Origin of the sequence: Providencia sp. 2023EL-00965, assembly GCF_033550225.1 — a bacterium.
GTDB lineage: Bacteria > Pseudomonadota > Gammaproteobacteria > Enterobacterales > Enterobacteriaceae > Providencia > Providencia manganoxydans.
In genome coordinates this window covers 115,343-173,013 of sequence record NZ_JAWUEH010000008.1, presented here as the reverse complement: position 1 = coordinate 173,013, position 57,671 = coordinate 115,343, and the positions used below count along the sequence as shown (strand labels likewise).

Genomic DNA, 57,671 nt, shown 5'->3' with positions numbered 1-57,671 from the left:
GGGTATGGCATAACTTGGCATTCATTTTTTTGCAATTTTGCGTAGCGAACAGATGCATCAGGGGTGATCGAAAATACCAAACGATCAATTTTAGGTTTATTGCCCCAATAATCTTTGTTCGCTTTATACAGAATGCGAGAATCTTTTTGATATTGTTGTAGCTCAAATGGGCCAGTACCAATCGGGTTCAAGTCAACTTTTTCTGGTGTGCCCGCAGCTAACATTTGGTCAGCATATTCGGCTGAAAGAATAGATGCAAAATCCATTGCCATATCGGCTAAAAATGGCGACTCTGGGCGAGTTAATGTAATACGAACGGTATTATCATCCACTTTTTCAACTTTATCGATAATCTTATCCATATCCATTCCCATAAAGTACTCATAGCTACCACCAGAGACTTTGTGATATGGATGATTTGGATCTTTTTGACGCATGAATGTATAAATCACATCATCGGCATTCAAATCACGGCTTGGTTTAAATTCTTTGTTAGAATGCCACTTAACACCTTTACGTAAATGGAAGGTATAAGTTTTACCATCTTCACTGACTTCCCAGCTTTCCGCTAAGCCAGGTTCAATTTCTGTAGTACCTAGTTTAAATTCAACTAGACGGTTATAAAGAGGGATAGAACTTGCATCATAAGTCGTCCCTGAAGTAAATAGCTGTGGGTTAAAGCCTTCTGGAGAGCCTTCTGAGCAGTAGACTAATGTTTTTGCTTGCACTGAAGCAGAAACTGCCATTGCTGCAAGTGTTAATCCAACTGTCAATAAGCCTGTCTTTTTAATAGAGAGCGTCATCTGTATGCTCCTGTGGCGTTCATGTGTTATTTGCTTAAAACCCTAGACCATCATTAATAATGACAGATGAGGGATCTGTATTTTTAGTTATTCACTGTGCAATTAATCAACTGTCGCTCACTTCGTCAATAGCATCTCTCACTAACAGCACAACCAATTTATAACATTTTAGAAACATTTATCGTGTAATATTGGTTTATTATATAAGCGAGAATTCATTAAGGCAGAGATAATAACCATAAAAAGTGTACCGAATAGGTTTTTATCACTGGGTGATTTATTTTTATATTTGTGATTAAGTGCTGAATTACTGAACGAAAATAGTGTCACATCTGAGAGAGTGCGGCATAAAGTTCTGAAGCACTTTGTGATAAATATTATTTTAGCCTGTTATTATTTTGCTTATTTTTTATTCAGATAAAAAAGGCCACCTTATAAATAATTAACATTTTATTGATTAGTTAATTACTTCAATAAAGTCCTGATTAACTTGATTTCCTCCTTTACACAACCTAACAGCCTCTTAATTGGATGATTAATAATCAATACTTAGTTTTGCACCTAGCAAAATAGGATCTGCTTTTATCGTTGATGAATACCAAAGTGGTAATTCAAAAAAAACTTTATAGCCCATGCGCTTGTATTGCCCCTGTATTCCAACCTCACCGCCAAGCAGTTTATTTTTCTGCCAAAAGCGCGCCCGTTCACTGGATGTAGAGGCAAAATCTAGTCCACTATAAATTTTATGTTCTTGCCATGGTAATAACCATCCCCACTCATTTTTAATCTTTAGCGTATTTTCGCCTGCATTCTCAATCGGTAAGCTACCTGTAAATCCTCTAATTCCAAACCTGCCTGTAATGGTATGAACTTCAAGTAAAGGATCGAGCTTCGCATGACTTAATTGAAGCTCTACTTCATGCCTGTGATACATTGGTTGATTCAAAAATGTAAATTGTCGCTGATAATCGGCTGAAAGCTGATAAATACGTGCACGCTCTAACCCTGTGGTTTGCTTCCTCGTTGAACCAAACCAATCAAGGCTCTGCTTATAGCTGATTGAAACAGCAACGCTACCTTGTAAGAAATCGCGCTTATGTGACAAACCGAATAAACCATAACTGCTAAAACGCTGTTGAGTCTTCAATCGATAATTATTTAAAAAAACATCTAATGTCTGAACTTGTGCTCCAACACTCGCTGACGTCGTACTATTCAATGAACGATGCAAAACATATTCTGCTTGCATTAATAGCAGGCGATTTCGTAGGTCATTTTTCAGTGCTATTTGATCAAATAATTGGATGTTTTTATAAGCAGTGCTTTCTTGATAACCTGCATAAAAACTCAGTAACCAATAATGATAGGGAATTGAATATAACAACGAAGCAGATTTAAATTTTTTCGACGTCCCTTGCCCAATATCACTATCTAGACTAAAAAAGAAAAAATCATTCAATAGCAGTGGGTTGGCTAACATAACGACTTGGCTAATAACCTGATTAGGCTGCTCTTGTGACTGTTTTGATTCAAATAACAACCGTCCTTTAAATGCCCTCACCGCTGTACGTTGAATAATTAATTGATTCATGTTGTCCCTTTCATTATCTGAAATGATCTGGATTTGATAAGGTACTAACTGAGTATTGCGTAAATTCGCTAACCCTTGATTTAATTGATGCAAGTGCACTACATCCCCACGCTGCAAAGGGAAAGCGTTAGCTAATGACCACCCAATATCAACACCATCTTGGAACTCAATGCCCTGCAATTTTCCGGCTATTAGGTCGACATATAACACACCGAAGAGTAAATTTTGTTGTGGATAGTGAATATAAGATGTGATGTACCCTACCTCAGCTAATTGCTGATTGAGATAGTCTGCATACACCAACAACGTTTCGTCGCTCGCACACAAGCCTTCAAGTGCTGATTTCCACTCGCTGACATGTTTTGAGGTGACTAAAGGGAATAACCTTAATGGGGTAAAATAGACCTGATTAATGACAACACAAGATGATTTAGGCTCTTTTATAATAGGCATTGCGCCTGCATAGGAAGGTAGCCATTTTAATAATAATAGGAACAATAATAGATAAACCACTTTCATTAACAGCATCCTTGTCATGAAAAGTCCATACATACTCATCATACTTCAAGTTGCAGTGGCTTGGCTCACTCACACCAATCGCATAGTTTTCTATGCCGTCAGCAATTCATTCACTCAGCGCCTAGCTGCACCTTGAATAATTTAGCGTTTATGGGTAATCAACGACTAGCTACTGCATAGCTATACAAAATAGCGATGGCTAATGATGTGCTAAATATAAAAGCAGATTAAGTTGAAGAAAGGAAACAAAGTTGTTCTGAAAGTAGAATTGGAAATGCAAAAGTTACAGACATAAAAAAACCCAGCTTTATAAGCTGGGTTCTAAAATTTGGTCGGCGAGAGAGGATTCGAACCTCCGACCCACTGGTCCCAAACCAGTTGCGCTACCAAGCTGCGCTACTCGCCGAAAACGAGGTGAATCATACTGTTGAGCGCGCGATCCGTCAACCCATTTTTCACTAAATTTGTTTGTATGTCGATAAAACCATCAACTTGATGTGGTTTTTTAACCAATTACACTTTTACTACAAAAAATAAACGCCCGCAGATGACTACTGCGAGCGTCGGTTGCCTTATATTACTGAGATGTCTTGTATTATTGCAGTAACGAAATATCTGCAACTTTCAAGAACAGCTCACGTAATTGGCTTAATAACGTTAAACGATTAACACGAACCGCTTCGTCTTCATCCATTACCATGACACCAACAAAGAAAGCATCAACAACTTCACGCAATGATGCCAGCTCAACTAAAGCTTCTTGGTATTTACGTTCAGCAAACATTGGTTCAAGTTTTTCTTGTAGCACAACCAAATGCGTTGCCAATTTCACTTCTTCTGGCGCTTTGAGTACCGATGCCAACACCTTATCAGACAGTTTCTCATTTGATTTACTCAAAATGTTAGAAACTCGTTTATTCGCTGCGGCTAGTGCTGCTGCATCTTCCAATGTGCGGAAATGGCTCACCGCTTTAACACGGGCATCGAAATCAGCAGGTGCAGTTGGACGACGAGCCAGTACCGCTTGAATAGTATCGATACTGTAACCTAGCTCTTGATACCAAGAACGGAAACGACCCAGCATAAACTCAACTACATCATCAACCACATTTTTGTTGGTCAGTTTATCTCCATAGAGACGTACCGCTTCTTCGGTCATTTCAACCAAATCAAGCTGATAACCTTTCTCAACAATAATACGCAGTACACCTAACGCTGCGCGACGCAACGCAAACGGGTCTTTATCCCCTTTAGGATGCTGACCAATGCCAAAAATACCCGCTAAGGTATCCATTTTTTCGGCTATTGCTAACGCCGCTGAAACATCCGTCGAAGGTAGATCATCACCCGCGAAGCGAGGTTGATATTGCTCTTTCAATGCTAATGCAACATCTTCTGATTCACCGTCATGACGTGCATAGTGCATACCCATCACGCCTTGCGTATCGGTAAACTCAAATACCATATTGGTCATGAGGTCACATTTAGCCAGCAAACCTGCACGTGTTGCATGATTAACATCTGCGCCAATTTTACTGGCTACCCAGCCCGCTAATGCTTCCAAACGATCAGTTTTATCACGTAATGTCCCTAATTGCTGCTGGAACAAGACGGTTTCTAAACGGGGTAAATTATCTTCCAAACGCTGTTTACGGTCGGTTTTAAAGAAGAATTCAGCATCCGCCAAACGTGGGCGAACCACTTTTTCGTTACCTGAAATAATCTGTTGGGGATCAGAAGACTCAATATTGGCGACGAAAATGAAATTAGGCATCAAATTGCCTGAATTATCATAAACAGGGAAATATTTCTGATCCCCTTTCATGGTATAAACCAATGCTTCTGAAGGAACAGCCAAGAACTTATCTTCAAATTTAGCCGTTAAAACAACCGGCCATTCAACCAATGAAGCGACTTCTTCCAGCAAACTATTGGTTAAATCTGCCTTACCACCAAGCGCAAGTGCTGCTTTTTCTGCATCCGCTTTAATCGTCGCTTTACGTTCTTCGTAGTCAGCAATCACTTTACCACGTTCACGCAGGATCGCAGGATATTGGTCTGCATTATCAATAGTGAACTCCGCCTCACCCATAAAACGGTGTCCACGAATGGTACGTCCACTCTTAATGCCAAGAACCTCACCTTCTACCACATCACTGCCTAACAACAATGTTACGGTATGTACAGGACGAACAAAATGAGTCTCTTTATCGCCCCAACGCATTAATTTTGGAATGGGCAGTTTAGCCAGTGAGCGGCTGACCATATCAACCAATAATTCACCGACTGCGACACCTTTAACTTGGGCACGATACAGCAGCCATTCGCCTTTATCTGTCGTCAAACGTTCTGCTTGATCAACCGTAATGCCACAACCACGAGCCCAGCCTTCTGCCGCTTTAGTCGGTTGACCATCGGCACCAAATGCGGCTGAAATTGCAGGGCCGCGTTTTTCGACTTCACGATCAGGTGATGCATCCGCCAGTGAAGCTACTTTTAATGCTAAACGGCGAGGTGCCGCAAACCAACTCACTTCACCATACGCAATATCTGCGCTATCAAGTTCAGCGGTAAAGTTTGCCGCAAATGATTCAGCTAACGAACGAAGAGCCTTCGGCGGTAACTCTTCTGTGCCGATTTCCACTAGGAAAGTCTGTTGAGTCATGACAGCCTCTTAATTCTTATGACACATTGGGAATCCGAGCGCTTCGCGAGAAGCATAATAAGCTTCAGCGACCCCTTTCGTCAGGGTACGGATACGTAAAATATAACGTTGGCGTTCAGTGACAGAAATGGCCTTGCGAGCATCCAACAAGTTAAAAGTATGAGCGGCTTTTAAAATACGCTCATACGCAGGAAGCGGCAGTGGTTTTTCGAGAGATAATAAGTACTGTGCTTCTTTTTCATACTCTTCAAAACATTTGAAGAGGAAATCTACGTTGGCATATTCAAAGTTATAAGTTGACTGCTCAACTTCATTTTGATGATAAATATCACCATAGGTTGTTTTACCTAGAGGGCCATCACACCAAACGAGATCATAAACACTATCAACGCCTTGAATATACATAGCAAGACGCTCAAGACCATAGGTGATTTCGCCTGTTACAGGTTTGCACTCTAATCCACCAACTTGTTGGAAATAGGTAAACTGAGTGACTTCCATACCGTTTAGCCAAACTTCCCAGCCAAGTCCCCAAGCACCTAATGTTGGGTTTTCCCAGTTATCTTCAACAAAACGGATGTCATGAACCGTTGGGTCAATACCCAGCTCCTTCAATGAGCCCAAGTAAAGCTCTTGAATATTGTCAGGTGATGGTTTAATGATCACTTGGAACTGATAATAATGTTGAAGGCGATTTGGGTTTTCCCCGTAACGGCCATCCGTTGGGCGACGTGAAGGTTGAACATAAGCCGCAGCAATAGGTTCAGGCCCTAACGCACGCAAGCACGTCATAGGGTGAGAGGTTCCTGCGCCAACTTCCATGTCCAGTGGTTGAACAATGGTACAGCCTTGGCGCGCCCAGTAATCCTGTAATGTCAGGATGAGACCTTGGAAGGTTTTGGTATCAAACTTTTGCATGTTAGATCCGCACGCGATGCATATGATTTAAAAGAAAGTACGTCAGTATACCCTTTGACCGTCAGATATACAGCACTGAATCGGTGTCTATTTACCCTATAAATTAAAAAAATTTGTTTTCATCACTTTTAAACTGGATACTTATACAGTATAAATAGGTAAATAGTTCTCTCAATACCCACAAGATGGATACCACATGAATTCACCACCAATTCGCTGTCAATGGGTTAATCAAGACCCTGAATATATTGCCTATCATGATAATGAATGGGGTAAACCGACTAAAGATAACCAACAGTTATTTGAAATGATTTGCCTTGAAGGTCAGCAAGCAGGGTTGTCTTGGTACACCATTTTAAAAAAACGCCAAAACTATCGTGAACTCTTCCATCAATTTGATCCAAAAAAAGTGGCATTAATGACAGAAGGTGATGTTGAACGCTTAATGCAAGATCCACGCATTATCCGCAATCGAGCCAAAATTAACGCGATCATTGCCAACGCCAAAGCCTACCTGCAAATGGCAGAAAATGGAGAGGAATTTTCCAGCTTTATTTGGCAGTTTGTTAATAACCAACCCATTGTGAATCAATGGCGATCTTCTTCCCAAGTTCCCGCTGAAACTGAATTATCAAAAACACTGTCAAAAGCCCTTAAAAAGCGAGGGTTCAAATTTGTAGGCTCCATTACTTGCTACGCCTTTATGCAAGCTACTGGCATGATAAATGACCATTTAATGGGTTGCTGCCAATATAAATAAATTAGAACGAATTAGCATCACTTCGCGAACCAAAAGTAATATTCACTAGCTTATGATTAATTGACAAAGAGATTAAACTGAATGTTAATAGTTATTTAGAATTTAGTGTCAAGCATCAATCAGTTCTAGCGGTTGAACTCTGCGGTTTGGCGGAGTATGTTTTAAATTCTATTAACAACTTACTTAACAATATGTGAATAAATGAGATGATATTTTCTAAATTCGGTAATAAGTTCGCTCAAAATTCAGGTATCTCAACATTGATGAAAGACTTGAATGATGGCCTCAGAACCCCGGGAGCAATTATGCTTGGCGGTGGTAACCCTGCTCATATCCCTGAAATGGATGAGTATTTCCAAAAGCTATTAGCTGAAATGAGTGCAAACGGTAAGTTAACAGATACGTTGTGCAACTACGATGGGCCACAAGGCAAAGATGCCATGTTGAAAGCGCTAGCGGCAACCCTAAAAGCGAAACTAGGCTGGAATATCAGTGCAAAAAATATTGCGCTATCTAACGGCAGCCAAAGTGCGTTTTTCTACCTATTTAACTTGCTTGCTGGTCGTTTTGAAGATGGTATCACCCGTAAAGTCCTATTCCCTCTCGCCCCTGAATACGTTGGGTATGCGGACTCAGGCTTGGATGATGATTTATTTGTGGCAAACAAACCTCAAATTGAATATCTACCAAATGGTCAATTTAAATATCGGGTTGACTTCAATACGTTAGAGGTCACTAAAGATATTGGGGTTATTTGTGTTTCACGTCCAACTAATCCCACTGGGAATGTGATCACTGATGAGGAAGTTGTACACCTTGATCAATTAGCCAAACAGCACAACATCCCATTATTGATTGATAATGCTTACGGTGTACCTTTTCCAGGCATTATCTTCAGTGAAGCTACCCCATTTTGGAATGATAATGTCATTCTTTGCATGAGCTTATCGAAGCTTGGCTTACCCGGCACTCGTTGTGGGATCATCATTGCTAACGAAGAAATCATTGAAGCAGTGAGTAATATGAATGGCATTATTAGCCTAGCTCCCGGCGGGATTGGCCCTGCATTAGCATTAGAAATGCTGCAACGCGATGAACTGATCTCTTTATCCCAAAATGTTATTGGCCCTTTTTATAAACAACGCGTGGAAGAGGTTATTAACATCATTCGCCGTTATATCCCAGAAGATAAATGCCTGATCCATAAACCTGAAGGCGCTATTTTCTTGTGGTTATGGTTTAAAGATTTGCCAATTACCAGTTTAGAACTTTACCAACGTTTGAAAAAACGCGGTGTATTAATGGTTCCGGGTCATTATTTCTTCCCCGGTATTGAAGAAAATTGGCCGCATGCTCACCAATGTATGCGTATGAATTATGTACCTGAGCCTGAAAAAATAGAGAAAGGTATCGCAATCCTCGCAGAAGAATTAGAGCTAGCTTACCAAACTGTTGAGTGCTGATAGCTGATATATCAATATCAAGTGACGGTGGGTTAAATCACACCGTCTTTTTACTGTTTATGATCCTAAAATCTACCACGCCCCAGAACACTAGCGTTTTATTTTAGATAAAAAAAAGCCCTTTTTAATTAAAAGGGCAAAAAATTAGCGAGAACTCCGTAATTAAGAATTACATTACGAATATCATTCATCTTCATTAAATCACTTTTCGTATCTATCCATTGATGGAATAAGCATCTTTTTTACTGCTATTTGAACGAATATACTCTAAATAATTCGACGATGCAGGTAGGCGACAAGCGAAGATAGACAGGGAGCATAGATAAACTCTATGACTCGACTCGCTGAGTGTAGTCAACACCCCTGCAACTTGAAGTATAACGAGTATATATATTTTTTCGTTGCCGCCCCATTACAGTGCCCAAAACAAAATAGCCAATAATTGTGGTGAGATAATACGCAGAAACATGGCTAAAGGATAAACTGTCGCATATGAAAGTGCCGGAGCGCCACTGGTTGGGTGAATATTATTAGCAAATGCCAATGCAGGTGGATCCGTCATTGATCCCGCCAACACTCCACATAAACTGAGATAATTCATTTTGCCAAAAATGCGTGCCACAAGACCAGTAATGAATAGTGGCACGAATGTAATCAGCAACCCGTAACCAATCCAAGTCAAACCATCACCTTTAATTAAGGTATCAATAAAACCTCCGCCGGAATTCAATCCAACAACGGCAAGAAACATCACTATTCCAAGTTCTCTTAAGGCGAGATTAGCACTTGGTGGCATAAACCAATATAGCCGCCCTATCGTACCGATACGACCTAAAATCAGTGCAATCACTAAAGGTCCACCAGCCAAACCTAGTTTTAAGGCCGCAGGAAAACCGGGTATAAAAATGGGTATAGAACCTAAAACAACCCCCAGACCAATACCAATAAAAACAGGTAACATTTGTACTTGTTGCAGTTTTTGTTTCGCATTCCCCAACAATGCGCTAACCGCTTCTATTGATTCAGGCCTCCCAACAATATTGAGAATATCGCCGAATTGCAGAGTCGAATTATTATTAGCAACAAGTTCAATACCCGCACGGTTAAGGCGAGTCACCACAACATCGTATTTTTGCTTCAGGTTAAGATCACGTAGACGTTTACTTAGCACCGCGTCGTTGGTCACAACAACCCGTACCGAATGTAATGTAGAACCCGATGTTGATAATGATGCATCCACTTCTTCACCTAATATCAGGCGAACTTTATTGAGATCATCCTTTTGCCCTACAACATGAAGTAAATCTCCCAATTGAATTTCAGTTGTCGGTTGAGGAACCATTAGCATTTCGCCCCTTTTCAACCTTGAGCAAACTATCTCATCACTACCAAGCAAAGGTATGTCCTGCATCATAAGACCATCAAGGTTGGTATTACGTACCGCAATATTCATGGTTTGCAATGTTTCTCGTTGATGAATACTTTGGCTATTAAATGCAGAGGCTTCTTTATCAACAGCGATTCTAAAAATAATGCGGATTAACCACATCACCAACAAAATACCGCAGATCCCCATGGGATAAGCCATCGCATAACCCATCCCCATTTGCCCAACTAATGTAGGGTCGGAACCTAAATCCGTTAAGATTTGCTGCCCTGCCCCTAATGAAGGCGTGTTAGTCACGGCCCCAGAGAAGATCCCTAAGATGATTGGCAACGGAATATTGGCGGATTTATAGATGATTGCAGTGACAATGGCCCCAAGCACAACGACTAATAAGGCAAAACCATTCAGTTTCAAACCGGATACGCGCAATGATGAAAAGAACCCAGGCCCAACTTGAATACCAATGGTATAAACAAACAAGATCAGACCAAACTCCTGAATGAAGTGCAGCATGTGTCCGTTTAACTGTAACCCATAACTTTGGGCAAAATGGCCAACAATTATCCCACCAAATAGCACGCCACCAATACCAAGGCCAACGTTGCGGATTTTCCAATTACCAATCCATAAACCCAGTGCAGCAGCCAACGCCAACAAACTCACAGTAAGAGCTAATTCACTCATAAACCGCTATCCTTTTGACGAAAAGTCACTAACAAAGTATTACGTTCAAGATAAAAACATGTAACTGAATCGATTGTGCCAAATAAAAACAAAGTAATATGTGCAATAGCACACAGTTCAAAGCAAATTAAAACGCCATATATGCGTATAAATTGATTATGTACATACAAATTAAACATTCACTGATACTAATTAACGTCTTTTACAAATAAAAATATTTAGTTTAAATATTTATCGATATTTCTAATACAAAACCAATGATTCATATTATGCTGTGGATTGTGAATTTTGCATTTTGAGCTATTATTGCCACATGAAACAATATGCTCTAAATAATTCAAAATGCGCGTAGGGGACAAGTGAGTGAAACGCTAGGAGTATAGAGTCTATGGGACTAGTGCTAATGAATGCAGTTCACAACACTGCCACTTGAAGTATAACGAGTATAATAGACGATGACATAGGTAAATGAATTATGGCTGTTTTATTGATTACAAGAATACTAGTGTGTTTCACCCCGCTGCTGCTCACAGGCTGCTCTAGTATTATGAGCCACGCAGGCCCCAGTGATGGCTACTACCCAGGCTCAAAAAATAGTCTTGAAATGATTAAAGATGAAAACACGGGTTGGGTCATGCGCCCTTTATTGGCCATTGATTTACCGTTTACTGCTGTAATGGATACACTACTCATACCGCTTGATTATGTTAAAGCAGACCGTAATCCAGAAGAAGACTCGCCAAAGAAACGAATAGAAGCACTGGATAAACAAGCCAATGCAAAATCAAACCATAGCCAAATTAATTCTGAAAGTAACGTAAACTGATTTATTCAAATAAAGAGTAGCCAATTTTTAATTTATTCTTTTTGACACGAGTACTAAAAAATTATCAAATTAAAGCTATTAAATAATAATTAAAAAGTAGATAATTCGTTTTGCACTCATCATATTTTATATTGGCTACATTTATCCTACTAAAATACAACTAATCAGTGTTCACCCCTGAACCAACGATATAAATTTGCCTAAACCCCTCATTATCATCCCGCATATAAGCAATTAAACGGTCATCCGGTGAGAAAACAACAGCATCAGCAACAGGAGCAATTTCACTACGTTCAGTTAACCTACGCAGTTCACCTGAAGAAATATCACAACACATCACACTGTTATCACAGATAAAACTAATATGAGTTCCTTGACTATTCCAACTAAAAGCTGACTGGATAGGCGTAGTACTATAGGTGATTTGAGTAAGCTCACCTGTCGAGGTGGCTACCAGCCATAATTGCACAATACCGTCATCATCTTTCATCAAGCAGGCAATAAAACGCCCATCAGGGGAAGAACGTAACCAGTGTCTAGGCTGCTTTGCTAAGCCTGGATATCGGCGATCATGAGTAAAAGTCAATCGTTTCTGCTGCACACCTTTTGGTGGATACGGCATTTGTGATGTTGTTCCTTGTAGAGGAAACTCGCCTTGCTGCGTTAAGTCTTTTTGATCATCAGGAAGATCAACAATAAATACCTCAGGAACAATTTCTCCGTCTAATGAATGAGTATCGCCAATAAATGCAATCGCTCTCCTTTTCCAGCTTCCATCACTCTTTAAATATCCTTTTTGACCAATCCATCCTTCTTCATAAGCACGACTGATGTCATCACTACCTTGCCGAGGTTTAAGTACCGTGTGGGTGATCACACAACAAAAATATTCACCACTATATTCACGTGGGTGCTTTTTAGGCTCCACATTAACTGGCTGTACAGGAGCCGCTATCGCAACATTACGCTGATCTAAATGAGCATCTTTTTCATGCATAACGTGATCATTGTAAGTAAAACTTAACCACTGACCATCAGGACTGAAAACATGAACATGCGTGCCACCACGCAATGCTCCGGCGATATAAGGGGGCGTAATGCACATCGCATCAATTGGATGCGCTTTACCTAAATTATCATCACTAACATAGACCCCTTTTCGATGATGAAAATCATATTGCCATTGTTCATCAGGGAATTCAGGACCATGAATAAAAGCATAGCGAGGGGGATTTTCAGCACTAACAGTGACGACACCAACATGTGCACCATGTTTTGCTCGATAAATTTCCTGCTGCTTCTGACTATTCACATGAACTTTTTCTATTGTTAGCCCAGTAAATGAACTACCACTAGGGCGCACGTCATACGCTAGCCATTGGCTATCCGGAGTCCAAACATTAATATTAGTAAGCTGATGACTGCGTTTATCATGAGTAATTTGCGTTTCTTTGTAGGGAAGTTTACCGTTCAATATGTTATCCTTTGACATCCGTTAATATAGCTATCGGATTACTTTAACTAATCCATTTTGCAAGGCACTAGAAAATCTCAGTCGAGAATTTCTATAAGTAATATTACCCTTTAGCAATCACTTTAGTGTCGAATAGAATCATTATGTTATTAAGTGTTCTCTATATAATAGGTATTACCGCAGAAGCCATGACTGGGGCTCTCGCTGCTGGCCGACGTAAAATGGACGTCTTTGGTGTCATCATTATTGCATCAGCAACAGCCATTGGTGGTGGTTCTGTTCGCGATGTCTTGCTCGGTCATTATCCATTAGGCTGGATAAAAAACCCCGAATATATTCTCACTGTTGCTGGTGCTGCCATCGTGACTATCTGGATTGCACCTATGATGAAGCATTTACGCCGTCTATTCCTCATTTTAGATGCTATTGGCTTAATTGTATTTTCAATTCTTGGCGCTCAAATCGCCCTTGATATGAATTATAGCCCAGTCATCGCAGCGATCGCAGCCGTCATTACTGGCGTATTCGGTGGCGTACTACGCGATATGCTCTGTAATACCATCCCTCTTGTATTCCAAAAAGAAGTTTATGCAGGTGTCTCTTTTGCCGCTGCATGGTTATACATTGGGCTTTTATATACGCCATTGCCACAAGATATCGTCGTTATCATCACCCTTGTTGCTGGTTTAAGCGCTCGACTTCTAGCAATACGCTATCGTTTAGGGCTCCCCATTTTTAACTACGAAAGCCAAGACTAAATCTCTTATAAGCCACCTTAGTGCCCTCAAGTAGGTGGCTTTACTTTTAGATCATCAATAACAAGTAATGCTTCCTGTATCTCAGGTATTAACAGCCACCTTTCTAGCTTCTTCTTCGACTCCAGACTTAACCCTAAACTATTTATAAAGACAGCATCGTTGAGCTGACTTAACTCTGAAAAAAAAGACAAATATTTATCGTTTAGAGGGATCCCTAAGCCTTTTAACCAGTTTTTTAATGGCTGTTTATAAGCATTTCGAAACTGTACTATCAATTTTGCCACTTTCTTGGAATTAGGTAGATTATCTTGCCAATTTGTTGATAACCATGTTGTCAAACTTGTCAGTTGATGATTCTCAACCCATTCACGCCATGTTCCCTCACTAATTCCTTTTATTTTTAGTTGCTTACCTAGCCAATTCAAACGAGCAACAAATTGCTGATAACAGTGAGGCTTCGCAGTAAAACAGCTGAAAAAATGAAATTGGCTAAACAAAGAGGTATCCAGTACTTTGCGCTGCTGAGGGCGCCAAATAACCGATTCTAGTTTAGGGATCCCATGCCCTGCCAGCCCTACTTGTATCGTATCTCCAGCGACTACATCTTTTTTATGCCAAGCACTTAACGGCCCTAAACTCACTCGATGTACTACTTTACTATCTAATTCAATTGGCTCAATTTCCGCAACAACACTTACCCGCCCAGTTCTACCCACATGGAAGCTAAGCTCAATAACGGTGGATAGCCTGCTCTTGTGCGGATGCTTCCAAGCAACTGCCCAACTATTACTATTGGCTTGCCATGCATCCATTTGTGGTGTGGGAAATGATTTCAACACAATACCATCTGTCGCAAAGGGCATCGATTGCTGATAATAATGCTGCTGCCAAGCCCTCACTTGATCCATATTTTCTATTTTGTGGCTATGTTGTTGGCTTAATGTGAATCCTAAATTAGCTAGCTGCTCCCATTGTTGTTTGCCATTTTTGGGTCCATTAGGCCATGCCCAAATAAATACACCGATATTGTTTTCAGGCATTTCAGGCACCGTTTTACGCATTAACCAACCTGCAATTTGATTGCGTGCATTAACCCCACCTTTTGATTGTTGGATATGGTTTTCTAGTCGCCAAAACAGCTCCCCTTGAAATATTAACAGAGGTCGTGATGTCAATATTTCTTTAGGTAATGAGGGAATAAAGTCAGCTTTATCCCTCCACTCCAACCCTTCAATACCATTACCACGGCTGATCATCGACACGAGTTTCCCTTGCTTATAGACCAATGAAACTGCGACACCATCTAATTTAGGTTGTAGCCAGACATTTGTTCTTGTATCCAGCCAATGCTCAATCTCCGTTTCATTGAGTTTTTTCAAGCCTGTATGTGCAACAGGGTGCTTAGTAACTCGCTGTTCCGTTGATAAATTTAATAATGGCAATTCAGTCGGTAGGTTTTGGCATGCTTGCCAATGTTGCCAAGTATTGAAAAGTTGATCATAAGTTTCATCGTTAATAGGACTACTGCCCGATAAGCGATATAAACGGTTCCAATGTTGTAGTTGCAAGCCTAACCTTTGGCTTTCTGTCTCTATTGCTGTTTGATTCATTATTGAGCAATGACTTGCGGATGAATAACGACTGTAAAAAATACCGACCCCAAATACCCAAAATATAAGTAGACACTGTTTTCCTAGAACAAAAATCCTTTTCACATAATAGCCCCCATCGAGTTTTAACCATCGCAATATGCATCAATCGTGAAGCGATATGTCAAAACTTGTCGGTATTTTCACCTGTTATGCAAAACACTTCGCAAAAGGAATGTATTTTGTGAAAAACAATAAATATTTTCTGGTACAGCTTCGCAAATCATCTATTTATTAAATTAATTGCGCTATATACTCTAGATAATTCAAGGACAACAAAGTAATAATAAGTACGCCATAACATGACAAAGTTTTCTCTGAGTAGAATGACTCACATTTAGTGTAAGTTAAAAGATGGCAAATAAATGGTACTTGAATGATAACTATTGAGAACGCTGTATGTTGGTCTAAGTCCGTGTATACTATGTGGGGTTAATCACCTTCATTTATATTTAACTCTCGAGCATTCAAGAAATCATCATGATACAAGGCACTTTATATATTGTTTCTGCACCAAGCGGCGCAGGTAAATCCAGCCTCATTCAGGCGTTGCTGAAAACACAACCGTTGTATGACACTCAAGTCTCTGTTTCTCATACAACAAGACCCGCACGCCCTGGTGAAGTACATGGTGAACATTATTTCTTTGTTTCTGAAGCTGACTTTTTAGCCATGGTCGAGAAAAATGAGTTCTTAGAACATGCCTGCGTTTTCGGTAATTACTATGGAACTTCACGACCTATTATTGAAGAAGTGCTCAAAAGCGGAGTCGATGTTTTTCTTGATATCGATTGGCAAGGCGCACAACAGATCCGTACAGCAATGCCTGAAGCACGTAGTATTTTTATACTACCACCATCAAAAGATGAGCTTTATCGGCGTCTACGCGGTCGTGGCCAAGATAGTGATGAAGTTATTGAAAAGCGTATGTCGCAAGCCGTTGGTGAAATCGAACATTACAATGAGTATGACTATCTGATTGTCAATGATGATTTCACCACCGCATTAAGCGATTTGCAGGCAATCATTCGTACCGAGCGTCTAAGATTAGCCCGTCAAATTCAACGACATGATGCTTTAATCAGCAAATTGCTGGCAGACTGAGAATAGTTTCAGTATCATATCAGGTCATTTTTTTATTTCTTTTGGAGTAGCACACTTATGGCACGCGTAACTGTTCAAGACGCAGTAGAAAAAATTGGTAACCGCTTTGACCTCGTACTGGTCGCGGCTCGCAGAGCTCGTCAGTTACAAGCAGGTGGTAAAGATCCTTTAGTTCCTGAAGAAAACGATAAATTCACTGTTATCGCTCTACGCGAAATAGAAGAAGGTTTAATCAACGGTCACATACTGGATGTACGTGAACGTCAAGAACAGCAAGAGCAAGAAGCGGCTGAAATGCAAGCAGTTTCTGCTATCGCTGAAGGTCGTCGCTAATTACTAAGGTGGGTCTGCCTTGTATCTGTTTGAGAGCCTAAATCAAGTAATTCAGAAGTATCTTCCTAAGGAACAGATTGAATTACTGAAAAAAGCCTATGTTGTTGCACGGGATGCCCACGAAGGACAAACCCGTTCGAGTGGTGAGCCATATATTACTCATCCAGTTGCTGTAGCTTGCATCCTTGCTCAAATGCGCTTGGATCATGAAACACTTATGGCGGCGCTACTTCATGATGTGATTGAAGATACTCCAGCGACATTTCAGGACATAGAAGAGCTATTTGGCACCACTGTTGCGGGCCTCGTTGAAGGTGTCTCTAAACTAGATAAACTCAACTTTCGCGACAAAAAAGAAGCTCAAGCAGAAAACTTCCGCAAAATGATCATGGCGATGGTTAAAGACATTCGCGTCATTTTGATAAAATTGGCAGACCGCACTCATAATATGCGAACGCTTGGCTCCTTAAGGCCAGATAAGCGTCGACGTATTGCAAGAGAAACCTTAGAAATTTACAGTCCTCTAGCGCATCGTTTAGGTATCCACCACATCAAAACAGAGCTTGAAGAGCTCGGTTTTGAGGCGCTATATCCAAACCGTTATCGTGTTATCAAAGAAGTGGTTAAAGCCGCTCGTGGTAACCGTAAAGAAATGATCCAAAAAATCCTTTCTGAAATCGACGGACGCCTCACCGAGGCGGGTGTCCCCTGTCGAGTCAGTGGACGCGAAAAACACCTTTACTCTATTTATCGCAAAATGCATCTTAAAGAGCAGCGTTTCCATTCAATTATGGATATCTATGCCTTCAGGGTGATCGTGAAGGATGTGGATACCTGCTACCGTGTGTTAGGGCAGATGCACAATCTATACAAGCCACGTCCTGGCCGTATCAAAGATTATATTGCCATCCCTAAAGCTAACGGCTATCAATCATTGCATACCTCATTGATTGGTCCACATGGTGTCCCTGTCGAGGTACAAATTCGTACTGAAGATATGGATCAAATGGCTGAAATGGGGGTCGCTGCGCACTGGGCATATAAAGAGCAAGGCGAACAAGGCACAACAGCGCAAGTTCGTGCACAACGTTGGATGCAAAGCCTACTTGAATTGCAACAGAGTGCTGGCAGCTCTTTTGAATTTATCGAAAGCGTAAAATCTGATTTATTCCCTGACGAAATCTATGTATTCACACCAGAAGGCCGAATTGTTGAGCTACCAACAGGTGCGACACCCGTAGATTTCGCTTATGCCGTCCATACTGATATTGGCCATGCTTGTGTTGGGGCACGGGTTGATCGCCAACCTTATCCGCTGTCTCAATCGCTCACTAGTGGCCAAACCGTTGAAATAATTACGGCTCCAGGTGCAAGGCCAAATGCTGCTTGGCTAAACTTTGTGGTCAGCTCAAAAGCACGTGCAAAAATTCGTCAACTGTTAAAAAATCTTAAACGAGAAGACTCTATTAATTTAGGTCGCCGTTTATTAAATCATGCACTGGGTACAGGCAATAAACTCAGTGATGTGCCGCAAGCGAATATTGACCTTGAATTGGCACGCATGAAACTGAATTCAATTGATGACTTACTCGCAGAAATAGGTTTAGGTAATGCGATGAGTGTCGTGGTTGCGCGTAACTTGCAAAGCAACCCACAAGTCACGCCAGAAGACGAGCCAGCAGTTACCGCTCGTAATAAGCTGTCAATCAAAGGCGCTGATGGCGTTCTGATCACTTTTGCCAAGTGTTGCCGCCCTATCCCTGGTGACCCTATTATTGCTCATATCAGCCCAGGTAAAGGGTTAGTGATCCACCATGAATCTTGCCGTAATATTCGAGGCTACCAAAAAGAGCCAGATAAATTTATGGCTGTAGAATGGGATACAGACACCAATACTGATTTTATCGCTGAAATCAAAGTCGATATGATTAACCACCAAGGTGCTCTGGCAAATTTAACCGCAGCCATCAATGATGCAAACTCTAGCATTCAAAGTATGAATACCGAAGAGAAAGATGGTCGTGTTTATTGTGCCTTTATCCGTTTAACAACTAAAAACCGCGTTCAATTAGCGAATGTGATGCGGAAAATCCGTATCATGCCTGACGTATTGCGTGTTAGTCGAAACCGTAATTAAAGATACCTGTAATTAACTATGAATGAACGCCGCTATCGCCGCATTTGCCAAATGATGGCGATGCGGCAACCAGATCTCACTCTTTGTCTCGAAGAAATCCATAAACCCCATAATGTTTCAGCTATCGTGCGCAGCGCGGATGCTGTTGGGATCCATCAAATTCATGCTATTTGGCCCGACCAACAAGTTAAACTTTCTGTCTCTTCTGCTGCTGGCAGCAACAGTTGGGTAAAAGTGATCCCTCATGTCTCGACAGAAGACGCCATTTCACAGATAAAATCACAAGGAATGCAAGTTCTGGTTACGAATCTATCAGAGCATGCTGTCGATTTTCGTGAAATTGATTATACACAACCAACCTGTATTATGATGGGGCAAGAAAAAAAAGGCATCTCGACTAAAGCCCTTGAGCTCGCAGATCAGCACATCATCATACCGATGGTTGGCATGGTGCAATCACTCAATGTCTCTGTCGCATCAGCACTGATCCTCTATGAGGCACAACGCCAACGTCAATTAGCCGGTATGTATGATAGGGAAGACAGTTTACTTTCTGCTCAAGAGCAACAAGAATGGTTATTTGAAGGCGGTTACCCTGTTCTTGCAGAAGTTGCTAGGCGCAAAGGTCTGCCTCGACCTTATATTAATCACCAAGGACAAATCGAAGCTGAAGAGTCTTGGTGGGCACAAATGCAACTAACCGAAAAAATGAGAAAGAAATCATTGTATTCTAAATAATTTGAGATATTGCTAAACCACAAGAGAGCCAGTCGCTGGGCTGTTGACCTTTTTAGTTGTCAAAATCAGCATCGAAGATCCCCAGTAGTATAGAAACACGGTGATGAATAACGAATGTATACAGTTACCATATGAAAGACGCAGCAACTTGACGTATGACGAAAATAGGTTAAAGGAGAGCCAATGAATAGCGGGCTGCTTGATACAATTTCACTGACCACTTTACATGGTGTAGGTGCCAGCCAATCAGAAAAATTAAGTAAAATTGGCCTCAATACTGTTCAAGATTTACTGTTACATCTCCCTTTACGTTACGAAGATCATACTCGCCTCTACCAAATTCGTGATCTACTACCGGGTACCACCGCAACCATTGTCGGGGAAGTACTACAAACGAAAGTCGTGTTTGGTCGTAAACGTATGCTGACCTGCTTAATTAGCGATGGAACCGGTAATTTAACCCTACGTTTTTTCAATTTTTCGGCAGCAATGAAAAATAGCCTTGCTGAAGGTCGTCATGTTATCGCTTATGGTGAGGTTCGCCGTGGTAATTCAGGACCAGAAATCATTCACCCCGAATACAAAGTATCCCAAGATACGACGAATATCGCGCTACAAGAGCACCTAACCCCTGTTTATCCCACCACTGATGGGGTAAGGCAGGCAACACTCAGAAAGTTGATTGAGCAAGCTTTAGTGCTGCTAGAAAGCGGACAACTAAAAGAGTTACTCCCCGAAGAACTTAGTCGAGGCTTAATTAGCCTTCCTGATGCAATCCGCCTATTACATACACCACCAGCTAATGTCGCTTTAAGTGAATTAGAAAAAGGCCAACATCCAGCCCAAAAGCGTTTGATATTAGAAGAGCTCCTTGCTCATCACTTAAGTATGTTAGCCATTCGTGCTGGTAATCAACGATTGTATGCTCAGCCTATGCCTACAACCGCACAATTAAAACCGCAATTTTTATCGCAACTGCCTTTTTCTCCGACCAATGCGCAAACTCGAGTGGTTGCTGAGATAGAGCAAGATCTCGCGAAAGATGTACCGATGATGCGTTTAATTCAAGGTGATGTTGGCTCAGGTAAAACGCTTGTCGCTGCCCTCGCTGCGTTATCTGCGATTGAAAATGGTAAACAAGTGGCCTTAATGGCACCCACTGAGATTTTAGCTGAACAGCATGCAAATAATTTCAAACAGTGGTTTGAGCCATTAGGGATCAAAGTTGGCTGGTTGGTTGGCAAGCAAAAAGGCAAGGCACGTCAACAACAACAGGATGCTATCGCTAGCGGTGAAGTGAATATGGTTATCGGTACCCATGCCCTTTTTCAAGAACATGTCGTTTTTCAAGCATTGGGGCTAGTTATTATTGATGAGCAACATCGTTTTGGTGTACATCAACGCCTTGCCTTACGTGAAAAAGGTGAGTTGCAAGGGTTTCATCCACATCAATTAATCATGACAGCAACCCCCATTCCACGCACACTGGCGATGACAGCCTATGCTGATATGGATACTTCAGTTATTGATGAATTACCACCGGGCAGAACCCCTGTCACGACCGTTGCTATCCCTGATACACGGCGTAACGATATTATTGAGCGAGTTAGGCAGGCTTGTATTGATGAAGGCAGGCAAGCTTATTGGGTATGTACTTTAATTGATGATTCAGAGGTACTTGAAGCACAAGCAGCACAAGTAACCAGTGAAGAACTGGCTCTCGCACTTCCTGAATTAAACGTTGGGTTGGTACACGGCCGAATGAAGCCAGCTGAAAAACAAAGCATTATGGCCGCGTTTAAAAATAATGAAATTCAGCTACTGGTCGCAACTACCGTTATCGAAGTTGGTGTTGATGTACCTAATGCAAGCTTAATGATCATTGATAACCCTGAACGACTAGGGCTTGCTCAATTACACCAATTAAGAGGGCGCGTAGGCCGAGGCGCCATCGCTTCTCACTGTGTACTCCTTTATAAAACACCATTAACACATACCGCCAAACAACGTTTGCAGGTGTTACGTGACAGCAACGATGGTTTCGTGATTGCTCAAAAAGATCTGGAAATCAGAGGACCGGGAGAGTTATTAGGTACTCGCCAGACAGGCAACGCCGAATTTAAAGTGGCGGATTTGCTGCGAGATCAACACATGTTGCCAGAAGTGCAACGTGTCGCACGCCATATTCAGCAGCACTACCCCGAAAATGCTAAATTGCTGATTGAAAGATGGCTACCTGAACGCGAGCAATATAGCCAAGCTTAATTTAATTATCGTTCTATAAATACCTTAGTGTTTTTGGTAAAAATTAAAGTACACAACCAAAAGAGATAGTGGAACATGAAGATACAAATCTTAATTGGTAGTGTCCGGCAAACCCGAATAGGCCCTCAGATAGCGCGCTGGGTTAAGGATATTACTGAAAAAAAATTCCCTACAGAAATCGTTGATCTTAAAGATTGGCATTTACCGATGGATGATGAACCCTATCTTCCTGCTGAAGGAATATATACCCAAGAACATACAATTGCTTGGAGCAACAAAATTTCTGAGGCTGATGCTTATATTTTTGTTTTTCCACAATATAATTGGGGATACCCAGCGGCATTAAAAAATGCGATAGATCATTTGTATAAAGAGTGGAACAACAAACCCGCCTTAATGGTTAGTTATGCAAATCGAGGTGGAGGAAAAGCCGCAGAGCAATTGCAACAAGTTTTGCAAGGTATTCATATGCGTATTACGGAAACTAACTTAGAAATTAAACTATCTGACGTTAATTTCTCACCTTCCGATAGTGATACCGACTATCCCGAGTCACTCCATCGTTATGAAGATGAGCTAGTTTCAGCACTCAATCAGCTGAACTTGTTATACCGATCACGCTAACCGCTTAATAATACTTCCTATAAACGAAAATTGCCGTGAACTATATTCACGGCAATACCTGCTATTTATATGATTTATAATTAGTTAACTAACCACTGAAGGGAATACAGGTAACATTAAGTACAGCTTAATCACAATCGCATTGACGATATCAATAAAGAATGCGCCAACCATTGGGACAACTAAGAATGCAAGATGTGATGGACCAAATCTATCTGTCACAGCCTGCATGTTTGCAATCGCGGTTGGTGTTGCACCTAAACCGAAGCCACAATGCCCTGCCGCTAATATCGCCGCATCATAGTTTTTACCCATGACTCGGAAAGTGACAAAAATCGCATAACCCGCCATAACACAAGCTTGAACGACTAAAATGATCAGCATTGGGATAGCTAAGGAAGCTAACTCCCAAAGCTTCAAGCTCATCAGTGCCATCGCAAGAAATAGTGACAGACTGACGTTACCTAAAACAGAAACCGCACGGTCAAACACGCGGTAGAAACCAGCTAAAGATAGGCTGTTACTTAAGATCACACCGACAAACAGCACACAGACAAATTTAGGCAGTGCATACGCGGTACCAGATAATAGTGATTCAATGTAGCTACCCGCCATCAAACAAATTGCAATCATAGCAATGGTTTCAATCAATACCATTGATGTGATCATACGACCTGATTGTGGTTTCTCAAATGCTGTTGGTACATCTTTATCATCATTCGCTGTACCCGGTGTTGGGATGTTACGAATAAGAAAACGTGCAACAGGACCACCGATTAAGCCACCGAGGACCAATCCAAACGTTGCACACGCCATGGCAACTTCTGTTGCACTTTGAAAACCGTAGCTGTCTGTAAATATTTTACCCCAAGCTGCACCCGTACCGTGCCCACCCGATAAGGTGATAGAACCAGCAAGAAGGCCCATCAGAGGGTCAAGGCCCAATAATTTGGCTAAGGCGATACCGACAGTATTTTGTACTAGCAGTAATCCTACAACCACAAAAATAAAGATAAACAGTGCCTTACCACCAGCTTTTAAACTGGCTAAGTTTGCGTTTAAACCAATTGTCGCAAAGAATGCCAACATCATTGGCTCTTGTAATGACAAGTCAAATGACAGGCTCCAATCAAATACTTGTTTGATCACCAGTAAACTAAAAGCCACTAATAATCCGCCTGCAACAGGCTCTGGGATAGTATATTTTTCGAGGAAAGGAACTGATTTTACAAGTTTACGTCCGAGCAATAGCACAAGCGTAGCCGCCACCAGCGTACCGTAGACATCGAGATGATACATTTACGTACCTCGTCTGTTGTTAATATTATTCAAATTTATTTAAAACCAATTAGACGTTAATTTCATCCTTAAAACGCCAAAAGCAGGTACCCGAATTAGAAAAAAAATCGGAGATAAACACAAGTTAAAACATATAAAAATGTGAAGTTACTTATCTATATATGGATAAATATTTTTCACGCAAACGATTGCTTTTTAAATTACTCGCTTTACAATACTTTTTTTGTTGGTAGAGAACTAAAAAATGAACCCCGAAGCATCCGAAAAATCCGCCGTTGACGTAACGGCAAAAAGTGAGCTCATTTATCGTTTAGAAGATAGACCACCGCTACCCCAAGCCTTGTTTGCAGCAGGTCAGCACCTTCTTGCCATGTTTGTCGCCGTGATCACCCCTGCTATGTTGATTTGCCAATCATTAGGGCTGCCAGCTCACGACACTCAACGCATTATTAGCATGTCACTGTTTGCTTCTGGTATTGCTTCTTTGATCCAAATTCGCGCTTGGGGGCCTATTGGTTCGGGTCTGTTGTCAATACAAGGCACCAGTTTCAACTTTGTTGCACCTTTAATTATGGGCGGTGTTGCACTCAAACAAGGTGGCGCAGATATTCCCTCCATGATGGCTGCACTATTTGGTACCTTACTGGTTGCAGCGCTGACTGAAGTGGTTCTCTCTCGCTTTTTACATTTAGCACGCCGAGTGATCACCCCATTGGTTTCAGGGGTCGTTGTCATGATCATTGGACTCTCACTTATCCAAGTAGGATTAACCTCTATTGGCGGTGGTCATAGCGCAATCGCTGACAATACTTTCGGCTCCCCTGATTATTTGATCTTAGCCGGTATTGTATTAGCCGTTATTATCTTACTTAATCGCCAAAAAAATCCTTACTTACGCGTTGCTTCGTTAGTCATTGCAATGGCGGTTGGTTACCTTGCCGCTTGGTGGATGGATATGTTACCGACCTCACAACCAAGCGATGCAGAGCAATCAATGGTGACAATCCCTGAACCTTTCTATTATGGTTTGTCCTTTGACTGGAATTTGCTGATACCGTTGATGCTAATTTTTATGGTCACTTCTTTAGAAACCATTGGTGATATCACAGCGACCTCTGATGTTTCAGAGCAGCCTGTGCGTGGTCCAATCTACATGAAACGCATTAAAGGCGGCGTATTGGCCAATGGGCTGAATTCAATGGTTTCCGCTGTGTTTAACACTTTCCCAAATTCTTGTTTTGGACAAAACAACGGCGTTATTCAGCTTACAGGAGTCGCAAGTCGTTACGTAGGCTACATCGTTGCATTGATGTTAGTTTTACTTGGCTTATTCCCTGCGGTAGCAGGTTTTGTCCAACAAATTCCTGAACCTGTGCTCGGTGGAGCAACAATTGTTATGTTTGGTACTATTGCCGCATCTGGTGTACGCATTGTCTCACGCGAGCCATTAAATCGCCGAGCGATTATGATAATTGCACTATCACTTGCTGTTGGTATGGGGGTTTCACAACAACCTTTAATTTTGCAATTTGCACCTGATTGGCTGAAAACACTGTTTTCTTCTGGTATTGCAGCGGGTGGTTTAACCGCAATTGTACTGAATTTAATTTTTCCTCACGAAAAATAACCTCTTGTTCACCGCCAGAGTTGTATACACATACACTGGCGGTTATTCTGTACTCTACCTTGAAACTGATATATGGAAATGGAGAGGCAGATAAACTATGAGGTGGTTAACCAAGTTCATCACTGCACTTATACTGCTATTATTACTCGTGATTATTATCACTTACGCAGGGTTGCAGACACGCTGGGGCGCATCCTACGCCAGCCAATTTTTAAGTAAATTCACCCATTATGATATTGATGTTGGGATCATGGGTCATGAATTTTCCAACGCTGGTGAATTCATTTTTCAAGATGTCAAACTCACTTCACGCAATCAAGATCTCGCATTAGATGCAAAACAAGTCGTTGTCGAAATCAATTGGCGTAACCTGTTTAGTGGTACTGCAATTCGCCGCTTAGTGATCACACAAGGTAATTTAATTGCCGCAACCTCAGAGTCTCCTACCCCAATTCCTTTAAGTGCCAATATATTACAGTTTGAAAATAGCAGTATTCAATTAAGCCAAGGGACTAACAAAATCCAAGTGTCTGGATTTACAGGCGGCATCACTCCATGGGCTCCAAGCACCAATTATCCATTTGGTCATGGCGATTTCCGTTTTACAACCAAACAATTAAACATCAATGAGTTACCCCTAAAAAATGTCGCAATCACGGGTAAACTACAAGAAAATCTCACCGAGTTTACTGATGCAAGTGGTTATTTGAATAATGGTTACATCAAAGGCTCAGGGAAAAAATTAGCCGATGGTTCTATCACGGTTGATTCGTTAGTCATGGACAAAGTGGGTTGGCAAAATAGCATTCCTTTTGCCTCATTAGGCGATGCGATTGATAGCGATCAGGCGATTTCACTCAAAAAAGTCGCACTCACCAATGTTGATCTGCAAGGTAAAGATTGGGCAGTTTCTGGCCTTAACGCTGAAATAGACCACCTTGATTGGGTTAGAGGCAGCTGGAGCACACCAGAAAGCCATATCAATTTTAGCCTTAATCAATTAGTCATTAATGATCAGCAGCTTGATACGCTGATTGGTGATATCAATATCCAAGGCGATAACCTAAATATAGAAAAGCTCTCAGGTTATTACTACAAAGGTGTATTTAGCCTGAACGCTATCTGGCAGCGTAATGATAGAACATTAACTATCAATGAAGGAAAACTTGCTGGTATTTTGTATACCTTACCTGAAACATGGCTAAACTTTTTCAGTCAACCATCACCACAATGGCTATCAGGCTTAACGATCAAACAATTCGCCTTGTCTCAATCTTTATTAATGAATATTGATGCCAGTTTCCCATTTGAATTTACTGCACTTAGCGGCAATATCGAAAACGTCAGTCTCATTAAACAAAAACAATGGGGGGTTTGGAGCGGTAAAGCCTCATTTAATGCAGACAGCGGTACCATCAATCAAGTTATGGTACGTCGGCCTTATATGGATTTACGTCAAAGTGGTCAATCTTCTGCTGCCGCTTCATTAACGGCCAGTACAGATAGCGGAATTGTTAAACTGGGGCTATTAGTGAAGCAATCGCCTCAGAAAACCCCTTTCTTACTACGTGCATCTGGTACTAATATCTCTCTCTCTGCGTTGAATCAGTGGGGCTGGCAGGGTTTCCCACCACTTGTCATTGGCGATTTTGATACCACACTGCAAGGTGATCTATTCGCCCCATCGGTAGAGAAAAGCCTTAACGGTGAATTAGTCGCAACACCACTACAAGGGAAGCAAATGTACCGAACAGTGGTTAACGGAGTCGTCACATCGTCAGTGGAAAGTGATGCACCGCCAGTAGAATCGCAGCCTATACCCGAAACATCACCAACGTATCAGTTACCCACAAGTGAACAGCTACCTGCGCTGATCACTCAGTAAAAAACAGTAGGCCAGTGTAATCACTGGCCTACTGAGGTTGCTAACGAAGCGTAATAAAATCGGTTTTTCCCCACTCCGTGTTATCAGCCGAAAATCAATGAATTGATTTTCCTCGTTTATCTCATAATCCCGAATGATTGCCGCCGAAAATACTTTCCAATTAGCTTGCTTTCATTCGTTTTTCAACGGGTAATACCATGTATACGCCACTAAAAACAGCACCAACCTCATTGTTTGCTCCGCTGACCATCACTTCAAGCTTAACCCTAGCCTTACTCCCTCTGGCAAGGCGATCAAGATCACCGCTCATATGTGACATATCAGCGACAGCTGTTGGTCTGCCACTAACAGGCTTGCTATAACGGACATTTGCATCCACTAAAACAATATCACCACCCAATTGATGCTCCTGCATCAATAGCCAAATCAATCCCCAGCCCGTTAGGGTAGCAAGAGAGAATTGGCTACCTGCGAAAATCGTTTCATGGGGATTTTTATTACCCGCTTCAGGCATCGTGGTAATAAATTTTTGCCCTGTGTATTGTTCAACCCGCACCCCCATTTTTTCGCTCAATGGGATATATTTGTACCAAGCTTGTTGTAGCTCACCACACCAATCAGGGCGATGAAGGATTTGATCGAGTGTTTCGATAGGTTTGATCATTAAATAATGACGCACAGGTGTTTTCAATTCACCCGCAATCAGGCCGCGGCTTTCAAAGCCAATTTTCTTAAAGAAGGGAACCGCTTCTTCACGAACGCTTGAGACAATTCGTTTAACACTTTCTTGGCGTGCGATGGACTCCAAAGCCATTAAAATTAGCTTTCCCAGCCCTTTTCCTTGCATGACAGGATTAACAGCTAAGAAACGAATAGCTCCCTCATTATCTGCATTGATGTATAAACGACCTATAGCTAAGATGCGATTTTTATCATCAACCACCATCTGATGGTGCGCTGTTAAGTCATAACCGTCTTTTTCGGAACCAAGGGGCTGATTAAAGGGTTTACGTAACATCTCCCAGCGAAACTGGTAGTAAGCGTCAAATTCAGCATCGTCTTTAGGTGCGCGCAGATGGTACATCGTCTCCCCCTTTAGTAATCAAATTAGACTTGCAACCAGAAAGTCACTGGCCCGTCATTGGTTAGACTGACTTGCATATCTGCGGCAAATTGTCCGGTTTCAGTGATAACACCTTGTTGACGGCTTTGCTCTACAAAGTATTGATATAGTTGGTCTGCTCGTGTAGGCTCTGCCCCCCCAGAAAAGCTGGGTCTCATCCCTTTTTTGGTATCTGCCGCCAATGTAAATTGGGAAACAACGAGTAAACTGCCACCTGCCTGTTGAACATTCAGGTTCATTTTTCCCTGTTCGTCACTAAAAATTCGATAACCAAGTACTTTTTCACACAACCGTTTCGCTTTTTGTTCGTCGTCGTCTTTTTCAACACCAAGTAGAACTAATAACCCAGAATTGATTTGACCAACCACTTGCTCATCAACAACCACCGCTGCGTGAGTGACTCTCTGTATTAATGCAATCATGGTAACTCTGTCAAAAAATGGAGTAACTTCTTATATTCGCCATCCTTCAAGTTGCAGCGCTTTACGCTGAGGTATGGTGACTACGCTCACTCACACCCGTCACACAGTTATCTATGCGCCGGGTGACTCATTGACTTGTCACCTAACTACACCTTGAATTATGTAGAGTATAGGCTGCTGCTCCACGGTGATATGGCTCAATTATTCGACTTCAGCATTGAAGTCATAAGTACGGAAGTATTCAGGTACAGTGTCTTTGTTAACAACATGAATACCTTTAATGCCTAATGCCTCTGCGGCTTGAATATTGGCTTCAACGTCATCAAAGAATATGGCGTCAGCAGCATCAAACTCTTCAGATTCCAAAACATATTTATAAATTTCCGGATCGGGTTTACGCATACCCAAATCTTGAGAGAGATAGAGAAAATCAGAGGAAGCTGCAATTTCAGGATAGTGTTCAGGCCAGTAATCAAGGTGCAGACGATTGGTATTAGATAGCACCACCACTCGATGCCCTTGCTCACGCAGGCGCGCCATAATATCGATGACTTCAGGTCTTACTGCCATAAAGATCGCGTGCCAACCTTCAGCAAACTCTTCAAAACTGAGTGTAATATTCAGCTCTTCACAAAGTAGCTCGGCAAATTCGATATCTGAGATCTTGCCACACTCATGTTGTTGGAAGACATTCCCAAAAGTAAACCGTGATTTGATTTCTTCAGATGGCGTACCGCTCAACTCTGACCATTTATCAAAAACACGATTAAAGTCGATATCAATAATCACATTACCCATATCGAAAATATACAGCATACCGTTTCCTCTTAGTTGTTAACTAAATTCACTTTAATCATTATTCATACAGCTGAACAGCACTAATTACAGATTATGTGTGTTTTTTTATTAATCACTATGTTAGCGCTGCCAATCACAGCAATATAAAACCCAAGAACCTAGCCTGATACGCCCCAACAGGAGATAACGTATGGTCATGTCGTTATACTCATTCAAACGTGGAGCAAGGTAGCTTTTCAATAATAATTTACACGATGAAACGCGAACTGATATTTGACTATCTATTTTCTCTAACCTACTTATTTTACTAAAAAATGAGGACCATTAACCACTGAATCTCGAATGATCAATTCAGAGGTGTAGAGATTATCGTTGGAAAAATAGCCTCCGTCCAACATTGCTATCAAACGGTTTACTACATCATGGATCATCTCGCTAACGGGCTCTTTAACACTGGATAGTGCTGGATTCAAAAATGCGGAAGGCGGGATATTATCAAAGCCAATGATAGAAACATCCTGTGGAACACTTAAACCTGACTGATTTAACTGCTTCATAGCACCAATAGCCATATCGTCATTACTCGCCAGTACCGCACTAAATTTACATTCAGTCGCGAGCAGTTTTTCAATGGCAGCAGCACCACTAGCAGATGTCCATTTACCGGATACAATCAAATCATCTTGTATCGGAAGCCCTGCATGTTCCAGAGCTTCTTTGTAACCGGACAATCGTTCTATTGCTGTAGGAGAGTCAAGAGCACCACAAATAAAAGCAATGTCATGATGTCCACGATCAATTAAGTAGCGAGTCGCTGTGTAACTAGAACCTTTGTGGTCACAACAAACGCAATGGCTTTGGTGTTTACGCAACTTACGATTCATCACAATAATGGGTTGTTTATACTGTTCAATAAGCAAATCCATTTCATCCACACTCAAAAAACGTGGATAGATGATCACTGCGTCACAACATAAATCGAGCAAAAATTGAACGGCTTCATGTTCCTCACGAGTGCTATGTTTACCATCAACAAGAATGATTTGACGCCCACTGGCTTCGAGTTGCAGTGCGGTTTGTGATAACAACTCACTGAAGTAATTGCCTCTATATAACGTATTTGTCACAACAAGGCCAATATAGCCGGACTTACTGGTTGCTAGATTACGCGCGATTAGATTTGGTCGATAACCAATTTCTTCAATCGCTTGATAAACCAAAATCTTAGTCGCTTCGCTTACATAACCTTTCCCTGTCAGTACCCGTGAAACAGTGGCTTTCGACACACCTGCTTTTTTCGCTACTTCCTGCATTGTTGACATAAACAAATACTTCCTATGGCCTCTGCACTTTTAACTATTCTACACATTTTTATCCAACTGACGAAACGAGCTCCATTTTTTAACACAAATCACAAATTGGAAATAAATGAAAAATTTCCATTGCCATATTTAAATTATAAAAACATTATTTGTGGAACCGGTTACCTAAAAAATACAAATCATAATAAGAGCACCTTACTCATGAAAAATAATAATGTAGATATATCCCTACAGATCCTTGAGGCATTAGGGGGATCTAAAAATGTGGTAGCGGTAACTCACTGTATGACTCGTTTACGTTTCGTACTGCTCGAAGATAATGTGGTTGATACCGCAAAGTTAAAACTGATCTCTGGTGTGCTTGGTGTAGTAAAAAGTGAGCGACAATGCCAAGTCATAATCGGAAATACGGTTGCTAAGACCTATGCAGATGTATTAAAGCATTTAGATGAAAATGTTAAATCAGCAGCCGTATCGACCAGAAAAAATAAAATAACCTTGAAAAGCGTTTTTGCCGGAATTTTAGATGCCTTAATCGGCATTATGTCACCACTGATTCCAGCAATAATTGGCGGTTCAATGGTTAAACTACTCGCGATGACACTTGAAATGGCGGGTTGGTTAGACAAGACGTCTTCTACACTGATTATCCTTAATTTAATTGGTGATGGTGCATTTTTCTTCTTGCCTGTAATGGTGGCTGCTTCCGCGGCAAAAAAATTCAATACCAACATGTCGTTAGCAATTGCTATTGCTGGGATTTTAGTCCATCCCTCCTTTATCAGCCTAATGGAAAAGGCCGCTCAGGGGCAACCCGTTGACTTTATGGGAATACATCTCACGCCAATGAAGTATACCTATACGGTTATTCCTGTAATGGTAATGACATGGCTACTTTCCTATATTGAAAGAGGGATCGACCGTATTACACCAGCGGTGACAAAAAACTTCTTAAAACCGATGTTGATCATACTTGTTGCGGCTCCAATAGCGATCCTGCTAATCGGACCAATAGGGATTTGGATTGGTAGTGCCATTTCTTGGTTGATATATACCATACACGGGTATTTGGGCTGGCTAGCGATTGCCATCATGGGCGCTATATGGCCACTCTTAGTGATGACAGGTATGCACCGCGTATTTACCCCTACAATTATTCAAACCATCGCAGAGACGGGGAAAGAAGGCATTGTTATGCCGTCAGAGATTGGAGCCAACCTCTCTCTGGGTGGATGCTCTCTTGCAGTGGCTTTACGCACAAAAAACCCAGCGCTACGTCAAACAGCACTCGCTGCCGCCGCGTCAGCAATTGTGGCAGGTATCTCTGAGCCCGCATTATACGGTGTAGCAATACGGCTTAAACGCTCTTTAATCGCATCGCTTATAAGTGGATTTATCTGTGGTGCAGTCGCTGCTATCGGCGGATTAGCTAGCCATTCAATGGCTTCACCTGGCTTATTTACTAGCGTCCAATTTTTCGACCCGCTCAACCCAATCAGCATTGTTTGGGTTGTTGCCGTCATGATCCTCGCCATTGTGCTCTCATTTGTCATTACGCTTATTCTTGGTTTCAAAGATATTCCTATCGAAGAAGAACATAACGAACAGAGCAATACAGCAGGATCCGCAACACAAATTAATCTAGCGAAATAGTATTAATCAGCTGAGGTAGATATGACAAAGACAGTATTTCCAAAAGGCTTTCTGTGGGGAGGTGCAATAGCGGCTAATCAGGCTGAAGGAGCTTATCTGGAAGAGGGTAAAGGGCTGAGTACCGTGGATGTGATCCCATATGGTGAAAAACGTCTTAATGTAAAATTAGGTTTAGATACGCGGTTCCAAGTGTATGATGATGAATATTATCCTAGTCATCAAGCAATTGATTTTTATCATCATTATAAAGAAGATATTGCTCTACTCGCTGAAATGGGGTTTACCGTATTTAGGACCTCAATTGCATGGAGCCGTATATTTCCGAAGGGTGATGAAAAAACACCAAATAAACAGGGACTCAAATTTTATCATGACCTGTTTACTGAATGTAAAAAATACAACATTGAACCATTGGTGACTTTATGTCATTTCGATGTACCAATGCATTTGGTTCGTGAATATGGTTCTTGGTACAACCGTAAAATGGTGGAGTTTTTTTGTCATTACGCTCGTACTTGCATCAAGGAATTTAACGGCTTAGTAAAGTATTGGTTAACCTTCAATGAAATCAATATCGTGCTGCATAGCCCATTCTCTGGCGCAGGGCTAGTATTCAAAGAAGGGGAAAATAAAGAGCAGGTGATATACCAAGCTGCACACCATGAGCTGATCGCTAGCGCATTGGTCACTAAAATCGCTCATGAAATAAACCCAGAAAATCAGGTTGGTTGCATGCTAGCGGGTGGTAATTTCTATCCATATAGCTGTAAACCCGAGGACGTTTGGGCTGCACTGGAAAAAGATCGTGAAAATCTTTTTTTCATTGATGTTCAAGCACGAGGTGCTTATCCATCCTATGCAAAAAGAATGTTCCGAGAGAAAAATATCGAAATTATTACCGAGCCAGGCGACGATGAGATCCTTAAAAACACCGTAGATTTCGTTTCTTTCAGCTACTATGCTTCACGATGCGCTTCAGCAGAGATGAATAAAAATAATTTGAGTAAAGCTAATCTGGTTGAATCACTTCCAAATCCATACATTTCTACTAGCGAATGGGGCTGGAACATAGACCCACTGGGTCTGCGTATTACCATGAACACCCTATATGACCGCTATCAAAAACCGCTGTTTCTAGTAGAAAATGGACTTGGAGCAAGAGACTTGATGAATGATCAGGGTGTAGTTGACGATGATTATCGCATTAATTATTTACGTGCGCATATTAAAGAGATAGCAGAGTCGATTGAAGATGGCATTCCTATAATTGGATATATTTCATGGGGCTGTATTGATCTCGTTTCGGCATCTACTGGTGAAATGAGTAAGCGCTACGGTTTTATCTACGTTGACTTAGATGATAAAGGAAATGGTTCTCGGAAACGTACACCCAAAAAATCATTTCATTGGTATAAGCAGGTAATTGCCAGTAATGGCAGTAGCCTAGAGTAAGCCGCCAAACATGATATGTTTGCCAATAGTTTGAAAGCGCCCAATTAGGGCGCTTTGTTAATAAAAACTAATAATAATTAGTCTTCTTTTGAACGATTTGCACGACGGCGATCGTTCTCTGTCAAGTGACGCTTACGCAGACGAATTGACTGTGGTGTAACTTCCACTAATTCATCATCATCAATAAACTCAAGTGCTTGTTCCAGAGTCATTTTGATTGGTGGTGACAAAGTGGTTGCTTCATCAGTACCTGATGCACGCATGTTAGTCAGTTTTTTACCTGTTAAGCAGTTAACTGTCAGGTCATTGGAACGTGAGTGAATACCAATGATTTGGCCTTCATACACTTCAGCACCATGGCCTAAGAACAATTTACCGCGATCTTGCAGGCTGTACAGAGCGTAAGCAACTGCTTTACCTTGACCGTTTGAAATCAACACACCGTTTTGACGGCCACCAATTTCACCTGGGCGAACATCGTCATAGTGGCTGAATGTTGAATACAGTAGACCTGTACCTGAAGTCATTGTCATAAATTCAGTACGGAAGCCAATCAAACCACGGCTAGGGATGATATAGTCAAGACGTACGCGGCCTTTACCATCTGGCATCATGTCACGCAGATCACCTTTACGCTCACCCAATGCTTTCATAACGTCGCCTTGGTGCTGCTCTTCAACGTCTAAGGTGACTTGCTCAAATGGCTCTTGTTTACGTCCATCAACCTCACGGTAAATAACTTTAGGACGAGACACTGCCAACTCAAAACCTTCACGACGCATATTTTCGATCAGAACAGATAAGTGTAGCTCACCACGACCAGAAACACGGAATGCATCAGGATCTTGAGTTTCTTCAACACGTAACGCTACGTTATGAACCAGTTCTTTGTTCAGGCGGTCAAGGATCTGACGAGAAGTCACGTATTTACCTTCACGGCCACAGAATGGTGAGGTGTTAACACAATAGAACATGCTAACTGTTGGTTCATCAACCGCTAACGCAGGCAGTGCTTCAACATTACCAACGTTACAAATAGTGTCAGAAATATTCAGTTCACCCAAACCAGTTAGAGCAACAATGTCGCCAGCTTCTGCTTGTTGAGAATCGATACGCTCTAAACCTAAGTGAGTCAGAACTTTACCAATTTTACCGTTGCGAGTTTTACCTTCGCTATCAATCACAGTGACTTGTTGGTTAGGTTTCACAACACCACGTTTAATACGACCAATACCAATAACACCTAAGTAGCTATTGTAATCTAATTGGGAAACTTGCATCTGGAAAGGACCTTCCAGATCGACTTTTGGCGGCTCAACGTGTTCCACAATAGCTTCGTATAGTGGAGTCATGTCTTCTGCCATATCAGTGTGATCAAGACCCGCAATACCGTTTAATGCAGAGGCATAAACGATAGGGAAATCAAGTTGCTCATCCGTCGCACCTAAGTTAACGAATAAGTCGAATACTTGGTCAACAACCCAATCAGGGCGCGCACCAGGGCGGTCAACTTTGTTAATAACAACAATTGGACGCAGACCGTGGTCAAACGCTTTTTGCGTTACGAAGCGAGTTTGCGGCATTGGGCCGTCCATCGCATCAACCACCAGTAAAACACAGTCAACCATAGACATAACGCGCTCAACCTCACCACCGAAATCGGCGTGGCCTGGGGTGTCTACGATATTGATGTGATAACCATTCCATTGGATAGCGGTGTTTTTAGCAAGGATGGTAATACCACGCTCTTTCTCCAAGTCATTGGAGTCCATAACACGCTCATCGACAGTTTCACGTTCACCGAACGTGCCCGATTGCTGCAATAATTTACCAACCAGTGTTGTCTTGCCATGGTCAACGTGAGCGATGATGGCGATATTTCTTAAGTTTTGAATTGACAAGGATTTTTACCGTTTAATTGACAGGAAAGGAATATGCTTTATTAAGCCTATGTTTATTAGGAAGCATACTTTCTACGTTAATTTGCTGTTATTTTACACGTTTTTCCGCACAAGTGGAATAAATGTGAAACTCATCACTGTATAAAAAGTTTTTAACTAAAAAACATTCAGTTGCGTAACAAACGCGGAATATAGCAGAAAATAACTGGTATCAGTACTGATAAATCACAAAGTAACAGCATAATACGCTATATCGTCATGCTTATCAGCTAAAAAAAAGAATAAAAAATAGACTTTGTTTTTGAAAGTTTATTTTTCGACCCTTTTGGGACATTTAGATATATCTAAATTGACCAATTAGATATATCGGATTATATTTATCATAAATCAATTCGATATATCTAAATAAGGAGAATTATATGCGAATTCATTCTTGCCGTCATGTTTATCATTCACGCCATGAAGACGGACATGGTCACCAATGTTGTCATGGCGAAGGTCATGGACATGATGAAGGTCGTCATTGTCACGGCGAAGGTCGTGGACACGGTGAAGGTCGTCACTGTCACGGCGAAGGTCGTGGGCATGGTAAAGGTCGTCACTGTCACGGCGAAGGTCGTGGGCATGGTGAAGGTCGCCGTAAAGGTCGTGGACTACGCCGTTTATTCGATCACGGTGATTTACACATTATGGTACTTTCGTTGGTTGCTAAAAAACCAAGCTATGGTTACGAAATCATTAAAGATATTCAAGAAGCTTCTAGTGGTCTTTATGTCCCAAGCCCTGGTGTCATTTACCCTACTCTCACGTTACTTGAAGAACAAGGTTTTCTTGAATCAGAAATCGTAGAGCGTAATCGTAAAAGCTTTAAGATCACCGCTGAAGGTGCTGAGCACTTACAGCTTAACCAAGAAACGGAAGCAACAATTTTTCGTAAACTCGCAAAAGCACGTGATATGCAACACGGCGGCAATTTAGCTGAGGATATAGAAATGGCGGTTCATCGTTTCAAAGCACTATTACGCCATAAAATGGTACTCAAACAGCTAAATGAAACACAAACTCGCCAAATAGCCCAGATCATTAATGATGCTGTACAACAGATAGAGCAAGTCAATACTCTGCTCACCGACCATGATGTTGAATAGCTATATTATTACCCTGACTATCAGCCTTGTATCTACCATATAGCAATACAAGGCTGGTCATTTCTATTTATAGCTTAGAGGCTTCGCAGCCCAATAACCCATTCTCTTTTACAGTTTCATTCATTAACTCAGGTGAGCTAATTTTTTGTATAAAATCAAATGTGTTCTTCTTCGAAGCATCAATCACCGAGCGATGAGTCTGCCCTGCATATTCTTTATATAATACGTTATTGCCGCTGTTGCACAGTGCCTGCATCATTTGTTTCGTTGTTTCTGGTGTGACTGTTGTTTTATCTTCTGAGCCTTGGATGAGTAAAACCGGCACATTTAATTTTATGGAGGATGGATCTTGTGCTAATAAAAACCGTTTAACCTTATCCAAATCCGCACCCTCTTTTAAGTATTTACCCTGAGGCAATGGTTTTAATGCAGCCAACTCCCCTACACACATGTGTTGCGCCGCATCAAACTGAGGCAATATCGAGTTATCTGCAAGCTTATTAATATCTATTGATGGGTCTGTCGCCTTCGCACCAAGCACAGTGATAGCAATAAAGAATTGTGCTTCTTTAGGCGCAGAGCCCTCTGCAACTGATTCAATAAATTTGAGTACTCCAGGCCCGACTGGTGCAAGCGCTACAGCACCTTTTAGCGGGTATTTTTCATTTGGTGGTAAACTTGCAGTCCACAATACAGCACCACCCCCTAAACTATGTCCAACTGCCACCCATTCATTTGCCAAATTTTCAGGAAGTTGATGAGCCGCAGAAACGATGTCTGCAATATTATTCGCATTGCTTTGCCCATTCAGCTCTAAACGCGGACCATCAGCCCCCCACCTAGCATAATCAGTACGCAGTACAGCATAGCCATGTGCCAACGCTGTATTCAAATAAGCATCTCTATCAGGGTTATTATCTAGCGAAGGCGAGCACTGTGGGGCGACACCTGTTGTCCCATTTCCCCAGCTCAGAACAGGATAACCCTTTTCAGGTGCGGCGCCTTTCGGTATCGCAATGCGGCCAAAAACGGTAACAAGCTTATTATTTGGTGATGTGGAAAGATAAGAAATAAGATATTCTTTTTCTGCGTTCTCATAGCGAGTGCCTGAATCTAATAAGCGGCTAGTTAATAACTGCCCTGCCTTTAAATTATCCGAAACAGCAGGAACTGCATATAGACAAGCAAGCATCAGTCCTAAGAATAAGAACAATTTCGATTTAATGTGCTGATAGATGCCATTTAGCATTATATGTTCTCTTTAAGTGAATTAAATTTAGCCGTTTTAAGTTTTCTCCTATACGACCTATGATTGTAATTTAATGATATAATTACATTTACTGTAGCTTTGCTATTTTTATCAACGAGGCTCCTACGAACGAACAAAAAATAGCCACCCCAAAGTTAACATTTAATTAACAATTATTTCAACCTACAGGTGTCACATAAAAAGATTTTTTATTTGGTGAGCGATAAACTATCAAATACATCATTAAATGACTAAATCAATACGTTTTAGGCTAGATATTTTTATTATTTTTTGTTTATACAATGTTATAATTATATTAGTACGTTATCTTAACGTTCTTTTATTAATGAATAAAAAAACATCCACGTTAAATAGTTCATATTTAAATAATCGAAAATTAATTATCACGCCCAATTTAAAGTAATACTTAGGTCATTATATGTCAGAATGTAATTTTAAAAACTATGGCGCTTGGTGGTATTGTTCTCCTGAGAACAAACCATTAAAAGAATATGAACGACCATTTCAATTAGAAGTACGAGCTCTATCGCGTTCTATACGAAAAGGATACGAAAACGTTAAAAATAAAACCATTGAACAAATGGTATTATCTGTACAAAATCAAGCTACAGGTGGCATTAACGATTTGATTAAAAACACGGCACACGGATTAAATAGACTATCAAGTTTATGGTGGCATAGTAAATTAGCCCTTACAACTAACTATAATCCTATTTTTGATAGAGATGCCGAAGCAGTACATTTACTTTTTTATGCTAAAAATCCATTTGAAGTTATTGAAATTGCAGCTAGTATCGTCTCAGAATATATTTATGAAAATTTGGATCAAAATCAAATTGATAGTTTAAATAGATTATTATTGAAGAACGAAAAGTCATCAATAAATGAAATGGGAAGAGAGCGATTTAATGAGTACGCATACCATAAAATAATAAATGAAGCGCCATCAATAATAGAGAATTCTATTGTAAAAAAAACCATTATATCTGTATTAGTTTACTTAATAGCTAGGAGAGCTTTTCTAAATTTTAATATTTTTAAGCGAAAAGAGAACATAAAGGTCAACAAACCTCTTTCAAAAGGATATATCGATGTGTTTTTAATAGCCTCTAGTTGCTATGGAATAATAGAAAAGTTAGATAGAGCCTCAAGAAGACTACAAATATTAAGCCCTACGCTCTATAATCGGCTGGATAAAGAAAAGCTATCATTAACTTATTTTTATTTTGAAAATGAGATAGGTCCAATCTTAAGGATTATAGGAAGCAAAGGCTTACATGATAGCTATGAGCTATTGAAAGCCTTTGAACACTTGATTAAAACAACGAGTTAATTTGTGATACTATAACCTGATGTCCCGGCTGTATGGTGGCTACAGGTTATATCTCTATATTGAACCATTATTGATTCTTCAGGTTGAGATTCATTATTATTTATGCAATGAGGGTAACGAGTTGAATAATCAACAATAGATGCCTTATTCAACATGATAGTATAATACTTTTCAAGTTTTCCATATTGTGAGGTTCGATAAAAATCAAAGGTTAATTTTAGAACCTCATTATTGGAAATAGCCACTAATAATAATGGTGATGATTTATCGATACCTTTAATAAATTCAATGGGCTGATGTGATAAATTTTGCCCTCTCGTGATTGAGCTATTGTATTCAATAACAAAAATTTTATCCTCTTTACCCTGCTGAAATCGATTACCTATAGAGTCGATAGTACCACATCCCTTTGAGATTAAACCTTGTTTTTCACCTTCAATTGAAAGATAAATTACATTACTCATATCTTCACCAATATTTCAATTTTTTGATTGAGTATCTTAATTGAAAAATATAAGATAAATCAAATTATATATTCGGAAAAGCCTATGTTTTCTATAAAAAAAAATTTAACTCTTTTTTTGATATCGTTGATGTTAGTGATGAGTACTCAATCTTATGCTTCTAACACAGATGCCAGTATAAAAATAATAAAATCCTCTCTCTCAAGTTTTCAATTATATATTGGAAACTACTATTTTGAAGAAAAAGACTACGCTAACTCAAAAAAATATTACTTACTATCTTCAGAGAATGACAACGCCCAAGCTCAAGCCCATATAGGCTTTCTTTATGAAGAGGGACTTGGTGTCCTACAAAGCTATAAAGAAGCAATGAATTGGTACTTAATATCATCAGAAAGAAATAATGGATTAGCGCAAAATAACATTGGTGCTTTATACGATTATGGAAATGGAGTACAACAAGATTACCAAGCGGCGATGGAATGGTATCAAAAAGCAGCAAAAAATGGTTATGCAAAATCGGAAAATAACATAGCCTATCTCTATCAACACGGTTTAGGCGTAGATATTGATTACAAAAAGGCGATGGAATGGTATTTAAAATCCGCATCTAAAAATGATGCTGGTGCTATGTATAATATTGGTTACCTATATGAAAAAGGGCTTGGCGTACCTGTAGATATCGAAAAAGCTAAAGAGTGGTATGGTAAAGCTTATTCATTAGGATTGGATATCGCTAGATTCAGACTAAATTTATTAAAAATAAAAACACAAAATAAGCATGATAGTTGAATCATATTTAATATAATTTTTATAGAAATAAAAATGATTACCTAATGAGTAAAATAACAATTTAATTATCGCTTAATAATCAACCCTAGAATAACTAACATACTTACATCTTATTTAATAAATACATTCACTCAAAATAGGCGATTATTAAGTAAGTGATTAAACGTTTTATATGCACTATAAATGTTCCCTTTACATGATTACGCACCAAATTAGTGCAACAAAAACCACAAAACGCACCAAATCGGTGCAGCAAGCCCCATTTATTATCTGACTCATTTGCCATAACCTTGTAATACCCAGTATTCCCGCGATTTTAAAAAGTTGGCATGGTTTTCGCTTATACTTATTAGTGAGAAAGTTACATCTTGAATAATTAAAGCTGAAAAGCCCAAAAATAACTGCACAAAGTAACACCATTATATACTCTAAATAATTCGAGGTGCAGCTAGGCGACAAGTGAATGAGTCGCTAGGAGCATACATAAGTCTGTGACTGGCGCGCGAATGAGCGTAACTCAACAACGCTGCAACTTGAAGTATGACGAGTATATGTGGTTATTTTGCAGACCCCGACCTGACCAGGAGAGCCGACGATGTCCGCAGAACACGTTTTATCGCTGATAGAAGAGCACAAAGTAAAATTTATCGATTTGCGTTTTACTGATACAAAAGGTAAAGAGCAACATATCACCATCCCTGCTCACCAAGTCAACGAAGATTTCTTTGAAGAAGGTAAAATGTTTGATGGTTCATCAATTGGTGGCTGGAAAGGCATCAACGAATCTGACATGGTACTGATGCCAGATCCATCAACAGCGATGCTTGACCCGTTCTTCGCTGATCCTACACTAATTATTCGCTGTGACATTCTTGAGCCGGGCACCATGCAAGGCTATGACCGCGACCCACGTTCAATTTCTCAACGTGCTGAAGATTTTCTGCGTTCAAGTGGCATCGCGGATACCGTTCTGTTTGGTCCTGAGCCTGAATTCTTTATCTTTGATGACATTCGCTTCGGTAATAGCATGCATAATAGCTTCTACCAAATCGATGATATCGAAGCAGCTTGGAACACTGGCACTAAATATGAAGGTGGCAACAAAGGCCATCGTCCGGGTGTTAAAGGCGGTTATTTCCCAGTACCACCCGTCGATTCCTCACAAGATCTACGCTCTGCAATGTGTACCACGATGGAAGAAATGGGCTTGGTCGTTGAAGCTCACCACCATGAAGTTGCCACAGCAGGCCAAAACGAAGTGGCATGCCGCTTTAATACGATGACCAAAAAAGCGGATGAAACCCAGATCTATAAGTATGTTGTGCATAACGTCGCTCACGCTTATGGTAAAACAGCAACCTTTATGCCAAAACCATTAGTTGGTGATAACGGCTCAGGTATGCACTGCCATATGTCGCTGTCAAAAGATGGTATCAACCTGTTTGCGGGTGACAAATACGGCGGTTTATCTGAAATGGCACTGTACTATATTGGCGGGATCATCAAGCATGCTCGCGCACTGAATGCCTTCACGAACCCTACAACTAATTCATACAAGCGTTTAGTTCCGGGTTATGAAGCACCCGTTATGTTAGCTTATTCTGCGCGTAACCGCTCTGCATCAATCCGTATCCCTGTGGTTGCAAGCACCAAAGCACGTCGTATCGAAGTTCGCTTCCCAGATCCAGCAGCAAACCCATACTTAGCGTTTGCAGCACAGCTAATGGCTGGCCTTGATGGGATCATCAACAAGATCCACCCAGGCGATGCAATGGATAAAAACCTGTATGACTTGCCACCAGAAGAAGCAAAAGAAATTCCAACTGTGGCTGGCTCATTAGAAGAAGCATTAGCTGAATTGGATAAAAACCGCGAGTTCTTAACCCGTGGCGGTGTTTTCACTAATGATGCTATTGATGCTTATATCGAGTTGCTGCGTGGCGACATTCAACGTGTCCGCATGACGCCACACCCATTAGAATTTGAAATGTACTACAGTGTGTAACACGCCGTTCCACTGTTAGTCTTTGTTGCCGTGAAACATTTGCCCCATCTTTGATGGGGCCTTTTCTCCCTCACGATTTTTTGCAGGCAACATTTAATTGACCGTATCCTGATTCAAATTGCAGCTTTGTTGGGTAAATCAAGTATAATGCACCAAAATAGTGCAGGAGCAGAATTACATGAAAACCGAACATTTGCCAGCACCAGAGTACATCCTTGATTCACTGTTAAACAGCGTCTTAATCGTTGATTATGACCTAGTGATCCATTACGCCAATCACGCTGCACTGCAAATCCTCGCACAAAGCCAACGCAAAATATATGGTACTCCATTACCTGTACTCTGTAGTTATTGTTCATTAAATGATGAGTTAATGATTAATAGCCTAAAGGAAGGTCATAGCTTTACAGATAATGAGGTCACCTTAGTATTTAATAATCATTCCCATGTAATGTCGTTAAGCGCGCAGCCTTTTTCAGCACAATTTATTTTGCTGGAGCTTTCCCAACTCGATAGTCAACGCCGCCTCAGCCAAGAGCAGGCACAGAATGCTCAGCAACTGGCAGCAAGAGAGTTGATCCGCGGTCTAGCCCACGAAATTAAAAATCCATTGGGTGGATTAAGAGGTGCAGCTCAATTGCTTGCTAAAGCGTTACCTGAACCCCAACTTAATGAGTATACCCAAGTCATCATCGAGCAAGCTGATAGGCTAAGAGCCTTGGTTGATCGGTTGCTCGGCCCACAATACCCCGGGCCAAAAACACAGCAAAGTATTCATCATAGCGCTGAAAATATTGCTCGTTTAGTTTCATTAGAAAAACCAGATAATGTGAATTTGATCCGCGATTACGACCCTAGTTTGCCTGATCTGGAATACTATCCAGATCAAATAGAGCAAGTTCTACTAAATATTATTCGTAATGCCTTACAAGCACTCGCAGATACTGGTGGTACCATCACACTACGCACACGCACTGCTTTTCAAGTTATGTTGCAAGGTGAACGTTATCGACTCGCTGCACGTATTGATATTGAAGATGATGGACCGGGGATCCCACTGTCTCTCCAAGATACGCTGTTTTATCCGATGGTCAGCGGCCGAGCGGGAGGTACTGGACTCGGTTTATCTATTGTACACAGCTTAATTGATCAACATTCAGGCAAAATTGAATTTACCAGTTGGCCCGGTCATACCGAGTTTTCTATTTATCTGCCAATTAAAAAATAGGAGGTGACAATGCAACAGGGAAAAATTTGGGTTGTTGATGATGACAGTTCTATCCGCTGGGTGCTTGAAAGAGCACTTAATAGCGCATCATTTCACTGTACCTGTTTTGATAGTGCCGATAGTGTCCTTGAGGCCTTAGAACATGGCCAACCTGATGTATTGTTATCAGACATTCGCATGCCGGGTGTCGATGGTTTAGCGTTACTCAATCAGCTAAAACAATCTCACCCACTGCTACCTATTATTATTATGACCGCACACTCTGATCTTGATGCAGCGGTCAATGCTTATCAATCAGGTGCTTTTGATTATTTACCCAAACCTTTTGATATCGATGAAACCGTTGCTTTAGTTGAACGTGCGTTAAGCCATAGTCGAGAGCAAAATCACCTAGAAAAAGACAGTAAACTAAAGACTGACAGCGTATCTTCCACCATGATTGGTGAAGCACCCGCGATGCAGGATGTTTATCGCATCATTGGTCGACTCTCTCGTTCATCGATTAGTGTCCTTATTAATGGCGAGTCAGGTACCGGTAAAGAGCTCGTTGCACATGCCCTACACCAGCACAGCCCACGTGCTAATGGGCCTTTTATTGCGCTTAACATGGCTGCGATCCCCAAAGATTTGATTGAATCCGAACTGTTTGGCCACGAAAAAGGGGCATTTACTGGGGCAACACAAGTCAGACAAGGGCGTTTCGAACAAGCGAATGGCGGCTCGTTGTTCTTGGATGAAATTGGTGACATGCCTTTAGATATTCAAACTCGGCTATTGCGTGTACTCGCTGAAGGGCAATTTTATCGTATTGGCGGTTATACACCGGTGAAAGTCGATGTACGGATTATTGCAGCAACTCACCAAGATCTCGAAAAACGGGTAAAAGAAGGCTTATTCCGCGAAGATTTATTTCATCGCTTAAATGTCATTCGAGTCCAATTACCGCCATTAAGAGAAAGAACTGAAGATATTCCACGCCTTGCCCACTACTTTTTACAAAATACCGCCAAAGAATTGGGGGTTGATAGCAAGGTACTACATCCAGATAGCCTGCATATTCTCCAACACTATTATTGGTCTGGTAATGTTAGACAGTTAGAAAATGTCTGCCGTTGGTTGACTGTCATGGCTGCCAGCCAAGAGATCCTCCCACAAGATTTACCAGAGGATTTATTAGATAATCGTCATCAAGAAGATGCAACGACCTCACCAATGCCTAGCAATGTGCCATGGTTTGAGTTACTTGAGCGCTGGACTCGAGATGCACTTGCCGATGGTAAAGAAAACTTACTTGCACAAACCACACCGTTAATGGAGCACACCATGCTGAATTGTGCATTGAAATACACCAAAGGACATAAGCAAGAAGCTGCACGTTTACTCGGTTGGGGCCGTAATACATTAACGCGTAAATTAAAAGAGTTGGGGATCGAATAAAGCCTCTATTTTCCAAAGTGAGAATGGCTTAACGATATTCGTTTGCTCGCCGATCATTTCACCTCAGCCAGTAGCCAGTTTTGAAAAATCATCATGGCTGAGGTCACCGGACGTGATTTTAAACGGCTCAACCAGTACCCGCCAAGCGTCACACTCGTCTGAAAAGGTTGTACTAATGTTCCTGCACTGAGCTCATGTTCAAACATGCAACTAGGTGCTAAAGCGATACTGTCAGTCAATAATGCCGCTTCAACCATTAACCTTGATGAATCAAATATCGGCCCTTTGACGCGCCATGGTTCAAGATCGGCTGCAATCTGCCATTTTTCCCACTCATCTTTACGATAAGAACGCATCAAATTATGCTCTTTAAGATCTAAGGGATGACTGAGTTTGTTTGCAATTTTTTCAGAACACAGCACCGTATGAGCCGCCGAAAACAAAGGTGTATTTTCAGCTAATGGCCACAAGCCTTCACCAAAACGGATGGCAAAATCGACGCCTTCTGCGGCTAAATTGACCACGTTGTTATGCGTCATGATACGTAAATCAATATACGGATAAAGATCAGCAAAGGCCGCTAATCGAGGCAATAGCCAACCAACAGCAAATGTTCCCACGACCGAAACACTCAGCACTTCATGGTAATGACCATCTTCAAATTGCTGCAACAAAGACTCTATTTGATCAAAAGAACGACTCAAAACGGGGAGTAAGGCTAACCCTTCATCTGTTAGCGCAAGTCCTCTCGGCAAACGAATAAATAATACCACTCCGAGTTGCTCTTCAAGTAAACGCACCTGTTGGCTTACTGCGGCCTGAGTAACACTTAACTCTAACCCCGCTCGCGTAAAACTTAAATGTCTCGCTGAAGCCTCAAATGCTCTTAAGGCATTTAAAGGAAGGCGGTGACGATAGCTATCTGTCATAAGTTTTTCTTTTATCTCATCGAATTTTATATCGTTTTAAATCGTTATTTAAAGTAGGCATACTTGATATCCACAGCAGGTTAACACCTATTTAAGAGACAGATTAAACTAAAATAGCAGCATACCTGAAATTCACTAGCAATAATTAAAACTTTTACTTTAACGGATAACTCTATGAAAACTATTTTTCGTCAGGGGCGGCTTTTTATCGCTTTAGGTTTAGCACTGACATCCCTTTCTGCTTCCGCGCTGACACAACAACAAGTTGATGACATTATTAAACCGCTAATGAAGCAAGAACAGATCCCAGGTATGTCTGTCGCTATTTCTGTTGATGGCAAACAACAAATCTTCCATTACGGCGTGCAATCAAGACAAACTCAAGTCGCCGTCAGTGATAAAACCCTCTATGAAATTGGTTCATTATCAAAAACCTTTACAGCCACCCTTGCTGCTTACGCGCAAACACAGGGAAAATTGGATTTCAACCAAAGGGTTAGCTATTACTTACCTGCATTAAAAAACAGCGCGTTTGATCGCGTAACTATAATGAATCTAGCAACACATACATCAGGATTATCATTATTTGTCCCCAATGGCGTAATAACCCATGAGCAATTAATAGCTTATTATCAAAAGTGGCTACCTGAGAAAGCAATCGGTGAATACCGCTCTTATTCAAACCTTGGTGTTGGCCTACTTGGGATCATCACAGCAAAACAACTCAATATGCCATTCTCTCAAGCGATGGAAAAAATGCTGCTACCATCACTGGGTTTGAAGCATACTTATGTCAATGTGCCAAAAAGCCAAGAGCAGTATTATGCACAGGGTTATAACAAGCAAGATCAGCCGGTACGGGTTACCCCTGAAATTCTGGATGCGGAAGCCTATGGTTTGAAGTCCAATGCTAAAGACTTGATCCGCTTTTTGGAGATCAATATGCAAACCACTAAGGTATCAAAACCTTGGCAAGAAGCGATTGAAGACACTCATACAGGGGTTTATCTGACAGACTCATTTGTACAAAATATGATGTGGGAAAGCTATCCATGGCCGGTCTCACTTTCACAATTACTGCAAGGCAATCGTGATGAGATGGCGTTAAAACCGCAAAAAGTTGAATTGATCAAACCCGTAATGGCACCTGAAATACGCGCCTATTACAATAAAACTGGATCAACCAATGGCTTTGCCACTTACGCAGTATTTATACCTGAAGAAAGAACAGCCATCGTAATGCTATCCAACAAATGGATACCTATTCCTAAGCGTATAATGGCTAGCTATCAGTTGTTAGAGAAAATCGATCGCTGATCGTTTGGAGGCTCCAAAATACTCTGGAGCCTCAGTCAATTAAATGACCCGAGAGAATTGGCGCTGACGCATTTGATTACGCAGATAAACATCGAAACACATACAAATATTGCGGATCAGTAAACGTCCTTGTGGAGTGACTTTAATGCCAGTCTCTGTCATTTCAACTAATCCATCCTCTGCCATTGGTTGTAATAATTGCAAATCTTCTGAGAAATAGGCTTTAAAATCGATTGGATATAACGCTTCGATTTGTGCAAAATCGAGTTGAAAATTACAGATCAACGTTTTAATCACATCACGACGTAAACAATCATCATCAGTCAGCACTAAGCCACGCCATAAAGCGTGTCCTTGCTCTTCGACCTGCGCATAATACGTTTTTAAATCTTTCTGATTTTGCGCATAGTTATCCCCTAGCATGCTAATCGCAGAAACTCCGAGGCCTAATAGATCACAATTGCCTTGGGTGGTATAACCTTGGAAATTACGATGGAGAATGCCTTCACGTTGAGCAACAGCTAACTCATCTTGTGGCTTAGCAAAGTGATCCATACCAATAAATTGATAGTCCTCTGTTGTCAACGTCGCTATGGTTTCTTGCAAGATATCTAGCTTCTGCTGCGCATTAGGCAGATCTTCATCTTTGATTTTACGCTGCGCAGCAAACAAGTTAGGCAAGTGCGCATAGTTAAATACGCTTAGGCGATCTGGCGAAAGCTCAATCACTTTTTTTAAGGTAAATGCAAAACTTTCTGGTGTTTGTTTTGGCAAACCATAAATAAGGTCAATGCTGGTTGAGGTGAAACCAATCTCTTTTGCTCGGTTAATCAGAGCAAAAATAAACTCTTCATCCTGTTCTCGATTGACTAAAACCTGAACTTGTTTATTAAAATCTTGTACCCCCATACTTAAGCGATTAAATCCTTCGCTGCGTAAGTGGTCAATCATATCGAGCTCGATTTCACGTGGGTCGATTTCAATCGACATTTCCACATCATCAGAAAAATGAAAATGTGTCTTCAATAAAGAGACTAAATGACTGACTTGGGTTTTATCTAAATAGGTTGGCGTACCGCCCCCCCAATGCATCTGAGTCACTGTACGATTTTTAAGTAGTGCCGCGCGTTGGCTGATTTCTTTTTCAATTACTTGTAGATATTCATCAGCCTTATGTTTTTGCCGAGTCACCAATTTATTACAGCCACAGAAATAACATAATTTATGGCAAAAAGGGATGTGAACGTAGAGCGATAGCGGGTTATCAGGGTAACGTTGTGTTGCCGCAACAAACGCACTTTCATCATAGTTTTGGTTAAATTCAAGCGCCGTTGGATATGAGGTATAACGCGGCCCTGAATAGTTATATTTCTGGATAAGAGAAAGATCCCAAACGATATTTTGCTCTGACATTAACATTCCTCAATAGCGACAATTCCCACTTGGCGGATCGCACTTTATAAATTTTTATACCCTAATAATTTGAGATGCAGTTTTAAGTATGATGAATACATTGGCGAAATTATATTCATCATATCACAGAGTATAACGCGAGATTCATCACAGAGAGTTGACGTAGCACCAAACATGCTATCAATTGAACGAAATTCCATCAAAACTCCCCCAGCAGAGTTGCCAGAGGAGGAAGAAAAAGCAGATTACTTACTTTTTAAAATACGCATGATGTCATCGAGTTTTTCTTCATCTTCCTCTTCTTCATCATCCGTTAATTCAATACCTAAAATAGACATCAACTCATCAATACGATCTAAACAGGTATCAATGTACTCTTGCTCTTTCGCTGTCACCGTTTCGCCATCTTCTAAACGTGCTAACAAGCTGTCTAAACGATCATCTTGTTCCAGCATTTCCAGCTCTTGCTCTGGTGATAACTTCACTTTTTCTACAGGCTCTTTCACCTTCGCTGGACGCGGCGCTGCCACTTTTTCTTCAGCAATCAAAGGAACAGGTTTTTTACTGCCAATACGTGGATCATTGACTTGATTTTGGCTAGCTGACTGACCATTAGCTGATTTTTCTTGGTAACGCGCTCCAGCTTTGTTACCGCGATGTTTTTTCTCGCGTTTACGCTCACGCCCTTCCGCATTCAGTTCTTCTTTAGACTTGCGGTACTTTTTCTTAGTTTTGCCAGCAGGGTTGCTCGCCGTTTTTTTGGGTGAATTCATGGTCTGATACCTTGATAAAGTCAGTTTCTGTTGCGGAATCTAGCAGGATCCCGCTAGCAGTGGAAGCTCTTGCGCAGCAATTAGAATATTTTTTTGCATTTTGCTTTTGTTCATTATAGCAAAACGGCTCTCATAACGAGAACCGTTTATCACGAAAGGCGTGGTAAGAAGAGATAATTAAGCGTCAACCAGAACCATTTTTAAAATAAATAAAATGGAAACTAAAATCACGCACAGACCTAGGTCACGCCAGCGGCCAGTACCAATTTTCATCGCACAATAAGCAATAAAGCCTAATGCGATACCTTCAGTAATTGAAAAACTGAATGGCATCATCACCGCAGTAATAAATGCAGGTACTGATTCCGTTAAATCATCCCACTTAACACGGGTCAAACTGGATGTCATCAATACACCGACGTAAATCAGTGCACCCGCGGTTGCATACGCAGGAACCATACCTGCCAGTGGAGAGATAAACATGGTCAATAAGAACAACACACCGACAACCAGTGCGGTTAAACCAGTACGGCCACCAACAGAAACACCCGAGGAGCTTTCAATGTAAGCGGTCACTGATGAAGTACCCATCGCAGAACCCGCTACTGAACTTAAGCTATCCACATACAAGGCTTGTTTCATGCGTGGGAAAGTACCACGTGCATCAGTAATTCCTGCTTTATCTGTCACGCCAATCATGGTGCCTGAAGAGTCAAATAAGTTAACTAACATAAAGGCAAAAATAACCCCTGATAGTGCCAGATCTAACGACCCCATAATATCAACTTGCCCCACTACCGTTGTAATACTTGGTGGCAGAGAGAAAATACCATTAAACTGTACATCCCCTAGTGCAAGGCCGATCAATGTCGTGACCACAATCGACACTAATACTGCGGCATGGATATTACGCGCAGCTAGGATAGCAATAATGAAGAAGCCTAGCGCCCCCAACCAGACATTATGTTGAGTAAAATTACCAATAGAAACTAGAGTATCTGGATTCGCAACGATGATACCTGAGTTTTTTAAGCCCATCATGGCAATAAATAAGCCAATCCCGCTAGTGATACCCACTCGTAGACTTAATGGAATGTTCGCAATGATCCAATAACGAATGCGAAATAAGGTTAAAATAAACAAGCCTACCGCACCCCAGAACACAGCCCCCATGGCGACTTGCCACGAATATCCCATTGCGCCAACAACCACAAAGGCAAAAAAGGCGTTAAGCCCCATTGCAGGCGCAACAGCGATAGGTAGATTTGCCAATAATCCCATTAGAATACTACCAATCGCCGCAATTAAACATGTAGTCACGAATACCGCTTTGATATCCATACCTGCGACTGAGAGAATTTGTGGGTTAACAAAGACAATGTAAACCATCGTGAGAAATGTGGTAAAACCCGCAACGACTTCTGTTCTTGCCGTTGTACCGTGTTCTTGTAATTTAAAAACACGCTGAAACAGACCCTGCTGCTGCACAGAGCCAGAAGATTGATTACTCATGAAATATTGCGCCCAAAAAAAGTTTTTTTCGCCCTATCCTACAACAAACAAAACAAGAGTGTTACCGTTAAAATGCAAAAAAGAAAACGTTTGCGTAAATATAACCGATAGGAATGCGCTAACTCACTGATACAGCAAGGCGAATCAGAATATGCAGAAAAAAAAGAAATTTTAATGGCGACCATTCAAAGCCGCCATTAATGACCAATTAAGATAAGGCCAATAATTTTTGTCGACGCCAAAATAGCAAAGAACGCTTTATGGATGGTGCAGTGGATTGATTTTGACGACTTATTCGTTTTGCGACAAGGTTTGCAACAATTTCTAGCGTCAAACACATTATGAAATAGATAAACCCAACAAATAAAAATACTTCCATCGGATACACCATTTCACGATTATTGACTTGGTTAGCTAAGAATGACAATTCAGCAACCCCTACCACGTAAGCCAAAGAAGTATCTTTGATCAGGGCTACCCATTGATTAATAAATGATGGCACCATCATACGTAGCGCTTGAGGCAAAATAATTTGCCATAATACCTGCCAGCGACTAAAACCTAACGATAAACCAGCCTGCCACTGTCCTTGACCAATCGCTAAAATACCGGCTTTTACCGCATGCGCGAGATAAGCTGAAGTGATCAGAGCTAATGCACAAATCACCGACGTAATGCCTGGAATATCAGCGTTAAAGACAATTGGCAGTAAGAAATAGGTCCAAAAAATCAACATAATGACGGGTATTGCACGGAAAAAACCTAAAAATGCAGCAAATAGGTTCATCCAAAAACCACGTAGCATCGCCAAAGCAACACCGCCTAGCGTACCAAGTATAATCGATGCAATACCTGCAATCAGGCTGATGATTAGTGTCAACAAAGCGCCTTCAATTGGTCCATCAGGAAAAGTACCAAATAACAGATACTGCCAATTTTGCTCTATTACAGAAAAATCCATTTTATACCCTCACCGCTAAATTACGTTGTGCTCGCCACTGCCCCCACGCTTCCATTACCGCAATAATGGCAATGTACAACACTGTCGCGATACCAAACGCAGTAAAAGTTTTGAGTGTTTGGCTATCGACTTGACGTGATACATAAGAGAGTTCTGCAACGCCAATTGCCATCGTTAATGAAGAGTTTTTTACCACATTCATGTATTGCCCTAACAAAGGTGGCATCGCAATCTTTACCGCTTGTGGTAACACAACGTACCTCATTGACTGCCATCCCGTTAAACCCAATGCAAAAGCAGCGTACTTTTGGCCTTGTCGTACACCACGAATACCTGAACGAATTTCCTCCGCGATAAAAGGAATGGTATATAACGTAAGCCCAACAAAACCGGCTAAAAACTCATATGATGGCCAACTCAAAGTGATCCCTAAAAAAGTGGCCTCATGGGGAGTATTTAACCAATCCATCACGTCAGGTGACAAAATATCACGTGATGCGAAGGCCCAAAAAAACAGTTGAACTAACAACGGTGTATTACGGAAAATCGAAATATAAATATTCACTATCCAACGCAATGGCGCTATTTGGCTATCCCTCGCCGAGGCAACCAAAAAACCTAATAGCGTTGCAGCCACAATGGTACAAACCGAGATCCAAATCGTCAGCAATAGCCCATAGCCAAACCATGTTAAATACTCGGGAGCCAAAAAATGCTGCGACAGAAATTCACCGCTAATAAATTTTTCAAACATAGATGCTGCCTTTGATAACCAACAACCCCGCTATTGATAGCGGGGTTGTTATCACTGATTAAGAACTACAAATTACTTTTGCTGATCGAGCGGCGCGAATTTAAAATCACCGCGTGGTTGAGCAGCTTTTGTATCTGGACCAAACCAGCGGTTATAAATCACTTCTGCTTGACCCTCTTTTTCGAGTTTCAATAACGCTTCGTTGACGTTTTCAACTAGACGCTGTTCACCTTTAGAGGCTGCCAGCGCTTGATATTCGCGTGTAATACTGAATGGTGAAATTTCAAAATCCGCTTTTACTTTTTCAGGTAAATTACCTAATAAACCAACCAGTTTTGCATCATCTTGAGTGATTGCTTGCACATTACCATTACGCAGAGCAGCGAACGCCTGTGGAGTATCATCATAAGAAATCACTTTAGTATCAGGATAACGTTCACGCAGCGTCACTTCTTGAACAGTCCCTTTATCGGCACCGATACGCAGTGGCGCAATATCATCAGGGGTTTTTAACACGCCTTTACGAGCGATAAACTTCTGCCCTGTCGCAAAGTCAGGGATAGAAAAATCCACTTGTTTCGCGCGTTCATCAGTAATGGTGAAATTAGCGCCAATTAAGTCTACTTTACCTGAAGTTAGCAGTGGAATACGGTTAGCGGGATTGGTTGGACGCAGTTCTAATTTCACGCCAAGGTTATCAGCGATCGCTTGCGCGATATCAACATCGTAGCCCGTGAGTTTTTTGCTTTGTGGGTCAATAAACCCAAATGGTGGATTGCTATCAAACACTGCGACACGAATAACACCAGCTTGCTTGATGTCATCCAGTTTATCTGCCTTGGCAACGTTAGCCAGCAGCGCAAATCCTGCAAGTAATGCAGTAGTTAAAACACGAGCTTTCATTGAACACCCCTGACGGTAAATTTGTGTAAATCGACCATCTCAAGTTATCAAGGAAGCCTTATTTCTTGAAATACTATTAATTAATATATTTATAATAAAAAGGAATATGAGTATTGTGTTTTAAATCGTGTCGCGCATTGCTGGCGAAGAGAACATAAAAAGTAAAATATAATTTACCTAAGAGCCGATAAGTTAATTATTTTTTACCTTAAGGGGATTTTATCTGTAGCGTAACCGAACGCTCTGATGGGAATGCACACAGAATTGAAACATTGGTGATATTGGTGATATTGGTGATATTGGTGATATTAATATTAAAAATATATAACACTCTAGAAAATGAGAATAAATCTAAATATGCATGCCCTAAATAGTTCGCTCTACAGCTAGGCGGCAAAAGAGCGAAGCCCTAGGAGCATACATAAAGTATGTGACTAGGGTTCGCGATTGCAGCCAACAACGCTGTGGAGCGAAATATGACGGGCATATGGAACCCTAGGAGCATACATAAATATGTGACTAGGGTTCGTGATTGCAGCCAACAACGCTACGGCGCGAAGTATGACGGCTATTTTTTGGTCATCATTTTCTCTAGCTGATCCCCGCCTACATGCCTGAAATCTTGGCCTTTAACATAGTAGAATATAAACTCGCAAATGTTTTGGCAGCGGTCACCGATACGTTCGATAGAGCGCGCGCAAAACAACGCAGTGAGTACGCTAGGTATCGTTCTTGGATCTTCCATCATGTAGGTCATCAGTTGACGCACAATACCTTCATACTCTTGGTCAACTTTTTCATCTTCACGATAGATACGAATAGCTTCTTCCAGATCCATACGGGCAAAAGCGTCCAGTACATCATGCAACATTTGTACGGTATGGCGGCCTAATGATTCAAGGCTAACCAGCAGCGGTTGATGCTGATGAGAGAATTTTTCGAGTGCTGTTTGGCAAATTTTATCAGCCACATCACCAATACGTTCTAATTCAGCAATCGTTTTTGAAATTGCCATTATCAGACGCAAATCACTTGCCGTTGGTTGGCGTTTAGCGATAATTTTCACACATTCTTCGTCAATTGCCACTTCCATCATGTTGACTTTGTGGTCATTTTCGATAACTTCGCGTGCTAGAGCCTCATCCTGATTGTGCATGGCAGTGATCGCCTTGGTGAGCTGTTCTTCAACTAACCCTCCCATGGTCATCAATTCAGTATGGATATGTTCCAGTTCAGCATTGAACTGCCCAGAAATATGTTTGTTGTGGTTCAGCGTATCCATAGTCGGCTCCATATCAACCGTAACGGCCAGTAATATAATCTTCAGTTTGTTTCATTTCAGGTGTGGTAAACATCTTGTCTGTTTCATTGAACTCAATCAGCTCACCTAAATACATAAAGGCCGTATAATCAGAACAACGTGCAGCCTGTTGCATGTTATGAGTCACAATCACCACGGTATATTCAGATTTTAACTCGCTGATCAACTCTTCAATACGTCCTGTTGAAATGGGGTCGAGAGCGGAACACGGCTCATCCAGTAATAATACTTCTGGGCGGATCGCAATGCCTCGCGCAATACATAAGCGTTGTTGCTGACCACCAGATAAGCTATAACCACTTTGGTGCAGCTTATCTTTTGTTTCATTCCACAGTGCGGCTTTAGTTAGTGCCCATTGAACACGCTCATCCATATCAACACGTGATAATTTCTCAAATAAACGTACACCAAATGCAATATTGTCATAGATTGACATCGGGAATGGGGTTGGTTTTTGGAATACCATACCAACTTTGGCGCGTAATAGAGCGATATCTTGCTTATCCGTCAGGATATTTTGACCATCTAACAGAATTTCACCTTCTGCACGCTGTTCGCCATACAGCTCGTACATTTTGTTAAAAGTACGCAGCAGCGTTGATTTACCGCAGCCTGATGGACCGATAAATGCAGTGACTTTATTTTTTTCAATATCTAACGAGATATTTTTTAACGCGTGGAATTTTCCATAATAAAAGTTAAGGTCACGTACTTTAATTTTACTGTTTGCAATTTCATTTGCATTAATCATGGCTACTTCTCTCTATAATTCTTTATTCGATCCGGGTTTAGTGTTTTTTCTGAGCAAACACAACGCGAGCGATAATATTTATTAACAGGACACAGAGGGTGATCAACAGAACCCCTGCCCACGCCAGTTCTTGCCATTCAGAGAACGGGCTCATCGCAAATTTGAAGATAGTTACAGGTAGGTTAGCAATTGGCTCGCTCATATCTGTACTCCAGAACTGATTCGATAATGATGTGAACAGTAATGGGGCAGTTTCACCTGCGATACGTGCAATAGCTAATAAGATACCCGTAATGATCCCGGATACTGATGCTTTCAACGTAATAGATAAAATCATTTTCCACTTTGGCGTACCTAGCGCATATGCCGCTTCACGCAAGCTATCAGGTACCAATTTGAGCATGTTTTCTGTAGTACGAATCACGATAGGGATTTGCAATAATGCTAATGCAATCACCCCTGCCCAGCCAGAGAAGTGTTGAACTTGAGCAACAACGATAGTGTAGACAAATAGGCCAACAACAATCGAAGGTGCGGAGAGCAAAATGTCATTAATAAAGCGAGTGACAGATGCCAGCCATGACTTACGACCGTATTCAGCTAAATAGATACCCGCTAAAATACCGAGCGGAGTCCCTATCACAGTCGCCCATAAAATCAATAATCCACTACCTGCGATCGCGTTAGCCAGACCACCACCTTCAGTGTTTGGTGGAGGAGTCATTTCAGTGAACAGATTCAAGGACATACCATCAATCCCTTTTGTCACTGTTGAGAACAGGATCCAAACCAACCAAAACAGCCCAAATGCCATGGTTAACATAGAGACAAACAAAGCCATGCGGTTTACTTGGCGACGCCATGCTTGCCGGCGAGCACGTTCTTTGTCATTAACAATCATGTGTTGAGATGTCGACATATTAACGGCCCTCGTTCTTCGCTAAACGCATCACCATCAACTTGGATATTGCGAGAACAATGAAAGTGATAACAAACAAGATCAACCCAAGTTCCATCAATGCAGAAGTATGTAAACCACTTTCCGCTTCAGCAAATTCATTCGCTAACGCTGAAGTAATACTGTTACCCGGCATAAATAATGAGAAACTATCTAATTGGTAAGTGTTACCGATCACGAAGGTAACAGCCATAGTTTCACCAAGTGCGCGACCAAGGCCTA

Annotated in this window: 47 protein-coding genes and 1 tRNA gene (2 of these 48 running past the window's edge); 21 read left to right on the top strand and 27 right to left on the bottom strand. The window is 41.2% G+C overall.

Going from position 1 to position 57,671, the window contains the following annotated elements; all coding sequences use genetic code 11:
• The 5 genes from dppA to glyQ form a co-directional block, all read right to left on the bottom strand.
• On the bottom strand, positions 1-803 hold the beginning of the coding sequence (gene dppA, locus SC428_RS12050) for a dipeptide ABC transporter periplasmic-binding protein DppA (RefSeq protein WP_140186275.1). It extends 808 nt beyond the left edge of the window; 803 of the gene's 1,611 nt are visible here — the first part of the coding sequence; the start codon lies at positions 801-803; the stop codon falls past the left edge of the window.
• Positions 804-1,338: 535 nt separating this feature from the next.
• On the bottom strand, positions 1,339-2,913 hold the full coding sequence (locus SC428_RS12045) for a ShlB/FhaC/HecB family hemolysin secretion/activation protein (RefSeq protein ID WP_318707878.1): 1,575 nt from the start codon (positions 2,911-2,913) through the stop codon (positions 1,339-1,341).
• Between the two features lie 329 nt (positions 2,914-3,242).
• Positions 3,243-3,319: transfer RNA gene (locus SC428_RS12040), tRNA-Pro, on the bottom strand.
• Between the two features lie 189 nt (positions 3,320-3,508).
• A complete protein-coding gene (glyS, locus tag SC428_RS12035) occupies positions 3,509-5,578 on the bottom strand; it encodes a glycine--tRNA ligase subunit beta (RefSeq protein WP_318707877.1) in 2,070 nt (689 codons plus the stop codon).
• 9 nt (positions 5,579-5,587) lie between these two features.
• The gene (gene glyQ / locus SC428_RS12030) at positions 5,588-6,496 is read right to left on the bottom strand and encodes a glycine--tRNA ligase subunit alpha (RefSeq protein WP_070929413.1); all 909 of its coding nucleotides are present in this window, start codon (positions 6,494-6,496) and stop codon (positions 5,588-5,590) included.
• A 196-nt stretch (positions 6,497-6,692) separates the two neighbouring features.
• Between glyQ and SC428_RS12025 the strand changes: the two genes are divergently transcribed.
• Both SC428_RS12025 and SC428_RS12020 read left to right on the top strand, forming a co-directional pair.
• Positions 6,693-7,256 (top strand): DNA-3-methyladenine glycosylase I, encoded by a 564-nt coding sequence (locus SC428_RS12025; protein ID WP_318707876.1) that lies wholly within the window; start codon positions 6,693-6,695, stop codon positions 7,254-7,256.
• 206 nt (positions 7,257-7,462) lie between these two features.
• Positions 7,463-8,719, top strand: a complete 1,257-nt coding sequence (locus SC428_RS12020) for a valine--pyruvate transaminase (RefSeq protein WP_140179656.1) — start codon at positions 7,463-7,465, stop codon at positions 8,717-8,719.
• Positions 8,720-9,131: 412 nt separating this feature from the next.
• Here SC428_RS12020 and SC428_RS12015 read toward each other — a convergent pair whose 3' ends face one another.
• Positions 9,132-10,790 (bottom strand): putative transporter, encoded by a 1,659-nt coding sequence (locus SC428_RS12015; protein WP_070929416.1) that lies wholly within the window; start codon positions 10,788-10,790, stop codon positions 9,132-9,134.
• 547 nt (positions 10,791-11,337) lie between these two features.
• On the opposite strand from SC428_RS12015, the gene SC428_RS12010 reads away from it, so the two are divergent.
• A complete protein-coding gene (locus tag SC428_RS12010; RefSeq protein ID WP_412544645.1) occupies positions 11,338-11,616 on the top strand; it encodes a YceK/YidQ family lipoprotein in 279 nt (92 codons plus the stop codon).
• A gap of 160 nt (positions 11,617-11,776) precedes the next feature.
• Here SC428_RS12010 and SC428_RS12005 read toward each other — a convergent pair whose 3' ends face one another.
• Complete coding sequence (locus SC428_RS12005) at positions 11,777-13,108, bottom strand: DUF3748 domain-containing protein (protein WP_283126180.1); 1,332 nt, start codon at positions 13,106-13,108, stop codon at positions 11,777-11,779.
• A gap of 125 nt (positions 13,109-13,233) precedes the next feature.
• Here SC428_RS12005 and SC428_RS12000 point away from each other — a divergent pair, with 125 nt between their 5' ends.
• Entirely contained in the window at positions 13,234-13,848 is a 615-nt protein-coding gene (locus SC428_RS12000; protein ID WP_070929419.1) for a trimeric intracellular cation channel family protein, read from the top strand.
• Positions 13,849-13,874: 26 nt separating this feature from the next.
• Here SC428_RS12000 and ligB read toward each other — a convergent pair whose 3' ends face one another.
• Positions 13,875-15,563, bottom strand: a complete 1,689-nt coding sequence (gene ligB, locus SC428_RS11995) for an NAD-dependent DNA ligase LigB (RefSeq protein ID WP_318707874.1) — start codon at positions 15,561-15,563, stop codon at positions 13,875-13,877.
• Positions 15,564-15,977: 414 nt separating this feature from the next.
• On the opposite strand from ligB, the gene gmk reads away from it, so the two are divergent.
• The 6 genes from gmk to SC428_RS11965 all read left to right on the top strand — a co-directional run bounded on the left by gmk (position 15,978) and on the right by SC428_RS11965 (position 22,698).
• Positions 15,978-16,601: a guanylate kinase gene (gmk, locus tag SC428_RS11990; protein ID WP_318707873.1), complete on the top strand. Its 624-nt coding sequence runs from the start codon at positions 15,978-15,980 to the stop codon at positions 16,599-16,601.
• 57 nt (positions 16,602-16,658) lie between these two features.
• A complete protein-coding gene (gene rpoZ, locus SC428_RS11985) occupies positions 16,659-16,934 on the top strand; it encodes a DNA-directed RNA polymerase subunit omega (protein ID WP_070929422.1) in 276 nt (91 codons plus the stop codon).
• A 19-nt stretch (positions 16,935-16,953) separates the two neighbouring features.
• Positions 16,954-19,071, top strand: a complete 2,118-nt coding sequence (gene spoT / locus SC428_RS11980) for a bifunctional GTP diphosphokinase/guanosine-3',5'-bis pyrophosphate 3'-pyrophosphohydrolase (RefSeq protein ID WP_070929423.1) — start codon at positions 16,954-16,956, stop codon at positions 19,069-19,071.
• Between the two features lie 18 nt (positions 19,072-19,089).
• A complete protein-coding gene (trmH, locus tag SC428_RS11975; protein WP_070929424.1) occupies positions 19,090-19,809 on the top strand; it encodes a tRNA (guanosine(18)-2'-O)-methyltransferase TrmH in 720 nt (239 codons plus the stop codon).
• Positions 19,810-19,992: 183 nt separating this feature from the next.
• Positions 19,993-22,074 (top strand): ATP-dependent DNA helicase RecG, encoded by a 2,082-nt coding sequence (gene recG, locus SC428_RS11970; protein ID WP_070929425.1) that lies wholly within the window; start codon positions 19,993-19,995, stop codon positions 22,072-22,074.
• A 75-nt stretch (positions 22,075-22,149) separates the two neighbouring features.
• Positions 22,150-22,698 carry an NADPH-dependent FMN reductase gene (locus SC428_RS11965; protein ID WP_140186284.1) on the top strand — a complete coding sequence of 183 codons (549 nt, stop codon included), beginning with the start codon at positions 22,150-22,152 and terminating at the stop codon, positions 22,696-22,698.
• Positions 22,699-22,782: 84 nt separating this feature from the next.
• Here SC428_RS11965 and gltS read toward each other — a convergent pair whose 3' ends face one another.
• A complete protein-coding gene (gltS, locus tag SC428_RS11960; RefSeq protein WP_070929426.1) occupies positions 22,783-23,997 on the bottom strand; it encodes a sodium/glutamate symporter in 1,215 nt (404 codons plus the stop codon).
• Positions 23,998-24,241: 244 nt separating this feature from the next.
• Here gltS and SC428_RS11955 point away from each other — a divergent pair, with 244 nt between their 5' ends.
• Both SC428_RS11955 and SC428_RS11950 read left to right on the top strand, forming a co-directional pair.
• Positions 24,242-25,624 (top strand): uracil-xanthine permease family protein, encoded by a 1,383-nt coding sequence (locus tag SC428_RS11955; protein WP_070929428.1) that lies wholly within the window; start codon positions 24,242-24,244, stop codon positions 25,622-25,624.
• A gap of 97 nt (positions 25,625-25,721) precedes the next feature.
• Entirely contained in the window at positions 25,722-27,509 is a 1,788-nt protein-coding gene (locus SC428_RS11950) for an AsmA family protein (protein WP_318707872.1), read from the top strand.
• A gap of 160 nt (positions 27,510-27,669) precedes the next feature.
• On the opposite strand, the gene fabY is transcribed toward SC428_RS11950, so the two are convergent.
• The 4 genes from fabY to SC428_RS11930 form a co-directional block, all read right to left on the bottom strand.
• Positions 27,670-28,593: a fatty acid biosynthesis protein FabY gene (gene fabY, locus SC428_RS11945; RefSeq protein ID WP_070929432.1), complete on the bottom strand. Its 924-nt coding sequence runs from the start codon at positions 28,591-28,593 to the stop codon at positions 27,670-27,672.
• A gap of 23 nt (positions 28,594-28,616) precedes the next feature.
• Complete coding sequence (gene dtd, locus SC428_RS11940) at positions 28,617-29,054, bottom strand: D-aminoacyl-tRNA deacylase (protein ID WP_070929434.1); 438 nt, start codon at positions 29,052-29,054, stop codon at positions 28,617-28,619.
• A 201-nt stretch (positions 29,055-29,255) separates the two neighbouring features.
• Positions 29,256-29,870 (bottom strand): glucose-1-phosphatase, encoded by a 615-nt coding sequence (gene yihX / locus SC428_RS11935; RefSeq protein ID WP_070929436.1) that lies wholly within the window; start codon positions 29,868-29,870, stop codon positions 29,256-29,258.
• A 281-nt stretch (positions 29,871-30,151) separates the two neighbouring features.
• On the bottom strand, positions 30,152-31,174 hold the full coding sequence (locus tag SC428_RS11930) for a LacI family DNA-binding transcriptional regulator (RefSeq protein ID WP_283126187.1): 1,023 nt from the start codon (positions 31,172-31,174) through the stop codon (positions 30,152-30,154).
• Positions 31,175-31,375: 201 nt separating this feature from the next.
• Between SC428_RS11930 and ascF the strand changes: the two genes are divergently transcribed.
• On the top strand, positions 31,376-32,827 hold the full coding sequence (gene ascF / locus SC428_RS11925) for a PTS cellobiose/arbutin/salicin transporter subunit IIBC (RefSeq protein WP_318707871.1): 1,452 nt from the start codon (positions 31,376-31,378) through the stop codon (positions 32,825-32,827).
• 21 nt (positions 32,828-32,848) lie between these two features.
• A complete protein-coding gene (ascB, locus tag SC428_RS11920) occupies positions 32,849-34,279 on the top strand; it encodes a 6-phospho-beta-glucosidase (RefSeq protein ID WP_140186286.1) in 1,431 nt (476 codons plus the stop codon).
• Positions 34,280-34,356: 77 nt separating this feature from the next.
• On the opposite strand, the gene typA is transcribed toward ascB, so the two are convergent.
• A complete protein-coding gene (gene typA / locus SC428_RS11915; protein ID WP_070929440.1) occupies positions 34,357-36,180 on the bottom strand; it encodes a ribosome-dependent GTPase TypA in 1,824 nt (607 codons plus the stop codon).
• A 419-nt stretch (positions 36,181-36,599) separates the two neighbouring features.
• Between typA and SC428_RS11910 the strand changes: the two genes are divergently transcribed.
• Positions 36,600-37,328 carry a PadR family transcriptional regulator gene (locus tag SC428_RS11910; protein WP_233445662.1) on the top strand — a complete coding sequence of 243 codons (729 nt, stop codon included), beginning with the start codon at positions 36,600-36,602 and terminating at the stop codon, positions 37,326-37,328.
• Between the two features lie 67 nt (positions 37,329-37,395).
• Here SC428_RS11910 and SC428_RS11905 read toward each other — a convergent pair whose 3' ends face one another.
• Positions 37,396-38,577: an alpha/beta hydrolase family protein gene (locus tag SC428_RS11905; RefSeq protein ID WP_318707870.1), complete on the bottom strand. Its 1,182-nt coding sequence runs from the start codon at positions 38,575-38,577 to the stop codon at positions 37,396-37,398.
• Positions 38,578-39,016: 439 nt separating this feature from the next.
• Here SC428_RS11905 and SC428_RS11900 point away from each other — a divergent pair, with 439 nt between their 5' ends.
• The gene (locus SC428_RS11900; protein WP_318707869.1) at positions 39,017-39,931 is read left to right on the top strand and encodes a hypothetical protein; all 915 of its coding nucleotides are present in this window, start codon (positions 39,017-39,019) and stop codon (positions 39,929-39,931) included.
• Here SC428_RS11900 and SC428_RS11895 read toward each other — a convergent pair.
• A complete protein-coding gene (locus SC428_RS11895; protein ID WP_070929446.1) occupies positions 39,928-40,395 on the bottom strand; it encodes an Hcp family type VI secretion system effector in 468 nt (155 codons plus the stop codon). The genes SC428_RS11900 and SC428_RS11895 overlap by 4 nt on opposite strands.
• 138 nt (positions 40,396-40,533) lie before the next feature.
• Between SC428_RS11895 and SC428_RS11890 the strand changes: the two genes are divergently transcribed.
• The 4 genes from SC428_RS11890 to glnG all read left to right on the top strand — a co-directional run bounded on the left by SC428_RS11890 (position 40,534) and on the right by glnG (position 45,857).
• Positions 40,534-41,187 (top strand): tetratricopeptide repeat protein, encoded by a 654-nt coding sequence (locus SC428_RS11890; RefSeq protein WP_175442571.1) that lies wholly within the window; start codon positions 40,534-40,536, stop codon positions 41,185-41,187.
• 595 nt (positions 41,188-41,782) lie between these two features.
• Positions 41,783-43,192 carry a glutamate--ammonia ligase gene (glnA, locus tag SC428_RS11885; RefSeq protein ID WP_272580499.1) on the top strand — a complete coding sequence of 470 codons (1,410 nt, stop codon included), beginning with the start codon at positions 41,783-41,785 and terminating at the stop codon, positions 43,190-43,192.
• A gap of 178 nt (positions 43,193-43,370) precedes the next feature.
• Positions 43,371-44,420, top strand: coding sequence for a nitrogen regulation protein NR(II) (glnL, locus tag SC428_RS11880; RefSeq protein WP_140179684.1), 1,050 nt, complete (start codon positions 43,371-43,373; stop codon positions 44,418-44,420).
• 9 nt (positions 44,421-44,429) lie between these two features.
• Positions 44,430-45,857, top strand: a complete 1,428-nt coding sequence (gene glnG / locus SC428_RS11875) for a nitrogen regulation protein NR(I) (protein ID WP_318707868.1) — start codon at positions 44,430-44,432, stop codon at positions 45,855-45,857.
• 53 nt (positions 45,858-45,910) lie between these two features.
• Here the strand turns inward: glnG and SC428_RS11870 are convergent, their stop codons facing one another.
• Entirely contained in the window at positions 45,911-46,786 is an 876-nt protein-coding gene (locus tag SC428_RS11870; RefSeq protein ID WP_318707867.1) for a LysR family transcriptional regulator, read from the bottom strand.
• 183 nt (positions 46,787-46,969) lie between these two features.
• Here SC428_RS11870 and ampC point away from each other — a divergent pair, with 183 nt between their 5' ends.
• Positions 46,970-48,103, top strand: a complete 1,134-nt coding sequence (ampC, locus tag SC428_RS11865) for a class C beta-lactamase (RefSeq protein ID WP_412544658.1) — start codon at positions 46,970-46,972, stop codon at positions 48,101-48,103.
• Positions 48,104-48,142: 39 nt separating this feature from the next.
• On the opposite strand, the gene hemN is transcribed toward ampC, so the two are convergent.
• The 10 genes from hemN to pstC all read right to left on the bottom strand — a co-directional run.
• A complete protein-coding gene (hemN, locus tag SC428_RS11860) occupies positions 48,143-49,516 on the bottom strand; it encodes an oxygen-independent coproporphyrinogen III oxidase (protein WP_318707865.1) in 1,374 nt (457 codons plus the stop codon).
• A 245-nt stretch (positions 49,517-49,761) separates the two neighbouring features.
• Complete coding sequence (yihI, locus tag SC428_RS11855) at positions 49,762-50,289, bottom strand: Der GTPase-activating protein YihI (protein WP_318707864.1); 528 nt, start codon at positions 50,287-50,289, stop codon at positions 49,762-49,764.
• A 177-nt stretch (positions 50,290-50,466) separates the two neighbouring features.
• Positions 50,467-51,801, bottom strand: coding sequence for an NCS2 family permease (locus SC428_RS11850; protein ID WP_140179694.1), 1,335 nt, complete (start codon positions 51,799-51,801; stop codon positions 50,467-50,469).
• 208 nt (positions 51,802-52,009) lie between these two features.
• Complete coding sequence (locus SC428_RS11845; RefSeq protein WP_070929460.1) at positions 52,010-52,762, bottom strand: amino acid ABC transporter permease; 753 nt, start codon at positions 52,760-52,762, stop codon at positions 52,010-52,012.
• Between the two features lies 1 nt (position 52,763).
• Positions 52,764-53,516 (bottom strand): amino acid ABC transporter permease, encoded by a 753-nt coding sequence (locus tag SC428_RS11840; RefSeq protein ID WP_070929462.1) that lies wholly within the window; start codon positions 53,514-53,516, stop codon positions 52,764-52,766.
• Positions 53,517-53,588: 72 nt separating this feature from the next.
• Positions 53,589-54,419, bottom strand: coding sequence for an ABC transporter substrate-binding protein (locus tag SC428_RS11835; RefSeq protein WP_140179697.1), 831 nt, complete (start codon positions 54,417-54,419; stop codon positions 53,589-53,591).
• A 568-nt stretch (positions 54,420-54,987) separates the two neighbouring features.
• Positions 54,988-55,701 carry a phosphate signaling complex protein PhoU gene (gene phoU, locus SC428_RS11830; RefSeq protein ID WP_070929466.1) on the bottom strand — a complete coding sequence of 238 codons (714 nt, stop codon included), beginning with the start codon at positions 55,699-55,701 and terminating at the stop codon, positions 54,988-54,990.
• Positions 55,702-55,714: 13 nt separating this feature from the next.
• The gene (gene pstB, locus SC428_RS11825) at positions 55,715-56,491 is read right to left on the bottom strand and encodes a phosphate ABC transporter ATP-binding protein PstB (RefSeq protein WP_070929468.1); all 777 of its coding nucleotides are present in this window, start codon (positions 56,489-56,491) and stop codon (positions 55,715-55,717) included.
• Between the two features lie 37 nt (positions 56,492-56,528).
• Positions 56,529-57,410, bottom strand: a complete 882-nt coding sequence (gene pstA / locus SC428_RS11820; protein WP_070929470.1) for a phosphate ABC transporter permease PstA — start codon at positions 57,408-57,410, stop codon at positions 56,529-56,531.
• A 1-nt stretch (position 57,411) separates the two neighbouring features.
• Positions 57,412-57,671 carry the final stretch of a phosphate ABC transporter permease PstC gene (gene pstC, locus SC428_RS11815; RefSeq protein WP_070929472.1) on the bottom strand. It continues 697 nt past the right edge of the window, so only the last 260 of its 957 coding nucleotides appear in the window; its start codon lies beyond the right edge, outside the window; its stop codon occupies positions 57,412-57,414.

Bases quoted from the DNA above. Each gene is read 5' to 3' on its own strand.
- SC428_RS11965 (WP_140186284.1), top strand. From the start codon at position 22,150: ATGAAGATACAAATCTTAATTGGTAGTGTCCGGCAAACCCGAATAGGC.
- yihX (WP_070929436.1), bottom strand. From the start codon at position 29,870: ATGCTGTATATTTTCGATATGGGTAATGTGATTATTGATATCGACTTT.
- SC428_RS11870 (WP_318707867.1), bottom strand. From the start codon at position 46,786: ATGACAGATAGCTATCGTCACCGCCTTCCTTTAAATGCCTTAAGAGCA.
- glyQ (WP_070929413.1), bottom strand. From the start codon at position 6,496: ATGCAAAAGTTTGATACCAAAACCTTCCAAGGTCTCATCCTGACATTA.
- SC428_RS12020 (WP_140179656.1), top strand. From the start codon at position 7,463: ATGATATTTTCTAAATTCGGTAATAAGTTCGCTCAAAATTCAGGTATC.
- glyS (WP_318707877.1), bottom strand. From the start codon at position 5,578: ATGACTCAACAGACTTTCCTAGTGGAAATCGGCACAGAAGAGTTACCG.
- SC428_RS12005 (WP_283126180.1), bottom strand. From the start codon at position 13,108: ATGTCAAAGGATAACATATTGAACGGTAAACTTCCCTACAAAGAAACG.
- SC428_RS11930 (WP_283126187.1), bottom strand. From the start codon at position 31,174: ATGTCAACAATGCAGGAAGTAGCGAAAAAAGCAGGTGTGTCGAAAGCC.
- recG (WP_070929425.1), top strand. From the start codon at position 19,993: ATGAATAGCGGGCTGCTTGATACAATTTCACTGACCACTTTACATGGT.
- SC428_RS11950 (WP_318707872.1), top strand. From the start codon at position 25,722: ATGAGGTGGTTAACCAAGTTCATCACTGCACTTATACTGCTATTATTA.
- SC428_RS12010 (WP_412544645.1), top strand. From the start codon at position 11,338: ATGAGCCACGCAGGCCCCAGTGATGGCTACTACCCAGGCTCAAAAAAT.
- SC428_RS11890 (WP_175442571.1), top strand. From the start codon at position 40,534: ATGAGTACTCAATCTTATGCTTCTAACACAGATGCCAGTATAAAAATA.
- SC428_RS11955 (WP_070929428.1), top strand. From the start codon at position 24,242: ATGAACCCCGAAGCATCCGAAAAATCCGCCGTTGACGTAACGGCAAAA.
- SC428_RS12045 (WP_318707878.1), bottom strand. From the start codon at position 2,913: ATGAAAGTGGTTTATCTATTATTGTTCCTATTATTATTAAAATGGCTA.
- glnG (WP_318707868.1), top strand. From the start codon at position 44,430: ATGCAACAGGGAAAAATTTGGGTTGTTGATGATGACAGTTCTATCCGC.
- SC428_RS11895 (WP_070929446.1), bottom strand. From the start codon at position 40,395: ATGAGTAATGTAATTTATCTTTCAATTGAAGGTGAAAAACAAGGTTTA.
- SC428_RS12000 (WP_070929419.1), top strand. From the start codon at position 13,234: ATGTTATTAAGTGTTCTCTATATAATAGGTATTACCGCAGAAGCCATG.
- SC428_RS11910 (WP_233445662.1), top strand. From the start codon at position 36,600: ATGCGAATTCATTCTTGCCGTCATGTTTATCATTCACGCCATGAAGAC.
- glnA (WP_272580499.1), top strand. From the start codon at position 41,783: ATGTCCGCAGAACACGTTTTATCGCTGATAGAAGAGCACAAAGTAAAA.
- fabY (WP_070929432.1), bottom strand. From the start codon at position 28,593: ATGTACCATCTGCGCGCACCTAAAGACGATGCTGAATTTGACGCTTAC.
- ascB (WP_140186286.1), top strand. From the start codon at position 32,849: ATGACAAAGACAGTATTTCCAAAAGGCTTTCTGTGGGGAGGTGCAATA.
- trmH (WP_070929424.1), top strand. From the start codon at position 19,090: ATGAATGAACGCCGCTATCGCCGCATTTGCCAAATGATGGCGATGCGG.
- SC428_RS12025 (WP_318707876.1), top strand. From the start codon at position 6,693: ATGAATTCACCACCAATTCGCTGTCAATGGGTTAATCAAGACCCTGAA.
- SC428_RS11905 (WP_318707870.1), bottom strand. From the start codon at position 38,577: ATGCTAAATGGCATCTATCAGCACATTAAATCGAAATTGTTCTTATTC.
- gmk (WP_318707873.1), top strand. From the start codon at position 15,978: ATGATACAAGGCACTTTATATATTGTTTCTGCACCAAGCGGCGCAGGT.
- glnL (WP_140179684.1), top strand. From the start codon at position 43,371: ATGAAAACCGAACATTTGCCAGCACCAGAGTACATCCTTGATTCACTG.
- dtd (WP_070929434.1), bottom strand. From the start codon at position 29,054: ATGATTGCATTAATACAGAGAGTCACTCACGCAGCGGTGGTTGTTGAT.
- pstB (WP_070929468.1), bottom strand. From the start codon at position 56,491: ATGATTAATGCAAATGAAATTGCAAACAGTAAAATTAAAGTACGTGAC.
- hemN (WP_318707865.1), bottom strand. From the start codon at position 49,516: ATGTCAGAGCAAAATATCGTTTGGGATCTTTCTCTTATCCAGAAATAT.
- pstA (WP_070929470.1), bottom strand. From the start codon at position 57,410: ATGTCGACATCTCAACACATGATTGTTAATGACAAAGAACGTGCTCGC.
- SC428_RS11845 (WP_070929460.1), bottom strand. From the start codon at position 52,762: ATGGATTTTTCTGTAATAGAGCAAAATTGGCAGTATCTGTTATTTGGT.
- SC428_RS12015 (WP_070929416.1), bottom strand. From the start codon at position 10,790: ATGAGTGAATTAGCTCTTACTGTGAGTTTGTTGGCGTTGGCTGCTGCA.
- rpoZ (WP_070929422.1), top strand. From the start codon at position 16,659: ATGGCACGCGTAACTGTTCAAGACGCAGTAGAAAAAATTGGTAACCGC.
- SC428_RS11850 (WP_140179694.1), bottom strand. From the start codon at position 51,801: ATGAGTAATCAATCTTCTGGCTCTGTGCAGCAGCAGGGTCTGTTTCAG.
- ascF (WP_318707871.1), top strand. From the start codon at position 31,376: ATGAAAAATAATAATGTAGATATATCCCTACAGATCCTTGAGGCATTA.
- SC428_RS11840 (WP_070929462.1), bottom strand. From the start codon at position 53,516: ATGTTTGAAAAATTTATTAGCGGTGAATTTCTGTCGCAGCATTTTTTG.
- SC428_RS11900 (WP_318707869.1), top strand. From the start codon at position 39,017: ATGTCAGAATGTAATTTTAAAAACTATGGCGCTTGGTGGTATTGTTCT.
- gltS (WP_070929426.1), bottom strand. From the start codon at position 23,997: ATGTATCATCTCGATGTCTACGGTACGCTGGTGGCGGCTACGCTTGTG.
- yihI (WP_318707864.1), bottom strand. From the start codon at position 50,289: ATGAATTCACCCAAAAAAACGGCGAGCAACCCTGCTGGCAAAACTAAG.
- phoU (WP_070929466.1), bottom strand. From the start codon at position 55,701: ATGGATACGCTGAACCACAACAAACATATTTCTGGGCAGTTCAATGCT.
- SC428_RS11835 (WP_140179697.1), bottom strand. From the start codon at position 54,419: ATGAAAGCTCGTGTTTTAACTACTGCATTACTTGCAGGATTTGCGCTG.